The sequence below is a fragment of the Roseateles aquatilis genome, assembly GCF_002205645.1.
Classification (GTDB): Bacteria; Pseudomonadota; Gammaproteobacteria; order Burkholderiales; family Burkholderiaceae_C; genus Roseateles; species Roseateles aquatilis.
This window is the reverse complement of sequence record NZ_NIOF01000014.1, coordinates 111987-153501: the sequence shown is the minus strand read 5'-3', so window position 1 is coordinate 153501 and position 41515 is coordinate 111987. Positions and strand designations below refer to the sequence as shown.

Sequence of the window (41515 nt, the reverse complement as noted above, 5' to 3'; positions counted from 1 at the left end):
TCCATGGCGCGGGGTGTTGGTTTTTCTTTCATATCGAATAACGATAACGAAATTCGATATTTTCACGATGCGCTGTCTTGACTTTTAAGACAGTTGCTCACGCCTTCATTCACCGAACAGCAGCCGCTCGATCCGCTGCGATTGCGCCGCGCGCTGCGCGGGTGTCAGCCCCTGCGCATCAAGCTCTGCCCGCACCCGTCCCGGATGCGGCGACAGCACCAGCACGCGATGCCCGACCAGCAAGGCCTCGTCGATCGAATGCGTCACGAACAGCAGCGTGAAGCGCTCCTGCTCCCACAGCGCGAGCAGCTCGTCCTGCATGCGACGCCGCGTCAGCGCATCGAGCGCGGCGAACGGCTCGTCCATCAGCAGCACGCGGGGCTTCATCGCCAGCGCGCGGGCGATCGCCACGCGCTGCTTCATGCCGCCCGACAGCTGGTGCGGATAAGCCGAGGCGAAGTCCGCCAGCCCCACTCGCGACAACCAGTCGCGAACTTGCTCCAGCGCCGCCTGGCGCGTGGCCGTGCCGGATGCGATCAATGGAAAGGCGACGTTCTCCAGCACCGTCTTCCACGGCGGCAGTTGGTCGAACTCCTGGAACACGGCGATGCGGTCCGGACCCGGACCGGTCACCGGCTTGCCGTCGATGAGGATACGCCCCTGCGCCGGCGTCACGAAGCCGCCGACCGCCTTCAGCAGCGACGACTTGCCGCAGCCGGAGGCTCCGAGCAACACGAAGCGCTCCGACGGCAGCACGTCGAAGTCCACCTGGTGCGTCGCCCGCACCACGCCGCGATCGCTGCGGTAGTCGAGGCTGACGCCCTGCACCCGCAACCGTGCCTCGCCGACCCAGGCCTCGGCGTCCGCCGCCACGGTGTCGACGCTCGAATCGACCGCGTCGAGCGCCAAGCGGGCCTCGATCCGGTCCAGCACCGCGCTCATCTCAGCTCCCGCCCGCGTTGTGTGGATCGTCGAAGAAATAATCCTGCGCCGACGCCGGCTTGTTCTTGATCGCGCCGACGCGATGCATGAACGCCGCCAGCGCATAGGTGTTCTGCGGCGTGATCTTGAACTGCACCTCGGGGTTCTTGATCACCTTCAGCAGCAGCTCCTTGGGCACCTTGGAGTTTTCATTGCGGATGTAGATGTCCGCGGCGCGTTCCGGGTTCCTGGTGATGAAGTCGGCCGCCTCGGCCAGCGCGCCGATGAAGGCCTTGTAGGTCTTCGGGTTGTCACGCCGGAACTTCTCGGTCGTGTACAGCACCGTCGCCGACGCCGGCCCGCCCAGCACCTCATAGCTGTTGAGCACGATGTGCACGTTCGGGTTGCCGGCCAGGCCTTGCTCCTGGAAGGGCGGGTTGCCGAAGTGGGCGTTGATCTCGGTGCCGCCCTTGATCAGCGCGGCGGTCGCTTCCGGGTGAGGCAGCGCGACTTGCAGGCGATCGAGCTTGTTGAACTGGGCGTCGCCCCAGCGCCTGGCGGAGGCCAGTTGCAGGATGCGCGACTGCACCGACACGCCGACCGCCGGCAATGCGATCCGGTCCTTGTCGCTGAAGTCGTCGATGGTCTTGACCGCCGGGTTGCTGCTCGTCAGGTAGTACGGGAAGTTGCCCAGCGACGCGATGCCTCGCACGTTCTGCCTGCCCTGTGTCTTGTCCCACAAGGTCAGCAGGGGTCCGACGCCGGCGCCCGCGATGTCGATGCTGCCCGACAGCAGCGCCTCGTTGATCGCCGGTCCGCCGGACAGCTGCACGCGCTGCACCTTGATGTCGACACCGGCCGCCTTGCCGTGCTTCTCGATCAGTTGCTGGTCCTGCGCCACGTTCAGCAGCAGGTAGACGATGCCGAACTGCTCGGCGATGCGGATCTGGCCCTCGGCGTGCGCGGACAGCGCGCCCAGGCCCAGCGTGGTGCCGAGCACGGCGGCGATCAGCCCACGCGCCGAGCGGCGCAGGGGCGAGGCAATGGAGCGGTCGAGTTTCATGCGGGCACGTCGCCTTCGATGGTGGTGCGGTAGAGGTGGCGGCGGATGTGGTCCGGACAGCCGGTGGCCAGATGCAGCAGCGAGCGGTTGTCCCAGAACACCAGGTCGTGCGGCTGCCAGCGGTGGCGGTACACGACGCTCTTGCGGCTGGCATGCTCGAAGAGCTGCGCCAGCAGGTCGCGGCTCTCGTCCTCGCTCACGTCCAGGATGCGCGTCGTGAAATGCTCGCTGACGAAAAGCGCGGGTCGGCCGGTTTCCGGGTGCACGCGCACGATGGGCTGCGCCACCGGCCTGACCTCGGCGATCTGCTCCGGCGTCAGCTTCGGACGCCACGGATTGCGGGCACGCAGCTCCTCGTAGCGGGCCAGGTAGCTGTGCTCCGCGCGGCGGCCGGCGATGGCGGTCTTCAGCGCCAGCGGCAGGCCGTCGTAGGCCAGGTGCTGGTTGGCGAAGAGCGTGTCGCCGCCTTCCGCCGGCAGCTCCTGCGCGTGCAGCAGCGAGCCGAGGCTGGGGCGCTCCTTGTAGGACAGGTCGGAGTGCCAGAACAACCCCGCGTCACCCAGGCCCACCGGCCGCCCTTCGGCATCCCGGACGTTGGACACCTGCAGGATCTCCGGATGGCCGGCCAGCTGGAAGTTGCGCAGCACGTGGATCTGCAGCGGTCCCCAGCGGCGGCTGAACGCGATGTGCTGCGCCGGCGTGATGCGCTGGTCGCGGAACACCAGTACGTGGTGATCGAGATGGGCGCGATGCAGGCGGGCGAAGTCGGCGTCGTTCAACGGCCGCGTCAGGTCCAGCCCCAGCACCTCGGCGCCGAGCGGCGCGTCGAAGGCGTGAATGTCGAAGTCCTGCGGCGGCCCGTCGGCATCGCGGGGAGCGGGCGGCCGGAGCCGGTCATCGAGGGGAGGGGCGAGGGCAGTCATGGCCACCGACTCTAGACACCGCCCTTCCTCGCGAGAACGAAGGTCACGGCATGTCCAAGCGCGCAAACCTCATATGCGCTCCGTTCTTCCGCCCGTCTTCCCGTTGTCGGCTTCGGCGCGCGACACCGTCCTCGAGCGCTCATCGCACGGTCCGGCGTTTCGGTGCAGAGACCGCCCGCGTCGATGCCGTACCGCACGACTCGATACGTCTGGTCACGCGCGCCGTGCGAGAACGGCCGGGGCGGCAATCCATCTTTACCTTGAGCGCTAAGCGAGAAAAACGCGGTTCCTAGAGTGCGCGGTGGTCGGCGGTCCGCGCGACAAAGACCGCGTGCCTGGGGGAGCCTCGATGAAACAAGTGATCTGCGTGAAGTGGGGCGCCGCCTATGGCGCCGAGTATGTCAACCGCCTCTACGGCATGCTGCGCCGCCACGTCAGCGGCGACTTCCGGCTGGTCTGCCTGACCGACGACGCCGACGGCCTGCGCCCCGAGGTCAATGCCTACGACCTGCCCGAGCTGGGCTGCGATTGGCCCAAGCGCTCGATGGGCAAGTGGCGCAAGCTGGTGCTGTGGAGCGAAGACCTCGGCGAGAAGACCGGCCTGTCCGGCCCGGTGCTGTTCATCGATCTGGACTCGGTGATCGTCGACAACATCGACGGCTACTTCACCCACGGCCATCCCGACGACGTGGTGCTGGCCCGCAACTGGGCCAAGCCGCTGCAGAAGCTGGGGCAGACCTCGGTGTTCCGCTTCCCGGTGGGCCGTCATCCGCACATCCTCCGCGACTTCCGCGCCGATCCGCAGGGCGTGTCCGACCGGCACGGCTTCGAGCAGCATTTCGTCACCGCCGCCGTGCCCGGCGGCATCAAGTACTGGCCGCATCTGTGGACGCGCCACTTCCGGCTGCACTGCCTGCCGCCGTTTCCGCTGCGCTACTTCATGCCGGCGCGGCTGCCGTCGGGCGCCCGGATCGTCACCTTCCCCGGCGGGCCGAATCCGGGCGACGTGCTCGTGGGCCGCTGGACGCAGCAGGAGCCGGCGCACGAGAGCCCCTGGCAGCACGTGCGAGCCGCCTTCGCCAAGGGCGTGACGCACCGCTGGCGCCACTTGCGCCGCTACGTGAGGCCGACGCCGTGGCTGGCGCGGCACTGGGTGGAGTGAGCGTCAGTCCGCCGTCTGGCGACGCGGTGCCTCGACGCCGCCGAAGGGCGGTGGCGGCGACGCGGCCGGCCGCGCCAGGTCCTGGATCACCTCCAGCGCCGTCTTCACCTTGAACGGCTTCAGCATGATCCGCCGCACGTGCAGCTCCTTGTAGAGCTGCGCGGTGGACAGATCGCAGGCCTCGGCGGTCAGCGCCACCGGCGTGGCCGCCGGACAGCGCAGCGCGCCGGCGCGCACGCTCTGCAGCAGCGCCAGCGCGTCCAGCCCCTGGCCGATGTCGAGCAGCAGCCCGTCCATCGCCTGATGCTCGAGCAGGCGCTGCGCCGCCTCGTGGCTGCTGCACTCGTGCACCTCCGCGATTTGCAACTGCCGCGCCACCATCGCCACCGTGCGGCGGAACAGCGAGTGCGGGTCGACCAGCAGCAATTGACGTTGCGCACCGTGCGGCATCAGGCCTGCTCCAGCGATTGGCCCATCAACTCCGCGACCGCCAGATCGCGCAGGCTCATCAGGATGGCCAGATCGGCCTCGTCCAGCGTGCGGCGGCGTCGGTCGATCAGGCACAGGGTGCCCAGGCGCACGCCGGGCCGGATCTCCAGCGGCGCGCCGGCATAGAAGCGGATGTGCGGCGGCCCGGTCACCATCGGGTTGTCCGCGAAGCGCGGATCCTCCGTCGCGTCGCTCACCACCATCACCTCCGGCGCATGGATCGCGTGGCCGCAGAACGAGACGTCTCGCCCCGTCTCACACACCGACAGGCCGAAGCGGGCCTTGAACCACTGGCGGTTGGTGTCGACCAGGCTCAGCAAGGCGATCGGCACGCCGAATTCCTCGGCGGCGAACTGCACGATGCGATCGAAGCGCTCCTCCGGCGGCGAGTCCAGGATCAGCAGCTCGCGCAGGGCCTGCAGCCGCTGGGCTTCGTTCTCGGGGATCGGGGCGGTCATCATGGGACGCTGGCTCCTCGCGCGCGGCACCGCGCGCTACCGATGAGAAGGCCCCAGCCTAGCCCAGAAGAATCGTCGCCGCCACCCGCCCACCCCTCGGGGCGATGAAGGCGGGACGGGCGCGGGACCGGAGCCGCCCGTCGGGTCGCCCCGCGCCGCCGGGGCTTATGAGCGCCGCGCAGCAGCATGCGCCGATTGCGCATTGGCGCGCCGCAGCCCGCGGTCGCAGACTGCGATGCACGGGGCGCGTCCATGTCGCCCCCGCCGGCGGCGGTTGTAGGGCCACCGGAAAGGCATGGTGAAAGCCCAGGTCGTGACCGGGGCCGCCCTCGGGGTCTTGGGGGAGGCGCTTCCGGCGGTGTCGGTCACGATCCTGGCGCCTTTCAGCGTGCCGTCGTCCAACGCCTCGACGTCCCCGCGCCTGTCCCACCTCCCCCCGGCCGCTTCTCGCCGATGGCGATGGGGTCACTCGATCGCTTGCTTATTCCTTATGCGAGATAAGCAAATGCTCAAACAATCGTTCCGAGAATAAGGACTTGTTGGCAAGCTTCACAGCCCGACAAGGTCCGTCGTCCGTCCTCGTCACCCGATCCCACGTCTCCACGACCGCTTGCCATGACCCACAAGAACGCCCAGAAGACCGCCCTCCTGTCCGCCGTGACCCGTCGTCGCGCCCTGATGCTGGCGGCCGCGGTGCCGCTGCTGGGCGCGCCGGTGCTGGCGCTGGCCCAGCAGCAGCCGACGACGCTGCTGAACGTGTCCTACGACGTGGCGCGCGAGCTCTACAAGCAGATCAATCCCGCCTTCGTCGCCGCCTACAAGGCCAAGACCGGCCAGACGATCACGGTGAACCAGTCGCACGGCGGCTCGTCCAAGCAGATCGGCTCGGTGATCGGCGGCCTGGAGGCCGACGTGGTGACGATGAACCAGGCCACCGACGTCGACACGCTGGCCGAGAAGGGCCTGACCGGCGCCGACTGGCGCAGCAAGTTCCCCAACGGCGCGGCGCCGTACAGCTCGACGATGCTGTTCCTGGTCCGCAAGGGCAATCCCAAGGGCATCAAGGACTGGGCCGACCTGGCGCGCGGCGGCGTGGCGGTGATCATCCCCAACCCCAAGGTCACCGGCAACGGCCGTTATGGCTACCTGGCCGCGTGGGGCAGCGTGATCGCCAAGGGCGGCACCGAGGCGCAGGCCAAGGACTTCGTCGCCAAGGTGCTGGCCAACGTGCCGGTGCTGGACGGCGGCGGCCGCGGCGCCACCACCACCTTCACGCAGCGCGGCATCGGCGACGTGCTGCTGACCTTTGAATCCGAGGCCGAGTTGATCGAGAACGAGTTCGGCAAGGGTCAGTTCGAGGTCGTCTACCCGAGCATCTCCATCGAGGCCGACGCGCCGGTGGCCGTTGTCGACAAGGTCGCGGCCAAGAAGGGCACGGCCGCGCTGGCCAAGGCCTACCTGGACTTCCTGTGGACGCCGGAGGGCCAGGAGATCATCGCGGCCAACAACTTCCGTCCGCGTGATCCGGCGGTGTTCAAGAAGAACGCGCAGCGCTTCGCGCCGATCAAGCTGTTCACCGTCGACCAGACGCTGGGCGGATGGGCGAAGATCGGGAAAACCCACTTCGCCGACGGCGGAACCTACGATCAGATCATGGCCGCCAAGCGCTGATCGCGCCCGGCCCTCCGATCGCCCGTCCCTGCCCCCGTCCGCTCCTTCCTTTCCGCTCCATCGATGAACACTGCCGTGCTCACCGCGCCGCCGGCCGCGTCGGTGCCTGCCCGCAAGCGCCGCCGCGTGCTGCCGGGCTTCGCGCCGACGCTGGGCTTCACGCTCTTCTATCTCTCGTTGCTGGTGCTGATCCCGCTGTGCGCGGTCTTCCTGAAGTCCGCCGGCCATGGCGCCGAGGCCTTCTGGAACGCCGCCACCTCCCCGCGCGTGCTGGCCTCCTACCGGCTGAGCTTCGGCGCGGCGCTGCTGGCGGCCGGCATCAACGTGGTGTTCGGCTTCATCCTGGCGTGGTCGCTGGTGCGATACGACTTCTTCGGCAAGAAGCTGGTCGACGCGCTGATCGACCTGCCCTTCGCGCTGCCGACCGCCGTCGCCGGCATCGCGCTGACCGCGCTGTACGCGCCCAACGGCTGGATGGGCAGCTGGCTGGAGCCGCTCGGCATCAAGGTGGCGTTCACGCCGCTGGGCGTGCTGGTGGCGCTGATCTTCATCGGGCTGCCCTTCGTCGTGCGCACGGTGCAGCCGGTGCTGGAGGACCTGGACACGGAGCTGGAAGAGGCCGCCGCCTCGCTCGGCGCGCATCGCTGGCAGGCCTTCCGGCTGGTGGTGCTGCCGATGCTGACGCCGGCGCTGCTGACCGGCTTCGCGCTGGCCTTCGCGCGCGCCGTCGGCGAGTACGGCTCGGTGATCTTCATCGCCGGCAACATGCCCATGGTCAGCGAGATCACGCCGCTGATGATCATCACCAAGCTCGAGCAGTACGACTACGTCGGCGCCACCGCGATCGCGGTCGTGATGCTGGTGTTCTCGTTCCTGCTGCTGCTGGGCATCAACGGCCTGCAGGCGTGGAGCCTGCGCCGCAACGGGCTGGACGGAAAGCGCTGACATGGCCGGATCTGCTGTTTCCCTCGGCCGCGCGCGCGGCGCCGGCCATTACCAGGGCAATCCCGCCACCGCCGAAAAGCGCTGGGTGCGCTGGACGCTGCTGGCGCTGGGCCTGGGCTTCTTCGCGCTGTTCCTGCTGCTGCCGCTGGCCGCCGTCTTCACCGAGGCGCTGCGCAAGGGCTGGGACACCTACCTGGCCTCGCTGATCGAGCCCGACGCGGTCTCCGCGATCAAGCTGACGCTGCTGGCGGCCGCGATCTCGGTGCCGCTGAACGTCGTCTTCGGCGTCAGCGCCGCGTGGGCCATCACCAAACACGACTTCCGCGGCAAGCAGTTGCTGATCACGCTGATCGACCTGCCGTTCTCGGTCTCGCCGGTCGTGGCCGGCCTGATCTACGTGCTGATCTTCGGCGCGCAGGGCTGGTTCGGACCCTGGCTCGCCGATCACGACATCAAGGTCATCTTCGCCGTGCCCGGCATCGTGCTGGCCACCGTGTTCGTGACCTTCCCGTTCGTCGCCCGGGAGCTGATCCCGCTGATGCAGGCGCAGGGCCGCGACGAGGAAGAGGCCGCCACCGTGCTCGGCGCCAGCGGCTGGCGCACCTTCTGGCATGTCACGCTGCCCAACATCAAGTGGGGCCTGCTGTACGGCGTGATCCTGTGCAACGCGCGCGCCTTCGGCGAGTTCGGCGCGGTGTCGGTGGTGTCGGGCCACATCCGCGGCCAGACCAACACGCTGCCGCTGCAGGTCGAGATCCTCTACAACGAATATCAATTCGCCGCGGCGTTCGCCGTCGCGTCGCTGCTGGCCCTGCTGGCGCTGGTCACCCTCGGGCTCAAGCAGCTCGTGGAATGGCAGGCGGAACGTGTTGGCCCCCAGCGCTGAGTACAGCGCGGCCCCCGAGGGGCGCAAGCCGTCCTTGGGACGGCCCGGCGGACGTCTTGTCCGCAGCATCGTGAAGGAAGAAACATGAGCATCCAGGTCCGCAACATCCACAAGTCCTTCGGCAGCTTCACCGCGCTGGGCGACGTCAGCCTGGACTTCCCCACCGGCGAGCTGACCGCGCTGCTGGGCCCGTCGGGCTGCGGCAAGACGACGCTGCTGCGCATCATCGCGGGCCTGGAGACCGCCGATCGCGGCCAGGTGCTGCTGGACGGCGCCGATGCGTCGGACACGCATGTGCGGGAGCGCGAGGTCGGTTTCGTGTTCCAGCATTACGCGCTGTTCCGCCACATGACGGTCTTCGACAACGTCGCCTTCGGCCTGCGCGTGAAGCCGCGCAAGCAGCGCCCGCCGGAGTCGGAGATCAAGCGCAAGGTGCACGAGCTGCTGCAGCTGGTGCAGCTCGACTGGCTGGCCGATCGTTATCCGCCGCAGCTCTCCGGCGGCCAGCGCCAGCGCATCGCGCTGGCCCGCGCGCTGGCGGTGGAGCCGCGCGTGCTGCTGCTGGACGAGCCCTTCGGCGCGCTCGACGCCAAGGTCCGCAAGGAGCTGCGGCGCTGGCTGCGCCGGCTGCATGACGAGCTGCACATCACCAGCATCTTCGTCACGCACGACCAGGAAGAGGCGCTCGAAGTGGCTGATCGGGTCGTGCTGATGGACCACGGCCGCGTGGAGCAGGTCGGCTCGCCAGTGGAGGTCTACGAGCGTCCGGCGACGCCGTTCGTCTACGGCTTCCTCGGCGCGGTGAACCGCTTCGAGGGCCGCGCCGAGGGCGGCGTGGTGCGCGTCGGCGACCAGACGCTGGCGCTGAGCGCCGGCCCGGGCAACGACGGCGCGGCGCAGGCGCAGGGCCTCGTGCAGGCCTATGCCCGCCCGCACGAGCTGACCATCATCCCGACGCCGGACGCCCCCGGCCTGCCGGCCACCGTCGAGCGCGTGCTGAGCTTCGGCGCCGCCGCGCGCGTCGAGCTGCGCGGCCCGCAAGGCGAGCACCTGGAAGCCGAGCTCAGCCGCGAGCAGGCGGAAGCACTGGCGCTGGCGGCCGGCCAGTCGGTGCGACTGCAGGCGTCCCGCCTGAGCCTCTTCGGCATCGACCAGGCCGCATGAGCGACCGCGATCAACGCGCCGCGGCGCGGACGATCCCCGGACCTCACCGATCATGAACCTTCAACAGCTGCGCATCGTCCGCGAGGCGGTGCTGCAGAACTTCAACCTGACCGAGGTGGCGGCGGCGCTGTTCACCTCGCAGTCGGGCGTCAGCAAGCACATCAAGGACCTGGAGGACGAGCTCGGCGTCGAGCTCTTCCAGCGCCGTGGCAAGCGCCTGCTCGGGCTGACGGAGCCGGGCAAGGAACTGGCCGTCGTCGTCGACCGGATGCTGCAGGACGTGCGCAACATCAAGCGGCTGGCGCAGCAGTTCTCCAGCGCCGACCAGGGCCAGCTGACCATCGCCACCACGCACACGCAGGCGCGTTACGCGCTGCCGCAGGTGGTGGCACGCTTCAAGGCCGCCTATCCGCGGGTGCATCTGGTGCTGCACCAGGGCAGCCCGGCGGAGATCGTCTCGCTGCTGCAGTCCGGCGAGGCCGATGTCGGCATCGCCACGGAGGCGCTGGGCAAGGACGACGCCTTCGTGACCTTCCCGTTCTACGAATGGCGGCACGCGGTCGTCGTGCCCGAGGGCCACGCGCTGACGCGCCAGCCGCTGACGCTGGAAGCGCTGGCCGATCAACCGCTGATCACGTATCACGAGGGCTACACCGGCCGCGCCCGCATCGACGCGAGCTTCGCGGCGGCGGGCCTGGCGCCGGACCTGGTGATGTCGGCGCTGGACGCGGACGTGATCAAGACCTACGTGCAGGTGGGGCTGGGCGTGGGCGTCATCGCCGCGATGGCCTTCGAGCCGACACGCGACTCGGGCCTGCAACTGATCGACGCCAGCCACCTGTTCCCGCCCAACACCACGCGCATCGCGCTCAAGCGCGGCCACTACCTGCGCGGCTTCGCGTATCGCTTCCTGCAGGAGTGCGTGGCCGAGCTGACCGAGGACGCCGTGCGCGCGGCGATGGAACCGGACGCCTGATCCCCCGCGTCGCGATGCCCGTGATCGCCGATGGCATCGGACATCGGCTCGATCGGCATGACCGCGCGCGCGTGTCTGACCCGGTTTCGTGCACCGCGTCGCAACGGGATTGCTTATCGATTTTTGTTGGAGGACAGGACGCTCGCGGATTCGAATAATCAATCCGCATAAGCAACCTGCATTCTCGTTCGACGCGGATCGGATGTTCCGAACTGCGCGACGACGCCTCCCCCAACGATGAACTTCCAGCAGCTCCGATCCGTCCGCGAGGCCCAGCGCCGCGGCTTCAACCTGACCGAGGTGGCGCAGGCGCTGCACACCTCGCAGCCCGGCGTGAGCCGGCAGATCCGCGAGCTGGAGGACGAGCTCGGCATCGACATCTTCGTTCGCGCCGGCAAGCGGCTGACGGGTCTCACCGAGCCCGGACGCAACGTCATGCCCATCGTCGAGCGACTGCTGCGCGAGGCCGAGAACCTGCGCCGCGCCGGCGAGGATTTCGCCCGCGCCGACAGCGGCCACCTGCGCATCGCCGCGACGCACAGCCAGGCGCGCTACGCGCTGCCGCCGGCGGTGCGGGACTTCCGCGACTCGCATCCGGAGGTCAGCCTGCAGTTCACGCAAGGCTCGCCGCAGCAGGTCGCCAAGCTGCTGATCGACGGCGAGGCCGACATCGGCATCGCCACCGAGGCGCTGGCCTCGCATTCGCAACTGCTGACGCTGCCCTGCTACCGCTGGACCCACACGGTGCTGGTGCCGCCGGACCACCCGCTCCAGGCCGAGGCCGCCGCGGGCACGCCGCTGACGCTGGAGCGCCTGGCGCAGTTCCCCGTCATCACCTACGAGTCGGGCTACACCGGCCGCTCGCACATCGACGACGCCTTCGCCAGCGCCGGGCTGGACCTCAACGTCGTGCTGGTGGCGATGGACGCGGACGTGATCAAGACCTACGTCGAGCTGGGCCTGGGCGTGGGCATCGTGGCGGCGATCGCGTTCGACGAGGAGCGCGACCGACTGCTGCGCTCGATCGACGCGCGCCATCTCTTCGCGGACAACCTGACGCGGCTCGCGGTGCGACGCGACGCCTATCTGCGCGACTACGTCTACGCGTTCATCGAGACCTTCGCGCCGCCGTTGACGCGCGACCTCGTCGAGCAGGCGCGCGTGGCGCCGGGCGGGGCCGACTGAACGGCGCCACGAGGCCGCCACCGTCACCCGGGGCAAACATGAAATGCAAAGCACATCTTCTTCGTTTCCTTCCAAAGTGCGCTCGCCTACATTGAGCGCTCCCTCAACCGACAAGAGAAGACTCCCGTGAACGCTCTCCGCCGCACCGTCTCGCTGCTAGCCGCCGCCACCCTCGTGGGCGGCGCGTTGATGCCCATGGCCCATGCGCAGGGCGCGGTCACGCTGCTGAACGTCTCCTACGACCCGACGCGCGAGCTGTACCAGGACTTCAACGCGGCCTTCGCCAAGTACTGGAAGGCCAAGACCGGCGAGACGGTGACGGTGAAGAACTCGCACGGCGGGTCGGGCAAGCAGGCGCGCTCGGTGATCGACGGCCTGGACGCCGACGTCGTGACGCTGGCGCTGGCCTACGACATCGACGCGCTGCACGACCACGGCAAGCTGGTGCCGGCGGACTGGCAGAAGCGCCTGCCGAGCAACGCGTCGCCCTACACGTCGACGATCGTGTTCCTGGTCCGCAAGGGCAACCCGAAGCAGATCAAGGACTGGCCGGACCTGGCCCGCGACGGCACCGCCGTGATCACGCCCAACCCGAAGACCTCGGGCGGCGCGCGCTGGAACTACCTGGCGGCCTGGGCCTATGCGCTGAAGCAGCCCGGCGGCAGCGCGGACACGGCCAAGGCCTTCGTCAAGCGCATCTACGGCAACACCAAGGTGCTGGACTCCGGCGCCCGCGGCTCGACGACGACCTTCGTCGAGCGCGGCATCGGCGACGTGCTGATCGCCTGGGAGAACGAGGCCTACCTGGCGGTGAAGGAGCTCGGTCCGGACAAGTTCGAGATCGTCACCCCCAGCCTGTCGATCCTGGCCGAGCCGCCGGTGTCGGTGGTGGACAAGACGGTCGACCGGAAGGGCACGCGCAAGGTCGCGCAGGCTTACCTGGAGTACCTGTACTCGCCGGAAGGCCAGGAAATCGCGGCGAAGAACTACTACCGTCCGCGTGATCCGAAGGTCGCGGCCCAGTACGCGAAGCAATTCGCGCCGGTGAAGCTGGTGACGATCGACGAGGTCTTCGGCGGCTGGCGCAATGCGCAGAAGACCCACTTCGACGACGGCGGCGTCTTCGACCAGATCAGCGCGGTGCGCTGAGCGCCGCCGGGCGTCGAGCCGGACGCCCGCAGCAAGTTTCCGTTTGTCTCCTCGGTCCGTCTTCTGCGCCGCATCCGCGGCGCCGTGGGCACCCAGACCGTTCGCTCTCTGTGCGAGCAGCCCCGCCCGGCGAATGCCGGCGGGGCATTTTTTCGCGGTGCCGGTGGCGCGCCTCCCCCCCCCGCAACGGACGGGTCGGTGATCAAGTACCGATGCCGCCGGCCATGAAAAACCGCGCTGCCGGATCGCGGATCGCGACGCCCTTTATGCTGGCGGCCGTGAAGTCCCCCGCCCCGATCCGCGCGCAGCTGTTCGCGCTCCTGTCCCTGGCCGCCGCCCTGGCAAGCCCCGCCACCCGCGCCCAGCCGGCCGATCCGGCCCTGCCTGCGGTCACCAAGATCACCTGGCTGGCCTCCGACCACGCGCCCCAGCTGGCCGCCTCCGACGCCAGCGGCGTGACCAGCCGCATCACCGCCTACCTGGCCAGGTACTGGCCGAAGGTGCGGCATGAGGTCGTCCTGGCCAACGCCAAGCGCAGCTGGCAGATGATCGAGAACGGCGACGAGGTCTGCCGCGCCAACCTGGTCCGCACGCCCGAGCGCGAGAAATCGGCCTACTTCACCAACACCCAGCTCACGCCGCCGCCGCAGCTCATCGTGCGGCGCGACCGGCTCGCGCGCCTGCCTCGCAATGCCGCCGGCGAGGTCCAGTTGCCGCGGCTGCTCGCCGACACGCGACTGCGCGGCGCGCTGATCGACGGCCGCAGCTACGGACCGGCGCTCGACGAGATGCTCGCCGCCCGCCCCGCGGGCAGCGCCGTGGCGATGTACGCGCCGCGCGACTTCGGCGCGCGCGTGCTGCAGATGGTCAGCCTGGACCGCGCCGATTACTCGATCGACCTGGACATGGCGCTGATCATGTCCGGCAATCCCAAGGACCTCGTCAGCGTGCCCATCCAGGGCGCGAGCGAGCTCGTGATGGCCGGCATCGCCTGCCCGCGCACGCCGTGGGGACTGGCCGCGATCCGCGGCATCGACACCGCCTTCGGTCGACCGGAAGGCGCGGCCAGCCTGCGTGCCGGCCTGATGCGCTGGCTCACGCCGGAAACGCGCGCGCACTACGCCGCCCGCTTCGACGCGTTCTACAAGGAACGCTCGAAGCCGTCCCGCATCGATCCCTGATCGCGGTCGCAGGGCCGCGGGGCCGCCAACGGCGAGCCCGGCCGACCCATCGTCAGTCCTGCCGCTCGACGCGGTTGCGTCCGCCGTCCTTCGCGCGATACAGCGCCTGGTCCGCGCGGCCGAGCAGCTCCTCGACACGCAGGTCCTCCCGGCGCAGCGCGGTCACGCCGAAGCTCGCCGTCAGCGCCACCGGCGGCGAACCCGGCTGCAGCTCGAGCCCCGAGATCTCGATGTGGTGCCGCAGCCGCTCCACCAGGTGGGTGGCGTCCTCCAGCGAGGTCTGCGGCAGCAGCAGCGCGAACTCCTCGCCGCCCAGGCGTCCCAGCAGATCCTGCTTGCGCACGATGTGCTCGCACAGCTGCACCAGGCGGCACAGCGCGGCGTCGCCGCGCGCATGGCCCAGCGTGTCGTTGATGCGCTTGAAGTGGTCGACGTCCATCATCACCAGCGCCATCTCCAGCCCATAGCGACGGCTGCGCGCCACTTCCGCCTCGGCGTGTTCCAGGAAGCAGCGACGGTTGGCCGCGCCGGTCAGCGCGTCGGTGGTGGCCAGCCGCTGCAGCTCCAGCTCCAGCCGCTTGCGCTCGGTGAAGTCCACCAGCGTGCTCAGCACCGACGGCGCGCCGTCGTAGACCACCGGCACCATCGACAGCAGCATCCACAGCTCGCTGCCGTCGGCGGCCAGCAGGCAGATCTCCTCGCCCTGCAACCGGCCTTCCTCGCGGAACTTCAGCTGCATGCGGTCGCGATCGCCCGGGTCGCGGTAGAAGCTGATCGCGGGCTTGCCGACCAGGTCGTCCAGCGGGCGGCCGACGATGGCGGCCGACGGACCGTTGGCATAGACGATCAGCGCGTCATGCTCGCGCGTGACGACCATCGGGATCGGCGCGTTGTCCAGCACCGCGCGCAGCCGTTCCTCGCTGTCGGCCAGCTCGCGGGTGCGCTGCGCCACGCGACGCTCCAGCGTGGTGTTGAGCTCCTGCAGCTCCGCCACCAGCCGCGCGTTGTCCACCGCGTTGACGACGTTGGCGCAGAGCAGCTCCAGGAAGCTGACCCGATCATCGGTGAAGACGCCGGCCGCGGCCGCGTTCTCCAGGTACAGCGCGCCCACCGTCTGCCCCTGCTTGAGCAGCGGCAGCGCCAGCACCGAGCGCGGCGGCTCGGCATGGCCGCGGAAGTAGTCCTCCATCGTCGCGAGCCCGCGCGCATCGACGATCAGCTCGCGCCGCCCGTCGCGCAGCACGCGGTTCATCAGGTCGAGCGGCAGCTGATGGCCGGCGCGCTCCAGCGGCAATTGCTCCAGCAGGTGCAGGCGCGGCTGGTCGCCGAGCGTGGCCTCGGCCTGCAGGACCCAGCGGGTCGCACCCGACGAGCCGCTGGCCAGCACGATCGCGGCGCGCTGCGCACCGGCGTTCTCCGCGACGACCTCGAGCAGCCGGCGCAGCAACCTCGGCAGGTCGGGCTGGCTGCTGATCGCCTGCACCGCCTTGGTCAGGCTGCTCAGATCGGCGGCGTCGACGCGGACGTCGGCCGCGCCGGTCAGCGTCAGTTCCTCGAGGCCATCGCCGTCGACATGCCGCGCCGCGCGCGCGGCGTCGTCCGCCGTGTCGCCGCCCGAGTCATGTCCTGCGCCGCGACCCGCGCCGATCCCAGTTCCATGGGCCAGCGCGCCGTGGCCCGCCAGCGCCGTCACGCCCCACGCCTTCCAGACCTGCCCCAGCCGCGTCCGGGCCTGCTCGGCACGTGGTGGCGCGCGGTCCTTCCACCAGTCGGTCAACGCGCGCAACACCACGGCGACGTCGAGCGGCGTGCCATGCGGCCCTTCGGCGGACAACAACGCGAGGTCCAGCAGCCGCTCGACTTCCACGTCCGGCGCCCGCGCCAGCATCGCCTGCTGCGCTTCCAGCAAGGCGACGCGGTCGTGCAGATGCCCCGGGCCGGCGTCGCGCCAACGTCGCAGGCGCAGCAGCGCGTCGTCCTCGACCGCCTGGTCGCGCGCGCCGCCCGTCATCGCGAGCCGCTGCGCGGCCCACGCGGCGATGAACACGAACAGCGACTGGGCATGCATGCCGCGCCCGGCCGCGAACAGCGCCTTCGCCTCCAGCGCCTTGCGCAACGCCGGCTCCGGCCGATCCGCCACGAAATGCAGCACCGCCTGCCAGCCATGCAGGAACATCAGTCCGGTCTGATCCTGGCGCTCCGCGTAGGTGCGGGCGAAGGCGTCCATGCCCTCGAAACCCTGCTCCGGCAAATGCGGCCGCCGCAGCGCGAGCACCAGGCCGAGCAACGCTTCCTCGTAATCCGCCGCCACCGGCTGGCGCATCGCGCGCAGCCGCTGGGCGTGCGTCCGCAGTTGCTCGTGCAGCGCCGGCAACGGCGTGCCGGCCAGGAAGGCATGCGCGTCGTGCACGTACAGACCCAGCCCCGCATGGCGCAGGTTGCCGAACTCCAGGCCGTTGCGATGCGTCTCCATCAGGCCGTCCATACTCACGCGCAGCCCTTGGCCCCAGTGGCTGAGGAACGCGTGGAAGGAGAACCCGGCATGCGCGAACACCTGCATCCAGCCATGGCGCCGCACCAGCGCCATCGACATGCCGCCGATGTCATGGGCGAAGCGGTAGTCGCCGAGGAACTCCGCGCACATCAAGCCGAGCACCGAGTACGCCGACAACGCCTGCGGCACATGGCCGTGGTCGATCATGAGCCGGACCTGGAACAGCGTCAGCAGCGGCAGCAGCGCCGGCCGCACGATGTAGGCCGCCGCGGTCATCTTGGCGGCGATGGAGATCAGCAGCAGCCGCGCCTCGTCGTGCATCGGCTCGCGCGCGGCCAGCGTGTCCAGCCCCATCGCGGTGATCTCCTGCTGCAGGGCCGCGAGCAGGCGCATCACCTCGGCCATCGCGTCCGGTCCCACGGCCTTCGGCAGCTCGGCGCCGAGCAGGCCGAACAGCTTCAGCCCGAGGTCCACGGTCTCGGCCAGCCGGCCCTGCGCGTAGAAGGCCTCCATGCGGACCTCCAGCAGCCGCGCGCGCTGGGCGTCGTCGGTCGCGTCGGCCAGCGCCTCCTCCAGCAGCGCATCCATGCGCGCCGGACGACCCGCCAGATAGGCCATCCGCGCGGCGTGATGCAGCCATGCAGCGCGCGAGCCGGCCAGCGATCCGCCACGCGGCGCCAGCTCGAGCGCCAGCTCCGCGTAGTCCGCCGCGGGCTCGAAGGCGGCGGCATCCAGCGCCTGCCGCGAGGCCTGCGCGTTCGACTCGGCCAGCGCCTGCCGCTCGGCTTCGTCGCGGTCGTCCCGCAGCAGCATGCGGGCCGCGTTCAGGTGGTGCAGCACCGTGTACGGCAACGCCACCTCGGGGCGCGCCGCGCGGTGGTCGTCGCGCAGGAGCCGGCCGATGCGCAGTTGCAGGGCGGGCCGCTGGTCGGCGGCGATGCGCTGCAACGCCGCTTCCTGCACGCGGTCGTGCGCGAAGGCGTAACGGACCGCCTCGCTCGATTGGCCCTGCAATTGCGGCGCGTAGCGGTACAGCGCGCTCGCGGGCACGAGCAATTGCGCCTGCAGGGCCGGCAGCAGGTCCGACGCGATCTGCTCGGCCGGCGCGTCGAGCGCGGTGGTCAGGCTGTCGAGACCGAACCCCGCGCCCAACAGCGCCGCCACGCTGAGCGCCTGGCGCGTGGCATCGGGCAGGCGCTCCAGCTGCTGCAGCATCAGCGCGACGACGTTGTCGGCGGTGCGGGTCGCCGCGATGCGTTCCAGCGCATGGTCCCAGCGCTGCGATGTCGCGTCGAAGTGAATCAGTCCGCGGCGGACCAGGTCCTCCAGCAAGCGGCGCAGGAAGAACGGGTTGCCCGCCGTGCGCGTCTGGCAGAGCCGCGCGAGTTCGTCGAGCCCGGCGTCTTCCGCCTCCGGATCGCGACGCAGGCTGTCGGCGAGCAGACGACGCGTGTCGTCCAGACCCAGCGGCCCCACGCGCAGCGGCGTGAAGCGCTCGCCGAGTTGCTGGCGCAGTTCGAGCAGCTCCTGCGCGATCGGATGACCGGGCGGGATCTCGTTGTCGCGATAGGCGATGACGATCAGCGTGTGGCGGAGCGTGGCGTCGTTGAGGCACTCCCGCAACAGCCGGCGCGAGGCGCGGTCGGCCCATTGCCAGTCGTCGAGGAACAGCGTCTGCGGCTCGCCGTCGCGGGCCAGCGCGGCGAAGCCCTGGCTGACGCTGCGCAGGAAGCGGTTCTCCGCCTCCGCGGGACCGACCGGCATCAGCGGCGCGCCCAGGTCCAGCAGCGGGGCCAGTTCCGGCAGGGCTTGCGCCAGCAAGGCGGCGTTGGCGCCGAGCCGGTCGCGCAGCCGCTCGCGCCAGACCGCCTGCTGCGCGGGCGGCAGCGTCAGCACCTGCGCGGCGCGCTGCGCCAGCAGGTGAAGCAGCGGGCCATAGGGGCGGTCCTGCCCGTACTGATTGAACTTGGCGGCGGCGAAGTGGCCGCGCTGCGCGAGCAGGCTGCGCTGCGCCGCCAGCACCAGCGCGGTCTTGCCGATGCCGGAGAAGCCCGCCACGGCCACCAGCCCGGCGCCGGCGGGGAATCCCTGCGCGGCGTCCTCGAAGGCCTGCGCGAGCTGGGCTTGCGCCGTTTCGCGACCATAGAGCCGGCCGCTGGGCTGGAAGCGCACGGCGGCATCGCCGCGGCCCGGCTCGAAGCCCGGCAGGCCACGACCCTGTTCCAGCGCCGCCTGGCAGATCTGCAGGTCCTGACGCAGCGCCTGGTGGCTTTGATAGCGGCCTTCCGGCTCCTTGTGCAGGCAGTGGGCGACGATCCGCGCCAGCGGCGCGAAGACCTGGTGATTGCGCGTCGTCGCCATCGGCGCCGCCAGCGCCAGATGCGCGTGCACGGCACGCGCCGGGTCGTCGATCTCGAACGGCGGCGCGCCGGTGAGCGCCTCCAGCAGCGTCGCGCCCAGGCTGTAGAAGTCGGCCCGGTAGTCGACGTCGCGGCTCATGCGGCCGGTGAGCTCCGGCGCCAGCGTCGCCAGCGAGGCCTCGATCAGCTCGGCGCGCTGCACCAGCGGGCGCTCGCGCTCGATCTCGGCGGCCAGGCCCAGATCGGCGATGAGCACGCGGCCCGGCGCGCGGCCGGCCTCGGGCAGCAGCAGGATCTGGCCGGGCCCGAGGTTGCGGTGAATCAGGCCGTGGCCATGCAGATGCTGCAGCGCGGCGACCAGGTCGAGCGCGATGCGGATCAGCGCGTCGTTGTCCAGCAGGCCCCGGGTCAGGCGACGGCGCAGGGTCTCGGCGCCGAGGTCCGGCAGCAGCAGCGCGGGGCGGCGCTCGTGGTCGATGAAGGCCGTCGGGCGAAGAATCCAGGCCGGATCGAGGCGCTGCGCGAGTTCATGCTCGCGACGCAGGCGGGCGATGGCGGCGGGATCGGGACGGGCGTCGCGCAGGCGCTTGAGCAGCGCGGTGCCGCCTTGTCCGTCGGAAACGCGGACGACTTCGCTCCGGCGCCCCTGGTGGAGGGTGTGTTCCGGTTGCCAGGCGCCGGCCTGTGCCGCCTCCCCCGCTCTTCTGTCCGTCATCCGGTCCGCTCTTTGTTGAGCGACGACTGTAACGGTTACGCGCGGCGGACCCGCGTCAAGGGAGCGTCAACGCTCGCGCCGAAAGCGCGACGAAGCGGGAGAAAGTGACACTTGCGCGCGGCCACGTGGCGCGCCGCACACGCCCGTCGACGAAGGGACGCGTCGATCCGGCGTCAGCGCGCCGTCGCGGGGGTCGCTGCACGATCGGCGCGATCGGCCCGGATGCGCAGGAACAGCGCGATCGCCGAGGTGACCACGGCCAGTCCGCACACGCCGCGCCAGCCCAGGGCCTGCAGCGACACCGAGCCCAGCCACGCGCCGGTGGCCATGCCGATGAACATCGCGCCGATCAGCACCGCGTTGAGGCGGCTGCGCGCCGGCGGTTCGAGGCCATAGACGATGCTCTGGTGCGCGACGAGGCAGGACTGGACGCCGAGGTCGAACAGCACCGTGCCCGCCACCAGCACCCACAGATTGCCGGGCAGCAGGCCCATGGCGACGAAGGACACCAGCACCAGCGTCGCGCCCAGCCGGATGACGGCGCGAGCGCCGCGCTTGTCGGCGACCCGGCCGGCCAGCGGCGCGACGAGCGCGCCGGCCGCACCCGCGAGCCCGAAGGCACCGGCCGCGGCGCTGCCCAGGTTCATCGACTGGTGAAGCATCACCGCCAGCGTCGACCAGAACGCGCTGAAGCCGATCGCCAGCAACGCCTGAGTCGCTGCGGCGGTGCGCAGCGCCGGGTGGCGGCGGGTGAGCGTCAGCATCGACCGCAGCAATTCGCCGTAAGGCATCGGGCTGGCCGGCGGCATCCGGGGCAAACCACGCTGCAGCGCCAGGCCCAGCCCCAGCACGCTGATCGCCGCGAGCCCGAACACCCAGCGCCAGCCCAGTTCCTGCGCCAACATGCCGCTGACGACGCGGGACAGCAGGATGCCGAGCAGCAGACCCGTCATCACCGTGCCGACCGTCTGCCCGCGCTGCGCGTCGGGCGCGAGCGAAGCCGCCGCCGGCACCAGGTCTTGCGCGAGCGACGCGGTCACGCCGATCAGCACGCTGGCCAGGCACAACGCGGCGAGGTTGGGCGACGCGGCGGCCACCAGCAACGCGAGCAGCAGCGCCGCGCTCTTGTAGGCGATCAGCCGGCGGCGCTCGATGCGATCGCCGAGCGGGGACAGCAGCAGGATCGCGATGGCGTAGCCGAACTGCGTCAGCATCGGGATCAGGCCGATCTGCGATGCGCTGGCGCCGAACTCCGTCGACAGCAGGCCCAGCATCGGCTGCGCGTAATACAGCGGCGCCACGGAGAGGCCGGCGCCCATCGCCAGCAACAGCACCAACGCGCGGGACATCGGTGCCACCGGTTGGGCAGGCGCGGCCGCGGACGCGGCGGTCGTGCTGGTGGCGGAGGCGGAGGCGGGCGGCTGGGAACTCATCGAGGGTACGGGCTCAAAGGCGCGATTGTCCTCAGGTCCGCCGGCACCGTGGGCGAGCAGCGGCGATGCACCCAGGCGGCCAGGGGCTTACGCCGCCAATCGCCCCGCCGCATGGCGCATGGCGCATGGCGCATGGCGCATGGCGCATGGCGAGTGGTGCTCGGCGCCAGGCGTGGTCCGCCTCGCTCGCCTCGACTGGGGCGAGCGTCGTGCGACGCGTCCCCAGCGGCGGCCTGGCCTGATCAGCGTGGCGTCAGCTGCCGTACTTGATCGAGCATCCGTAAGGCCGCGTGTTGGCCTGCGTGACCTTCTTGCCGGCAGCCAGCTCTCTCAGCGCGGTCTTCACATACGGGTCCGCCTTGGCGATGTCGTCGACCTTCGCGGTGGCGATGCTGTCGATGCCGCCCTTGTAGACCAGCACGCCCTGCGGATTGATGATGAACAGATGCGGCGACGTCTGCGCGCCATATGCCTTGCCGATCTGGCCACTTGGATCCAGCAGCGTGTTGGTCGGCGCCGCGCCACGTTCCTGGTTCAGCTTGATCGCGGTGGGCCCGTCGACATACCCCTGCTGGCCCGGCGCGGACGAGATCACTTGAAGCCACACCACGCCCTTGCCTGTCGCGTCCTTCTGCAGCGCCGGGATGTTGCCGCTGCCGTAATGCTTCTTGACGTAGGGGCAGTCGTGATTGGTCCACTCCAGGACGACCGTCTTGCCGTTGAGGCTGTCCAGGGTCAGGGTCTTGCCGTCGGCGGTCGTGGCGCTGAAGGCCGGCGCGGGCTGATCGATCTGCGCCTGCGCGTGGGCGACACCGGCGGCGACCATCGACGCCACCAGCGCCGCGCCGGCGATCAACGCGCGTCGCGACAGCGCCGGACGCGGCACCTGGCCGGATGACTCGGACGCGAGCAGCTGTCCGGACCGGGTCTCGAATTTCGTCGGCTTGTTCATGACGGGTTTCTCCTATCGAAGGGGCAACGGGATGGTCGCGACGACATGTCGCGAGGGCGGGATGACGGCGCGCTGGCTGGCCTCGGGTTCAGGAGGCTCCGGCTCGCAGGACCGAGGTGACGATGCCGGGGGTGAGCAACTGCGGCAGCACCTGCACGCCGTCGCCGCCGCCGGCGGGATAGAACAGATACAGCGGCACGCCGCTGCGGCCATGTTGCTTCAGCAGCGCAGTGATGCGCGGATCCTGGCGCGTCCAGTCGCCTTTCATGTAGGTCACGCCCTGGGTCGAGAAGGCGCTCTTCACCTCGCCCGTGGACAGGGCGACGCGCTCGTTGACCAGGCAGGTGATGCACCAGGACGCGGTGAGGTTGACGAAGACCGGCTTGCCTTGCGCGCGCAGTTGGGCAAGGCGCTCCGGCGAGTAGGGCTCCTCCGACACGGCCGCCGGGCTCGCGCCAACGCGTGCCTCCGCCGCGCCAGCGTTGGAAGACAGCGCCTGCTCGTCGCCCATCAACAGCGGCAACAACGCCGCCGCCGCGCCCAGCGACGCGAGCGCCGCCACGCCGCCAGTCCATCGCATCCGCAAGGTGGCCGACCGGCTGACCGTTCGCAACCATGCCGCGAAGGCCAGCAGCGCCATGCCCACCAACGCGAGCAACACGCCCAGCGGACCCGCCTGCTGTGCCAGCACCCAGACAAGCCAGATCGCCGCGGCGAACATCGGGAAGGCCAGCCCCTGCTTGAGCACATCCATCCAGGCGCCGGGTCGCGGCATGCGCCGTTGCAGCGCGGGCCACCAGGACAGCGCGAGGTAGGGCAGGGCCAATCCGAGGCCCAGCGACAGGAAGACCGCGAACAGCTGCGGCGCCGGCTGCGCCAACGCGTATGCCATTGCCGCGCCCATGAACGGCGCGGTGCAGGGCGTCGCGACGACGGTCGCCAGCACGCCGGTGAAGAAGCTGCCCGACAGGCCAGAGCGGCTCGCCAGCCCTTGCCCCACGCCCGCGAAGCCGGCGCCGATCTGCAGCATGCCGATCAGCGACAGACCGAGCACGAACATCAACCACGCCAGCAGCATCACGAAAAGCGGGGAGTGGAACTGGAACCCCCAGCCGACGCTGCCGCCCGCGCCTCGCAACCCAAGCAGCACCGCGGCCAAGGCCGCGAACGCCACCAGCACCCCCGCGGTGTAGGCGAGCCCCTGCCGGCGATGCTCGCCAGGCTGTCCATGCAGGAACCCGAGCGCCTTGATGGCCAGCACCGGGAACACGCACGGCATCAGGTTGAGGATCAGGCCGCCGATCAGCGCGAGGCCCATCGCCGCCCACAGGTCCACTCGCGCCGCATCGGCGCCCGCATCGCCGGGCGTGCTCGTTTGGCTCGGGGACGCGCCGGCTCCCGCCGTCGCGTCGGCTTGCCGCGCGGGCAGGGCAGGCACCGTCGCCACGCCGCTGACCGGCATGCTGACCTGCCAGGCCGTCCCATCGACCAGCAGCAGCCCGTCGAGCGATCGCCCGGCGGGCGCGGGCTGCTCGCCCACGGGCATGCGCAGGCGCCAGTCCTCGCCCTGGCGATCCAGCTCCGGCTTGGCCGCATGCTGGATGCGGCCCCAGTCCGCCGGCAGGAAAAGCGCCTGCTTCACCGCCGACGATCCGGAGACGGGCCATGCCACGGTGAGCATCTGTCCATCGATGCGCGCGGTCGCCGGGAACGGCGCCTTCGCGGGCAACGCCGCGCGTGCCGCCTGCAGATGCGCCGCTTCGGGCGAAGCCACCGCCACGGCGCCCACCGGCAGTGCCAGCGTCAGCGTCGCCTGCTGTGGAATGCACTCCTCGCGGCACACCAGCCAGGTCGCGTCGGCCTTGACCGTCGCCATCGATCCCGGGGTCAGGTCTTGCGGCAGGTGGACCTCGGTCAGCAGCAATGCCTGGTCTTCATAGCCGTAATTCGTGATCGGTCCGACGTCGAAGCGCTTCGGCGCCGGCCAGAGGATCTCTCCAGCGGTCGCGCCGGCGGGCAACGTCCATTCGATGCTCGTCGGCTGCCCCGAATCGCCCGGGTTCTTCCAGTACGTGTGCCAATGCGGCGCGATGCGTTGCTCCAGCGCCAGCAGCAGCGTCTGCCCCGGCGACACCCGCGAGGACGCGGCGATCAACCGCACCCGCACCTCGTCGGTCGACGCCCGATCGGGCGCGGAGGCCTGAGCCCGGGCCGATGTCGCGAACGTCGTCAACACTGCGGCCGTCAAGCCAACGGCCAGCATCAAGCGGCGCACCAGAGATCGCATCAAGGAACGCGTGGAGACATGCATGGCGGCGATGCTAGGGGCATGCGGCAGCCCTCACAAGGCGTCGGAATAAGCGGGGGCGCTCACTGGTTCATGGAGGGTCGATGCCTTCGATTCCATCGGCGCCCATGGCATTCCTTGTTTCCTTACTTCACGGCATCGCTTCATCACGGATTTCCGATCGCCGTGATCCTCGCTATCCGTGACACGGCGATGCCACGCATTTTTCTCATGCCGAATCGACGGCCGCCAGGACCTGGCCAACTCGCCAGGAACGCCGAAATTCACGGAAATCGACCGCGAAAAATGCGCAGAGGCTGACAACCGCTGACAGCTTCGACCCGGCCCCAAACCATCCGGAAACGCGCCGGACCACGAAAAACGCCGAAGCTCAAAAACGGGTGGCCGGCCAATCCGGATCAGGCATCGGACTTCGGGGGCAACCCCGGATTTCTTCGCGCAAAAACGCGGAGAGCCTGACATCCCCTGTCACCGGGCGGCGAAGGGTGGATGACCCCTCGTGGATCGATCAGCCGTTCGGAATGTCCGGCTCGACCAACTGGGTCAGCAGGGTCAGCGACTCCTGCCAGCCGAGGTAGCAGGCCTGTGACGGGATGAGGTCCGGGATGCCTTCCTGCGTGACCTGCATTTCGGTGCCGCAGAAGACCGCCTGCAGCTCGACGGTCGTGATCATGTCGCCGGGCAGGTTGGGGTCGTCGAAGCGGCTGGTGTAGCGCAGCTTCGCGCCGGGCTCGAAGTCCAGGTATTCGCCGCCGAACGAATGCTGGCCGCCCGCCGAGAGATTGGTGAACGACATCCGCCAGCTGCCGCCCGGCCGGGCGTCCATGTGATGCATGGTGCCGGTGAAGCCGTGCGGCGGCAGCCACTTGCACATCGCGGCGGCGTCGGTGAAGGCGCGAAAGACCCGTTCCGGCGGGGCCTTGATGACACGGTGCAGGCGGATGGTGAAGGGCATCGGTGTCTCCTGGGATCGTTGGTCGTGTGCGATCGAACGACGACCATAGCCCCGGAACGTGACCGACGCGAGACTCCCCGTCCCTGACAGGGATTCCCCGCAGTCCCCGCCGATCAACGCGCCGAGCTGCCCGCCCACACCCGCATCACGCGGTAGGGCGGTTGTCCGGCATCGGCGCCTCCGGTGAAGGCCGGTGTCTTGTAGAGCTGGTTCACCGAGACGTACAGCCAGGGTGAATCGCTCAGGTGCACGCTGTCGGGCCAGTCCAGGCGCGGATCGCGGACCAGGGGCGTCAACCGGCCGCGAGCGTCGAGTACATCGATGCCGCCCTCGTTCACGTTGGTGAAGAAGTGCCTGCCAGCCGCATCGGTCGCGGCGCCATCGGAGACCGGCTTGGGACCGACACGTCGGATCGACGCGGAGATTCGCGCGTCGCTGGCGCCGGTCCTCAGCAGCTTGGCCGGCACGGCATACCAATTGCGTCCGTTCATCGCGCCGAAGAAAAGCGTTTCCCGGTCGGCCGACAGCGTCAGCGGATTGACCCCGACGCTGGCGGGTTTGCCTTGGAACTCGATGGGCTTGCCGCCGATCACCATGACGGCATCGGGCTCGGCCTTCAGCGCGGCATGGCCGCCGAAACGCCGCGCTTTTCCGGTGCCGATCTCGACCGCGATCAGGCCGGGATCGGCGATGTCGGCGAGGTAGACCCAGCCGGCGACATCGTCGACCACCAGGTCCTGCACGAAGCTCCCCTTCGGAGCGATCTTCTGCGGCAGCTCGATGCGGTGGAGCTCGCGCCCCGATGCCGCGTCGAAGGCCCACAGGCGCGTCTTGCCGAGGTTCAAGCCCATGTCCACGATCCACACCCGGCCATGGCCGTCGTAGGTGATGCCCAAGGGCGTGTCGATGCGGTCGTCGCTGGCGGCGTCCTTGCCGCGCTGGAGCGCGGGCGTCGGCCACGGCTTGTAGCTGTCCTTGCCGGTGATCTCGATCAGTTGCGCGTCGGCGGGCGCCCCGAGCGGATGGACCGTGGCGAACACCCGACCGGCCGGGCCCGGCGTCACGTTGCCCGGGCGGATGGGAAGTTCGGCGACGACCTCGAGGTCGCCCGTCTTCTGCGCCAGGACCGGGGCCGCCAGCGTGGTCAGCAACGCGAGCAACACCGTGGCGGCGGCGGCCCGTGCAGGCTTCGTGGATGTCGTTGAGCGATGGATCGTCATTCGTCGTTCCTTGATCGGCCCGAAGGCCTCGGGTGAGGGATGCGGCGGAGTCTTGCGCATCGCCCGTTTTCAAAAAAGCGATAAACGATTGAACCTATTTCAAACGGTGCTTGAAAGTCGGCGCGATCTTTCGGAGCCGTGACGCCAAGGCCGCGGGTCTTGTCAGATCGAGAAGGACCATTCCAGGATGCTGGCCCGCTCCGGGCGTCGCTCCCTGGCGGCACGGGCGCGCGCCGCCTCGACCCATCGCTTGGCCAGCGGGAACGGACCGAAACCGGCCTCGGAGTTGATGTGGCCCACCAGTCCGATGTTGCTGTAGCTGCTGCCCCAGCGCGTTGCCCAGCGCAGGGCGCTGGCCGCGCTCATCCACGGGTCGTTCTGGCTGGCGATCAGCGCGGTGGGGCGGCCCAGGCGCTGATGGGGCAGGCTCTCGGCCAGGCCGAACTTGTCGGGCTCGGCGGGCGCGACCAGCAGCGCCTCGCGCACCGGCGAATCCGGATTTCTTTGCAGGTGATGCGCCAGCGCCAGGCAGCCGAAGCTGTGCGCCACGGCGATCCACTCGCCATCGCCGGCGTTGTCCAGGCGCGCCTGGATGCGCTCGGACCAGCGCTCGAGGTCCGGATGGCTGAAGTCGCGCTGCCGCACGCGGTGCGCGTCGCGGTACTGCTGCTCCAGCCAGCTCTGCCAATGCGCGGGGCCGCTGTCGTGCAGCCCGGGGATGATCAGGAGACGGGGTTCGGCACCGCCGCTGCGTTGGGCGGCGCGATGGGGATAAAGCGCCATGGCGAGCTCCTCACAGCGTGGCGATCGAGACCTCGGTCGACTTGACCAGGGCGACGACCTCCTTGCCGACCGTCAGTTGCAGCTCCTTCACCGACCGGGTGGTGATGACCGACGTGACCACCAGTCCGGCGGCGGTCTGCACGTCGACCTCGGACACGACCGGGCCCTCGATGATTTCCTTGATGGTGCCGCGGAATTGGTTGCGGACGTTGATCGCGGTGATGCTCATGTGGATCGCTCCCTGAAAGATGTTGATCAGCTTAGGGAAGGGCGCTCATTTGCCGAACGAAGGGCTGCATGAATGGACATGCGGCCTCCGCATAAGCCCCCGCTGACTGTCATGAAGCGCCATGCACAATCCGGCATCCCCTGCCGGCGGAGCCGCCGGCGCATCGTCCCAGACCAGGTTACCTGTCATGACCAAATCGTTTGCGCGCGGCGTCGCCGCGTTGTCGCTGCTGGCCGCTTGCTGCGGTCAGGCCTTCGGCTTCGGCGCCGTCGGCCACAACACCGTCGGCGAGATCGCCGCCCAGTTGATCAAGGGCCATCGCGCCGAGGTCGAGGTCAAGCGCATCCTCAGCAACGTCTCGTTGCGCGACATCGCCGTGTGGGATGACTGCGTCAAGGGCATCGATACCGGCAATGGCTTCAAGTACGCGGTGACGGGCCGCTTCGCCGAGTGCGCCGTCTTCGAGAACAACGCCGAGGAGGAAGCCCGCATGCGCGACTACGTGCAGCGCAACTTCGAGCAATGCAAGCCGAAGCCGGGCGAGGAGTCCTGCAACAAGCAGTACCACTACGCCAATGTCGCGATCCAGCGCGGCAAGTACGTGCCGGGCGCCATCGGCACCAGCGATCACGACATCGTGCCCGCGCTGCGCGCCGCGATCCTGGTGCTGCGCACCGGCAAGCAGACCCCGCCGATGGATTTCACCGAGCGCGACGCGCTGGCGCTGGTCGTGCATTCGCTGGGCGACATGCATCAGCCGCTGCACATGGGGTCGCTGTACCTGGACGCGGACGGCAAGTCCTACGACCCGGACACGCAAGGCGCCGATGCGCTGACGCACACCGTCGGCGGCAACGCGATCACGCTGCCGCGTCCGGACGGCACGCCCGGCGGCAACCTGCACGCGTACTGGGACGGTCTGCCCGGCAAGCTGAGCGCGGAGCAGCTCGCCGCGATGCCGGCTCAGGCCAAGGACGTGCCGCCGGCCACCGGCAACCCGGATGACTGGCCGATCCAGTGGGCCAGCGAATCGCTGCTGGGCGCGCGCGACGCGTTCGACGGCATGACCTTCGGCGCGCGTCAGCAGAGCCTGCGCGGCCCGCGCTGGATGGCGACGCCGCCGTCCAACTACGACGCGCGCAGCCTGGAACAGACCCGCCAGAACGTCATCAAGGGCGGTGCGCGCCTGGCGCAGTTGCTGGAAACCATCTGGCCGGACAAGCGCTGAACGATAGGCGCCGAAAGCGCCCATCAGCCCTGTGGAGAGCCCCGCCGACGCGGGGCTTTTTTTCGCCTCGACCGCTCGGAAAGGCCGCTGCGGGCCCTGTGCACAGACCTGGGGACGCTCGCGGAACAACAGGCAGGTTGTCCACATCGGAATCGCGTCCGGCGAAGTTGTTATCGAACGCTCCCGCGTTCCCATGGGTTCGCCACACAGGGTTGAACCGTTCGCAAGTCGTTGATGCCAAACATCAAACAGCGGTTATCCACAGAAAGTGGCCAACACCTACCATTACGACCAGAGAGATATTCAATACAAAGGAATAAGAAAACCGAGCGTGTCACACTCTCGGGATGTCTTCTTTTCCCTCTCCTCTGTTCACCGCTTCGGCGGGGTTCGAGTCGGCCTGCCAGATCGATGCGCTGCCGCCCGGACATCGCAGCCGCGGCTTGCATGGCCACAGCTACCTGGCCACGGTGCGGGCCGAATTGCCCAACGGTTGGGCACCGTTCCCTGGCTCCGAAGTGCATGCGCTGCGTGATTGCCTGGAACGTTGCATCGCCCCGCTGGATCACGCGCTGCTGAACCAGCACATCACCCAGCCGACCGACGAAAACGTCGCCCGCTGGATCCGCCATCGCCTCGAGACCGAGTTCAAGGTCCCCGGCATCACGCAAGTCGGCATCCAGAGCACCGCGCACTCCGGCGTCGACCTGGACGCCAACGGCCATGCCCATGTCTGGCGCCGATATCGCTTCCAGGCCGCGCATCAGCTGCCCAACGTGCCGATGGGCCACAAGTGCGGCCGCATGCACGGTCATGGCTTCGAACTGATCCTGCATGCCAACCAGGACCTCGGCGGACGCGACCTGAGCATCGACTACGACCATCTCGACGACCTCTGGGCCCCGTTCCATGCGCAGCTGAACTACCAGTGCCTGAACGAGATCGAGGGCCTGTCCAATCCGACCAGCGAGCTCATCTCTTCCTGGCTGTGGGAGCGGCTGAAACCGAAGTTGCCGGAGCTGAGCTGGGTCACCGTCTACGAGACCGGGTCCAGCGGCGCCAACTTCGACGGCGAGCGCTACCGGATCTGGAAGGAGTTCACCCTTGACAGCGCGGTCAAGCTGACGCGCGCGCCCGATGGTCATCCACTGGCTGGCATCCACGGCCACACCTTCACGCTGCGCTTGCACCTGAACGCGCCGCTGGACGAGGTCCACGGCTGGGCGATGGACTTCAGCGACGTGAAGCAGTTGTTCGATCCGATCTACAAGGCCATGGACCACCATCCGCTGCATGAGCTCGCCGGCCTGCCGGACGCGGACACCGCGAGCCTCGCGGCCTGGGTGCTGCAACACGCGAAGGCCCAGTTGCCGCCGCTGGAGCGCGTCGACCTCTACGAAACCCGCGGCAGCGGGGCGATCGTCAGCCACGGCCCGGTCGAGGAGCTGATCCCCGTATGACCTACGCCGTCAAGGAAATGTTCTACACGTTGCAGGGTGAGGGCGCCCAGGCAGGCCGGGCGGCCGTGTTCTGCCGGTTTGCCGGCTGCAACCTGTGGACAGGCCGCGAGCAGGATCGTGCCGCGGCCGTCTGCACCTTCTGCGATACCGAGTTCGTCGGCACCGACGGGCAGGGCGGAGGCAAGTTCGCGTCGGCCGATGCGCTGGCCGAGGCCATCGCCGCGAAATGGCCGATGGACCAGCCGGGCAAGCCCTATGTCGTCTGCACCGGCGGCGAGCCGCTGTTGCAACTCGACGGCCCGTTGATCACCGCGTTGAAGGCGCTGGGCTTCGAGATCGCCGTCGAAACCAACGGCACCCAGCCCGCTCCCGAAGGACTGGACTGGATCTGCGTCAGCCCCAAGGCCGATGCCGAGCTGGTACTGACGAAGGGCAACGAGCTGAAGCTGGTTTATCCACAGCCGCTGGCGATGCCGGAGCGGTTCGCTGCCCTGGACTTCGATTACTTCTTTCTCCAGCCGATGGACTCTGTACTGCAGAAGCAGAACACCAAGGCCGCTGTCGCCTACTGCATGGCCCATCCACGGTGGCGTCTGTCGATCCAGATGCACAAGGTCGTCGGCATCGACTGAAACGCGGGTCACCGGGAGCGACTTGTTCACATGGGCAGGTCGCTACTCGCAAAGCGGTCGCGCTGTAAAGCCAACAACGCTGTGGAAAACTTTCTGGCAACTCCATGCTTGTCCACAGGGCGCTTGAATTTTCCAAGCTTGTTGTCATGTCATGCATGCGCTTCCGAGCCCTCGGCACACAGCGTTGTGATCGCGACAAGTCATTGTCAGAGTTGAAGAATTTTGGCTTGTCCACAGCGAAGGGGCCCCTCTACTAAGACAACTAAGGAGATATATAAAACCCTGATGTTGAAAAGAGAGGCGAGAAAATTCCCGGCCGCGTTGCAGCAACACCCGACCCTTGCACACGGACCTTGAGCCGGATGCGACGGACTTGCACACTGCGGACCCATGGACATCGCCGACCTTCAACATCGACTGCGCGGCTTCGCCGCGACCCGCCAGTGGGACCCGTACCTGACGCCGAAGAACCTGGCGATGGCCCTGGTCGTCGAGGCCGCGGAGTTGGTGGAAATCTTCCAGTGGATGACCGCCGAAGAATCTCAGCAGCTCGACGGCGCGACCCGCGAGCACCTTGGCGAAGAGATCGCCGATGTGTTGATGTACCTGCTGCAGATCGCGGACCGAGCGGGTGTCGATGTGCCCAACGCGGTCGAACGCAAGCTGGTCCTCAACGCGAAGAAGTACCCCGAGCCTGACGCGCCGGCCTGACGTCCGGCGTTATCCGATTTCTTTCTCGAACACTGTCCTCAGCCCGCCGTTCCGCATGAAGCGCACCATCGCCGTCATCGACTTCGAAACCACGGGCCACTCGCCCCAAGGCGGCGGCCGGGCCACCGAGATCGGCATCGTCCTGCTGCGAGATGGCGCGATCGCCGGCCAGTACCAGAGCCTGATGAACACGGGTGCCTGGATCCCGCCGATGATCGAACGCCTGACGGGCATCAGCAATGAGATGCTGGAAGACGCGCCGGATGCGGCGCGGGTCATGCGGGAGGTGGCTGAGTTCACGGCCGGCTGCGGTTTCGTCGCGCACAACGCGGCGTTCGATCGCGGTTTCCTGTTGCATGAGCTGGAGCGCGCGGAAGTGGCGCCGCGGGTCGCGCCCGAGTTCGCATGTACCGTGAAGCTGGCTCGCCGGCTCTATCCCGAATCGCCCAACTGCAAGCTCGGCACCTTGGCGCGATATCACGCCTTGCCGGACAACGGCCGCGCGCACCGGGCACTGGCCGATGCGTTGACGACGGCGCAATTGGTGCAGCGGATGCAGCGCGACATTGGTGTTGAACTCGCCGAATTTCTCGGTGAACTGAGCATCGAACATGAGTTGCTGCTGCGATTGCAGGCCGTGGCAAGGCCCATGTGGCACAAGGCGGCGACCGGCTATGCGCGGGATGTGCGCCGTCATTTGCAGGAGTCCCTGGTCTGATAGTCCTCATCGCGAACGGCACGTGTGGTCGATCGCGGCGGCGCATCAAAACCGGATCAGCAAATCAATTACTGTCAAGATGCCCGTTTGGCCGCTTTGGCTGGGACAATCTCGCGCTTTCCTGTTTCGTATTTGCTCTTAGGTATGTCCAGTATTCAGGTTCGCCCGGCCACTCTGCGTGATGCAAAGGCCATCGCCCAGATCCAGGTGACTTCCGCGCAGGATGCGTACAAGGAGTTCTGGCCTGACGCCGCCCTCAACGGGCTGTCGGTCACGCAACGCCAGGCGTACTGGCGAGAAGCCATCAACATGTGCGAGCCGCAAGTGCTGGTCGCGCATCTCGACAACGAAGTCATGGGCTTCGTCGGTTTCGATCGTTCCCGCGACAAGGGCACGCCGTCCACGACCGGCGAGATCTGGGCCATGTACGCATCGCCGTCCCATTGGGACAAGGGTGTCGGCCAGGCCTTGGTCGAGGCCGCGCAGGAAGGTCTTCACGAAGAAGGCTGCACCCGCGTCACGCTGTGGACCTACAAGAACAATGCGCGAGCGATGCGCTTCTTCGAGCTGGCCGGTTTCCTGGCCGAGTCCGACAGCGTCAAGGCCGTCGACGTCGAAGGCAAGCCGCTCGAGCAGTTGCGCCTGCAGCGCTCGCTGGTCTGAGTCCTCGCGACGGAACGAGAGGCTGCCGTGAGGCGGCCTTTCGTGCTTTTCGGCGTCGGCCAAGTCCGTCCTTTCGACGACTGTCCTTTCGTTCACGCAGGTCCCTTTTTCCGTGCTGGCCAAGCTCACTTCCAAGAATCAATTGACGCTGCCCAAGAGCGTCACCGATCGCCTCGGCCCCGTGCAGTACTTCGAGGTCCAGTTGCAGGCGGGTCAGGTGTTGCTGACGCCGGTACGCATCCAGCGCGGCGACGCGGTGCGGGCCAAGCTGGCGGAGCTGGACCTCGGTGACGACCTGGCCGATCGGGCGCTGGCGTGGGCTCGCCAGCCTGTCGAGGCCAAGGCCGGCAACAAGGCCAGGGTGGCGGCGAAGGCGAAGCCGCTGAAGCCGGCGCGCAAGGCGCCGTCGAAGGCTGCCAAGGTCAGGACGAAACCCGCGGCCAAGACCTCCGCATGAGCCGTCGTTCGACCTCCGGCGCGCCCGAGCGTGTCGTGATCGATCCGGCGCTGATCCTGCGCGCGTTGCTGCGTTCCGGCGGCGAGGCCCTGGGTCTGCGTCGAGCCTGGCAGCAGGGGGTCATTCGGCCGCTGGTGAGTCCCGATCTGGCATCGACGCTGATGTGCGCATTGGCCTATCCGCGTCTGGCGCTGCCGGCTGATCAGCAGCAGGAGTTGCTGGCCGATTTCCTGCCCTATGCGGAGGTCGTGAAACCCCTCCGAGGCGCACGCATCGCCAAGGTGGCCGAGCACCATCGGCCGTTGATCGAGCTTGCGCTGCAAGGCGGTGCGAAGACGCTCTTGTGCGACGACATGGTGCTGTTGGAATGGTCTGCGAACAGTCGCAGCAAGGCGGCGCGGGAACTCTGCACGGTCCAGGCGATTTCGTCATGGTTCCAGGTGTTGCCCCCCTCCCGTCGCGACATGTTGCTTTGATAGATTCCGCGATCGCTTATGGGTAGTTTTCACGATCGCATCCCCACCAACATGTGGCGCGTGGTGTTCTACGAACGCCGAGGCAATCGCGTCCACATGGACAAGACGGGCCCCTGGTTGCCGGAGAAGACCCTCGCCAGGAACTGGGCCAACTGGTTCGTGGAACAGGGTTATCACGTCGCGCTGCAGGACCAGAACGGCGGCCTGGAGAAGCTGCACGTGGGCATACCTGGCTGACTTCCCGCGATCGCCGCCTCGAATCAGGCGGCGGCGCGAAATCCCTGACGCTCCAACGCCCACCCATCGGTCGCGGCCGGGCCGTGGTTTTGCACCCGGACATTGCTCAGGCGCTTGTTGGCGGCGCGCTGCACCAGCGTCTCGGCCTGCGCCGGGGTCAGTTGTTGCGCGAAGCGCGTCCAGCGTTTTTGCAGCAGCGCATCGCGCCAGGCATCTTCGAGCGCCCAACGGATCTCCACCGGATCGGTGAGCGACTGGCTGCGCAGCACGCGCGGCACCAGCGCCAGCAGGAAACGCGAGAAGTCGGCGCGTTGTTGAGGCGCCATCAGCGCTTCCAGACGCGTCAGGCGCTGGCTCCAACCCGGCGTCGCGAGTTGACGCGTGACGAGTGCCTGCAAGGCTTGAACCGGGTTGAACAGGCGCAAGCGGTTCGGCGGCAGGACCAGCATCGGCAACTGAGCCGCGAGCTCATGCGACATCGGCGTCACGAAGCTCGCCAGGATCGCCATGCGCTCCCAGGCCTCGGCATTCAGGCCGCCGGCCATCGTCATCGGCCCCTGCCGCAGGCTTTGCGCCATCGCCCAGGCTTGCTGCCAGCTGCGATCGGCCTTCGCGGTGTTGGCCGCATGGCTGATCAGCGCCAGATTGCCAGCGGCATATCCCGCGTCGTCGCGGACACGGTCGATGGAGCGCAGTTGTGGATGAGCCGCCTCGTCGTTCAGAGGCAGGCGGCTGATCGGGCAGTGGCTCGTGTCCAACTGCTGCAGGTAGTTGGGCGTGACCAGCAGCGTCTCGAAGTTGCGACCCCGCTGCCAGGCGTGCAGTCGCAGCGACAGCCACAGCTGTGTGTGCCGATGCGATTTCAGGGTGCGCGCGCCAAAGGTCGAACGCCCCAGTTGCCAGCCTTGTTGCAGCGGCGACTGGCGGAACAATTGCTCGACGGGAGGCGTCAGGCCATGGTGCGCGTAATCCCAGCCCAGCTCGAAGCCGACACGCTCGTGGCTCGACAGGGCGATGTCCTCGACCTTGTCCCTGAGCGCCCGTCCGTCCTCGGCCAGGGCAACCATGGGCAGGGCCAGTTGCTGAACGTGGATGTCGGCGGCGGTGCGGTGGATCGTGGCGACCATGGGACTCTCCTTGAAGACGCCGGGATGGCGGCTGGTGATTCAGGCTTGGGATCAAGTATTCGATCCAAGTAGCTCATAGAATGAGCCACCACCAATTTGGGTCAGCGGAAAGTGGCCGTGACTGACCCAAATCTGTCAGGAGGGTCGCCGTGGACCGTACCGAGCGCTTCTACAAGATCGAAATGCTGATTCGCAGCCGCGGCTGCGTGAGCTTCGCGGAAATGCGGGAGTTGCTGGAGGTGTCTCCGGCCACGCTCAAGCGCGACCTGCAATACCTGCGTGAGCGGATGGATGCGCCCATCGAGTACGACGCCGCCGAGAACGGCTACCGATTCGGCCAGCAATGGCGCGGGCAGCGGCACGAGTTGCCGGGTGTTTGGTTCAGCGAGAAGGAGTTGCACGCGCTGCTGACGATGCATCAGATGATGGCCGGGCTCGACGAGAACGGCCTGCTCAGCCGCCACCTGCAACCGATGCTGGACAAGCTGACCGGCATGCTGGGCGGCGACGCGGCCGAGGCACAGGAAATGACGCGGCGCATCAAGCTGATCTCGACCGCGCGGCGCCGGGTGCCGTCGGAGCACTTCGAGACCGTGGGCAGCGCCGTCGTGAAACGAGCCCGCTTGCGGCTGCGCTATCGCAAGCGGGGACCGGGCGGCGGATCGGTCAGCGAGCGCGAGGTGTCGCCGCAGCGCCTCGTGCATTACCGCAACACCTGGTACCTGGACGCGTGGTGCCATGGCAGCGATGGGCTGAGGCGGTTCGCGCTCGATGCGATGGAGACGGCGGAAGTCCTCGACGGCCAGGCGGCCCGCAGCCTGCCGCTGAAGGAGCTGGAGGACGAGCTCGATCAGGGCTACGGCATCTTCGCCGGGGGCGATCCGCAATGGGCGACGCTGATCTTCAGCGAGCAGACCGCCGCCTGGGTATCCAGCGAGGAATGGCATCCCGCGCAGCGCAGCGAGTGGCTGCCCGATGGCCGCTGGCGGCTGGAGCTGCCGTTCGTCGACGCGACCGAGCTGCTGATGGACCTGCTGCGGCACGCCGGGCAGGTCGAGGTGCAGTCGCCGCCGTGGTTGCGGGAGGCCTACGCCAGGCGATTGACGAGCGCGGCGGCGGGGCTACCCGCCTGACCGACGCGATCGGGGCTCAGGGCGTGTCTTCCGGCCCTTGGGAGGCCTCCGCCGCCTCGTAGCGCGCCAGCCGTTCGCTTTTCCAGTAGACGTCGTCGCCCCCCTTGCCATCCAGATTGGCGCGGTTGAGCACGCGCGCCAGCACGAACAGAAGGTCGGACAAGCGGTTCAGGTAATGACGCGGCGCCACGTTGATCGTCTCGTGCGCGGCCAGGGTGACCACGGCGCGTTCGGCGCGGCGGGCGATGGTGCGGCACACATGCGCGATCGCGGCGCTGCGGGTGCCCGCGGGCAGGATGAACTCAGCCAGACGGGGCAAGGCGGCGTTGTGGTCGGCCAGCGCCTGGTCGAGGTGCAGCACGGCCGCCTCCTTCAGCAGGCTGTAGCCGGGCATGCAGAGTTCGCCGCCGAGGTTGAACAGCTCGTGCTGGATCGTGATCAGCAGGTCGCGGACGTTGTCGGGCAGCGGTTCGGCGAGCAACACGCCGAGCTGCGAATTGAGTTCGTCCACGTCGCCCATCGCCTGGACGCGCAAATGGTCCTTGGGCACGCGGGTACCGTCGCCGAGGCCGGTGGTGCCGTCGTCGCCGGTGCGGGTCGCGATCTGGGAAAGTCGATTGGCCATGACGGATGCCGCGCGGGCTGCTGGAAGTGCAAACCTGGCATCTTGCCGCAACTCGACGCGATAACCCGCGGTCAGGGAAACGCCGTGACGTTTCCTCTCGCCTCAATGACGGCGGCCGCTGCGATGGAAGGCCGGCCGGTGATGCGTCAGCACGGCGGCGTGGCCGTGCGCCTCGTGCAACGCCGGGCGTGGGATGCCCACCGGCCGCGGCGGATGACGAGGGGGTGGCCGCGATCCGCCATCGGCGGTTCGGGCGGCGGATCCCGCGGGCATGCCGGGATCGATGTCGACCGGATCGGGGCTTCCGGGCAGGTGGCGGAGTTGGTCCATCCACCAGACCTTCAACCAATCCATGCGCAGGCTGGCGACGACCAGCATCGCGAGCAGCGCGGCCCAGACGGTCCATAACCACAGATGGGACATGGCGGTCTCCTCTGTTCGCGCGGCGATGCGCGCAATGGATCCATGCTGTCACTGTGCGGGTCGCGGCGCAAGCGCGAGGATGAAAGCGAAAGCTGCGACGGTGCTTCCTAGAATCGATCGACAAGCACGGCCACCCAACGGACCCGCCGCCCGCGCCGCGCCGGCCGTGGCCAGCCATCAGGAGACACCGATGAACGCGCCTCGAGATTTCAGCGCCGATCCACTCGGCCACGGCTTGCCCGACTACGCGCCGCGGCCGATGCCCGTGGCGATGCTGGAGGCCCTGCAGGCGCGCTTGGGCAACCGCTGCAGCACGGCCCTGGCCTTGCGCGAACAACATGGCCGCGACGAATCGCCGTTCGACGTGCCGCCGCCCGAGGCGGTTGTGTTCGCGGAGAACAACGAAGAGGTGGCCGCGGTGCTGACGCTGGCGAACGAACATCGCGTGCCGGTGATTCCCTACGGCGCGGGGACCTCGCTGGAAGGCCATCTGCTGGCGGTGCAGGGCGGCGTCAGCCTGGACGTGTCGCGGATGAACAGGATCCTTCGCGTCAATGCGGAGGACCTGACCGTGACGGTGCAGGCCGGCGTGACGCGGAATCAGCTCAATGCCGAGGTTCGCCATCAAGGCCTGTTTTTTCCGATCGATCCCGGCGCGGATGCGTCGATCGGCGGGATGTCCGCGACGCGTGCCAGCGGCACGAACGCGGTCCGCTACGGGACGATGAAGGAAAACGTGCTGGGGCTGACGGTGGCCACGCCGGACGGCCGGTTGATCCGGACCGGCTCGCGGGCGCGCAAGAGCAGCGCCGGGTATGACCTGACGCGGCTGTATGTCGGCAGCGAGGGCACGCTGGGCGTGATCTGCGAGGTGACGCTGCGGCTCTATCCGTTGCCGGAGGCGGTGTCGGCCGCGATCTGTTCCTTCGAGACGATCGACGCGGCCGTGCGGACGACGATCGCCATCATCCAGATGGGCGTGCCGATCGCGCGCTGCGAGTTGCTCGACGCGCACGCGGTGCGCGCGGTCAACCGGCACGACAAGCTGACGCTGCGCGAGGCGCCGATGCTGCTGATGGAGTTCCACGGCTCCGATGCCGGCGTCGCCGAGCAGGCTGCGGTGGTGCAGGAAATCGCCGCCGACCATGGCGGCACCGGCTTCGAATGGGCGACCACGCCCGAGGACCGCACCCGGCTGTGGACGGCGCGCCATCACGCCTACCTGTCCGCGCTGCAGATGAAGCCCGGATGCCGCGCGGTGACGACGGACACCTGCGTGCCGATCTCGCGGTTGGCGGAATCGATCAACGCGTCGGTGGAGGAGGTGGAGGCGAGCGGGTTGCCGTACTTCATCGTCGGCCACGTCGGCGACGGCAACTTCCACATGGGATATCTGATCGATCCGGCCGTCCCGGACGAGCGATCAACCGCGGAGCAACTCAGCGCGCGGATGGTCGCGCGGGCGATCGCGCTGGAAGGTACCTGCACCGGGGAGCATGGGATCGGGCTGCACAAGCAGCGCTTCCTGCTCCAGGAAGCAGGCGAGGGCGCCGTCGATCAGATGCGTGCGCTGAAGGCAGCGCTGGATCCGCGCAACATCATGAATCCGGGGAAGATCTTCGGCTGAGTTCGATGGACCCAGTCGATCAATGCTGTGGCGCGGGCACGCTCCAGCGCCGCGTGACGTCGCCGCGGGCGTTGACGCTTTCGAGCTGCACACCGAACCCCCACAACCGCGCCACGTGCTTCAGCACCTCCTGCGCCGCGTCGTGCAGCGGCCGGTCCTGATGCTGCGTGTGGCGCAGCGTCAATGAGCGGTCGCCGCGCAGATTGACGTTCCAGACCTGGATGTTGGGCTCGCGCGTGGACAGGTCGTACTGCCGCGACAGCGCCTGCCGCACGTGCTGGTAGCCCTGCTCGTCGTGGATGGCGGAGATCTCGTACTCCGACTGGTGTTCCTCGTCGAGGATGGAGAACAGCCGGAAGTCGCGCATCAGCTTCGGGCTCAGGTACTGGGCGACGAAGCTCTCGTCCTTGAAGTTGCGCATCGCGTGATCCAGCGTCGGCAGCCAGTCGGTGCCGGCGATGGCGGGGAACCATTCGCGGTCCTCGGTGGTCGGCTGCTCGCAGATGCGCTTGAGGTCGGTGTACATCGCGAAGCCCAGCGCATACGGGTTGATCTGCGCCATCGGCGGCTGCGCGACGACGTTGGTGTGCGACTTCAACCACTCGATCATCATGCCGTCCGACAGGTAGCCGTCGTCGTACATGGTGTTGAGCAGCTTGTGATGCCAGAACGTGGCCCAGCCTTCGTTCATGACCTGCGTCTGCCGCTGCGGATAGAAGTACTGCGCGATCTTGCGGACGATGCGCACGATCTCCCGTTGCCACGGCTCCAGCAAGGGCGCGTTCTTCTCGATGAAGTACAGCAGGTTCTCCTGCGGCTCGTCGGGGAAACGCCGCTTCTCCTCGGCCTTGGCCTCGTCCTCGGGCCGGCGGGGCAGGGTGCGCCACATGTCGTTGACCTGGCGCTGTGCATAGGCCTCGCGGTCCTTGTGCATCGCCTGCTCTTGCGCCAGCGAGAGCTTGGCCGGCCGGCGGTAGCGGTCGACGCCGTGGTTCATCAGCGCGTGGCAGGAGTCCAGCGTCGACTCCACCGCGTCCAGGCCGAAACGCTGCTCGCATTCGTGGACGTAGTTCTTCGCGTAGACCAGGTAGTCGATGATCGACGACGCGTCGGTCCACATCCGGAACAGGTAGTTGTTCTTGAAGAAGCTGTTGTGGCCGTAGCAGGCATGCGCGATCACCAGCGCCTGCATCGCCATCGTGTTCTCCTCCATCAGGTAGGCGATGCACGGATCGGAGTTGATGACGATCTCGTAGGCCAGGCCCATCTGGCCGCGCTTGTAGTTGCGCTCGGTGGCGATGAACTCCTTGCCGTAGCTCCAGTGCCGGTAGTTCACCGGCATGCCGACCGAGGCGTAGGCATCCATCATCTGCTCGGCGGTGATGACCTCCAGCTGATTCGGATAAGTGTCCAGGCCGTAGCGCTCGGCGGTCTGACGGATGACCTCGTGGTACTGCTCGATCAGCTCGAAGGTCCAGTCGCTGGGCGAGGGGAGCGGCTGGTCGGGACGGCGCTCCAGCGGCCGCATCCGGGTCAGCGGCGGGCGCACGCGGCGGCCGCCGTATTCGTTCTGGCCGACGCCGATGCCGACGTTGCGGCGATTCTCCAGGCTGCTCATGTCGATACCCTCCGGGAGCGGCGCCGTCACGCGCTCACCCCTTCCTTCTTGAACAGGTCGCGGAAGACCGGATAGATCTGGGCCACGTCCACCGCCTTGCGCATCGCGAAGCGCGGTGTCTCGTCCGCCAGCTTGGCGTATTCCTCCCAGAGGTTCTGCTCGGCCTCGGCCACCTGCACGTAGGCGTAGTAGCGGCACAGCGGCAGGATCTTGTCGGCCAGCAGCTCGCGGCAGCGCCCGCTGTCGTGATGCCAGTTGTCGCCGTCGCTGGCCTGGGCGCCGTAGATGTTCCAGTCACTCGCTGGGTAGCGCGCGCGGATGATCTCTTCCATCATGACCAGCGCCGAGGAGACGACGGTGCCCCCCGTCTCGGTGGCGTGGAAGAAGTTCTGCTCGTCGACTTCCTGCGCCTGCGTGTGGTGGCGGATGAAGACCACGTCGATCTTCTCGTAGTGCCGCGTCAGGAACAGGTAGAGCAGGATGAAGAAGCGCTTGGCCAGGTCCTTGCGGCTCTCGTCCATCGAGCCGGACACGTCCATCAGGCAGAACATCACCGCCCGCGTCGTCGGTTGAGGCACCTTGACGCGGTTGCGGAAGCGCAGGTCGATCGGATCGAGGAAGGGGATGTTGGACAGGCGCTGCTTCAGCAGCACGATGCGCGCCTCGGTCTCGGCCAGCAGCGCCTGGATCTCGGGCCGTCGGGCGTCCTCTTCCTGTTGCAGCGTCTGCAGCCGCGTCTCCAGCTCATGCAGCTCGCG

At 68.5% G+C, this 41515-nt stretch carries 38 protein-coding genes (1 of these 38 running past the window's edge); 20 read left to right on the top strand and 18 right to left on the bottom strand.

Going from position 1 to position 41515, the window contains the following annotated elements; genetic code table 11:
- Window positions 1–105 precede the first annotated feature (105 nt).
- The 3 genes from CDN99_RS23440 to CDN99_RS23430 are packed head-to-tail and all read right to left on the bottom strand — an operon-like array spanning window position 106 to window position 2907.
- The gene (locus tag CDN99_RS23440; protein ID WP_088387318.1) at window positions 106–942 is read right to left on the bottom strand and encodes an ABC transporter ATP-binding protein; all 837 of its coding nucleotides are present in this window, start codon (window positions 940–942) and stop codon (window positions 106–108) included.
- Between the two features lies 1 nt (window position 943).
- Window positions 944–1984, bottom strand: a complete 1041-nt coding sequence (locus tag CDN99_RS23435; protein WP_088387316.1) for an ABC transporter substrate-binding protein — start codon at window positions 1982–1984, stop codon at window positions 944–946.
- Window positions 1981–2907, bottom strand: coding sequence for a TauD/TfdA dioxygenase family protein (locus tag CDN99_RS23430; RefSeq protein WP_088387314.1), 927 nt, complete (start codon window positions 2905–2907; stop codon window positions 1981–1983). The genes CDN99_RS23435 and CDN99_RS23430 overlap by 4 nt, the downstream gene beginning before the upstream one ends.
- Before the next feature lie 349 nt (window positions 2908–3256).
- Here CDN99_RS23430 and CDN99_RS23425 point away from each other — a divergent pair, with 349 nt between their 5' ends.
- Window positions 3257–4069 (top strand): glycosyl transferase, encoded by an 813-nt coding sequence (locus CDN99_RS23425; protein WP_088387312.1) that lies wholly within the window; start codon window positions 3257–3259, stop codon window positions 4067–4069.
- A 3-nt stretch (window positions 4070–4072) separates the two neighbouring features.
- Here CDN99_RS23425 and CDN99_RS23420 read toward each other — a convergent pair whose 3' ends face one another.
- Window positions 4073–4519 carry a DNA-binding transcriptional response regulator gene (locus CDN99_RS23420; RefSeq protein ID WP_088387310.1) on the bottom strand — a complete coding sequence of 149 codons (447 nt, stop codon included), beginning with the start codon at window positions 4517–4519 and terminating at the stop codon, window positions 4073–4075.
- Window positions 4519–5019 (bottom strand): GAF domain-containing protein, encoded by a 501-nt coding sequence (locus CDN99_RS23415; RefSeq protein ID WP_088387308.1) that lies wholly within the window; start codon window positions 5017–5019, stop codon window positions 4519–4521. The genes CDN99_RS23420 and CDN99_RS23415 overlap by 1 nt, the downstream gene beginning before the upstream one ends.
- Window positions 5020–5631: 612 nt before the next feature.
- On the opposite strand from CDN99_RS23415, the gene CDN99_RS23410 reads away from it, so the two are divergent.
- The 8 genes from CDN99_RS23410 (at window position 5632) to CDN99_RS23375 (ending at window position 14173) form a co-directional block, all read left to right on the top strand.
- A complete protein-coding gene (locus CDN99_RS23410; protein ID WP_088387307.1) occupies window positions 5632–6687 on the top strand; it encodes a sulfate ABC transporter substrate-binding protein in 1056 nt (351 codons plus the stop codon).
- Between the two features lie 63 nt (window positions 6688–6750).
- Window positions 6751–7632, top strand: a complete 882-nt coding sequence (cysT, locus tag CDN99_RS23405; protein ID WP_088387305.1) for a sulfate ABC transporter permease subunit CysT — start codon at window positions 6751–6753, stop codon at window positions 7630–7632.
- A 1-nt stretch (window position 7633) separates the two neighbouring features.
- Window positions 7634–8518 (top strand): sulfate ABC transporter permease subunit CysW, encoded by an 885-nt coding sequence (cysW, locus tag CDN99_RS23400; RefSeq protein ID WP_088387303.1) that lies wholly within the window; start codon window positions 7634–7636, stop codon window positions 8516–8518.
- Window positions 8519–8602: 84 nt separating this feature from the next.
- Entirely contained in the window at window positions 8603–9682 is a 1080-nt protein-coding gene (locus tag CDN99_RS23395) for a sulfate/molybdate ABC transporter ATP-binding protein (RefSeq protein ID WP_088387300.1), read from the top strand.
- Window positions 9683–9734: 52 nt separating this feature from the next.
- Entirely contained in the window at window positions 9735–10658 is a 924-nt protein-coding gene (locus CDN99_RS23390) for a CysB family HTH-type transcriptional regulator (RefSeq protein WP_088387298.1), read from the top strand.
- Between the two features lie 237 nt (window positions 10659–10895).
- Window positions 10896–11843 carry a CysB family HTH-type transcriptional regulator gene (locus CDN99_RS23385; protein ID WP_088387296.1) on the top strand — a complete coding sequence of 316 codons (948 nt, stop codon included), beginning with the start codon at window positions 10896–10898 and terminating at the stop codon, window positions 11841–11843.
- Window positions 11844–12032: 189 nt separating this feature from the next.
- Window positions 12033–12992, top strand: coding sequence for a sulfate ABC transporter substrate-binding protein (locus CDN99_RS23380; protein ID WP_088387342.1), 960 nt, complete (start codon window positions 12033–12035; stop codon window positions 12990–12992).
- Window positions 12993–13270: 278 nt separating this feature from the next.
- Window positions 13271–14173, top strand: coding sequence for a TIGR02285 family protein (locus tag CDN99_RS23375; protein WP_158218936.1), 903 nt, complete (start codon window positions 13271–13273; stop codon window positions 14171–14173).
- Window positions 14174–14225: 52 nt separating this feature from the next.
- Here the strand turns inward: CDN99_RS23375 and CDN99_RS23370 are convergent, their stop codons facing one another.
- The 8 genes from CDN99_RS23370 to CDN99_RS23335 form a co-directional block, all read right to left on the bottom strand.
- A complete protein-coding gene (locus tag CDN99_RS23370; RefSeq protein WP_088387292.1) occupies window positions 14226–19742 on the bottom strand; it encodes a diguanylate cyclase in 5517 nt (1838 codons plus the stop codon).
- 173 nt (window positions 19743–19915) lie between these two features.
- A complete protein-coding gene (locus CDN99_RS23365) occupies window positions 19916–21175 on the bottom strand; it encodes an MFS transporter (RefSeq protein WP_088387290.1) in 1260 nt (419 codons plus the stop codon).
- A gap of 253 nt (window positions 21176–21428) precedes the next feature.
- Window positions 21429–22127, bottom strand: a complete 699-nt coding sequence (locus CDN99_RS23360; RefSeq protein WP_202820315.1) for a redoxin domain-containing protein — start codon at window positions 22125–22127, stop codon at window positions 21429–21431.
- A gap of 88 nt (window positions 22128–22215) precedes the next feature.
- Entirely contained in the window at window positions 22216–24414 is a 2199-nt protein-coding gene (locus tag CDN99_RS23355) for a protein-disulfide reductase DsbD family protein (protein ID WP_202820314.1), read from the bottom strand.
- A 529-nt stretch (window positions 24415–24943) separates the two neighbouring features.
- A complete protein-coding gene (locus CDN99_RS23350) occupies window positions 24944–25390 on the bottom strand; it encodes an SRPBCC family protein (RefSeq protein ID WP_088387288.1) in 447 nt (148 codons plus the stop codon).
- Window positions 25391–25503: 113 nt separating this feature from the next.
- Window positions 25504–26610: an L-dopachrome tautomerase-related protein gene (locus tag CDN99_RS23345; RefSeq protein ID WP_088387286.1), complete on the bottom strand. Its 1107-nt coding sequence runs from the start codon at window positions 26608–26610 to the stop codon at window positions 25504–25506.
- 162 nt (window positions 26611–26772) lie between these two features.
- On the bottom strand, window positions 26773–27393 hold the full coding sequence (locus tag CDN99_RS23340) for an RBBP9/YdeN family alpha/beta hydrolase (protein ID WP_088387284.1): 621 nt from the start codon (window positions 27391–27393) through the stop codon (window positions 26773–26775).
- Window positions 27394–27403: 10 nt separating this feature from the next.
- Entirely contained in the window at window positions 27404–27622 is a 219-nt protein-coding gene (locus tag CDN99_RS23335) for a TOBE domain-containing protein (protein ID WP_088387282.1), read from the bottom strand.
- 187 nt (window positions 27623–27809) lie between these two features.
- Here CDN99_RS23335 and CDN99_RS23330 point away from each other — a divergent pair, with 187 nt between their 5' ends.
- The 9 genes from CDN99_RS23330 to CDN99_RS23290 all read left to right on the top strand — a co-directional run bounded on the left by CDN99_RS23330 (window position 27810) and on the right by CDN99_RS23290 (window position 34204).
- Window positions 27810–28850, top strand: a complete 1041-nt coding sequence (locus tag CDN99_RS23330; RefSeq protein WP_158218935.1) for a S1/P1 nuclease — start codon at window positions 27810–27812, stop codon at window positions 28848–28850.
- Between the two features lie 347 nt (window positions 28851–29197).
- A complete protein-coding gene (locus CDN99_RS23325) occupies window positions 29198–30310 on the top strand; it encodes a 6-pyruvoyl trahydropterin synthase family protein (RefSeq protein WP_088387278.1) in 1113 nt (370 codons plus the stop codon).
- Window positions 30307–30942, top strand: a complete 636-nt coding sequence (gene queE, locus CDN99_RS23320; protein WP_088387276.1) for a 7-carboxy-7-deazaguanine synthase — start codon at window positions 30307–30309, stop codon at window positions 30940–30942. Before CDN99_RS23325 ends, queE begins: the two co-directional genes overlap by 4 nt.
- A gap of 390 nt (window positions 30943–31332) precedes the next feature.
- Window positions 31333–31653, top strand: coding sequence for a nucleotide pyrophosphohydrolase (locus tag CDN99_RS23315; protein WP_088387274.1), 321 nt, complete (start codon window positions 31333–31335; stop codon window positions 31651–31653).
- Window positions 31654–31708: 55 nt separating this feature from the next.
- Window positions 31709–32371, top strand: a complete 663-nt coding sequence (locus CDN99_RS23310) for a 3'-5' exonuclease (RefSeq protein WP_088387272.1) — start codon at window positions 31709–31711, stop codon at window positions 32369–32371.
- 24 nt (window positions 32372–32395) lie between these two features.
- Window positions 32396–33034, top strand: coding sequence for a GNAT family N-acetyltransferase (locus CDN99_RS23305; RefSeq protein WP_310732493.1), 639 nt, complete (start codon window positions 32396–32398; stop codon window positions 33032–33034).
- A gap of 112 nt (window positions 33035–33146) precedes the next feature.
- Complete coding sequence (locus CDN99_RS29045) at window positions 33147–33491, top strand: AbrB/MazE/SpoVT family DNA-binding domain-containing protein (protein ID WP_202820313.1); 345 nt, start codon at window positions 33147–33149, stop codon at window positions 33489–33491.
- The gene (locus tag CDN99_RS23295) at window positions 33488–33967 is read left to right on the top strand and encodes a PIN domain-containing protein (RefSeq protein WP_088387269.1); all 480 of its coding nucleotides are present in this window, start codon (window positions 33488–33490) and stop codon (window positions 33965–33967) included. Before CDN99_RS29045 ends, CDN99_RS23295 begins: the two co-directional genes overlap by 4 nt.
- 18 nt (window positions 33968–33985) lie before the next feature.
- Complete coding sequence (locus CDN99_RS23290; RefSeq protein WP_141100938.1) at window positions 33986–34204, top strand: hypothetical protein; 219 nt, start codon at window positions 33986–33988, stop codon at window positions 34202–34204.
- Between the two features lie 23 nt (window positions 34205–34227).
- On the opposite strand, the gene CDN99_RS23285 is transcribed toward CDN99_RS23290, so the two are convergent.
- Window positions 34228–35331 (bottom strand): hypothetical protein, encoded by a 1104-nt coding sequence (locus CDN99_RS23285; RefSeq protein ID WP_088387267.1) that lies wholly within the window; start codon window positions 35329–35331, stop codon window positions 34228–34230.
- 149 nt (window positions 35332–35480) lie between these two features.
- Here CDN99_RS23285 and CDN99_RS23280 point away from each other — a divergent pair, with 149 nt between their 5' ends.
- Window positions 35481–36464: a helix-turn-helix transcriptional regulator gene (locus CDN99_RS23280; protein WP_088387266.1), complete on the top strand. Its 984-nt coding sequence runs from the start codon at window positions 35481–35483 to the stop codon at window positions 36462–36464.
- A 16-nt stretch (window positions 36465–36480) separates the two neighbouring features.
- Here CDN99_RS23280 and CDN99_RS23275 read toward each other — a convergent pair whose 3' ends face one another.
- Together CDN99_RS23275 and CDN99_RS23270 are read right to left on the bottom strand one after the other, a co-directional pair.
- Window positions 36481–37089: a cob(I)yrinic acid a,c-diamide adenosyltransferase gene (locus tag CDN99_RS23275; RefSeq protein WP_088387265.1), complete on the bottom strand. Its 609-nt coding sequence runs from the start codon at window positions 37087–37089 to the stop codon at window positions 36481–36483.
- Window positions 37090–37191: 102 nt separating this feature from the next.
- The gene (locus CDN99_RS23270) at window positions 37192–37512 is read right to left on the bottom strand and encodes a hypothetical protein (RefSeq protein WP_088387264.1); all 321 of its coding nucleotides are present in this window, start codon (window positions 37510–37512) and stop codon (window positions 37192–37194) included.
- A gap of 190 nt (window positions 37513–37702) precedes the next feature.
- Between CDN99_RS23270 and CDN99_RS23265 the strand changes: the two genes are divergently transcribed.
- Window positions 37703–39139 (top strand): FAD-binding oxidoreductase, encoded by a 1437-nt coding sequence (locus CDN99_RS23265; protein ID WP_088387263.1) that lies wholly within the window; start codon window positions 37703–37705, stop codon window positions 39137–39139.
- Between the two features lie 19 nt (window positions 39140–39158).
- Here CDN99_RS23265 and CDN99_RS23260 read toward each other — a convergent pair whose 3' ends face one another.
- Together CDN99_RS23260 and CDN99_RS23255 are read right to left on the bottom strand one after the other, a co-directional pair.
- Window positions 39159–40667, bottom strand: a complete 1509-nt coding sequence (locus CDN99_RS23260; protein ID WP_202820316.1) for a SpoVR family protein — start codon at window positions 40665–40667, stop codon at window positions 39159–39161.
- A 116-nt stretch (window positions 40668–40783) separates the two neighbouring features.
- Window positions 40784–41515, bottom strand: partial view of a YeaH/YhbH family protein gene (locus CDN99_RS23255; RefSeq protein ID WP_088387262.1) — the 3' portion only. 558 nt of this gene lie beyond the right edge of the window; only the last 732 of its 1290 coding nucleotides appear in the window; its start codon lies off the right edge, out of view; it ends in the stop codon at window positions 40784–40786.

Bases quoted from the DNA above. Each gene is read 5' to 3' on its own strand.
- CDN99_RS23290 (WP_141100938.1), top strand. From the start codon at position 33,986: ATGGGTAGTTTTCACGATCGCATCCCCACCAACATGTGGCGCGTGGTG.
- cysW (WP_088387303.1), top strand. From the start codon at position 7,634: ATGGCCGGATCTGCTGTTTCCCTCGGCCGCGCGCGCGGCGCCGGCCAT.
- CDN99_RS23440 (WP_088387318.1), bottom strand. From the start codon at position 942: ATGAGCGCGGTGCTGGACCGGATCGAGGCCCGCTTGGCGCTCGACGCG.
- CDN99_RS23430 (WP_088387314.1), bottom strand. From the start codon at position 2,907: ATGACTGCCCTCGCCCCTCCCCTCGATGACCGGCTCCGGCCGCCCGCT.
- CDN99_RS23270 (WP_088387264.1), bottom strand. From the start codon at position 37,512: ATGTCCCATCTGTGGTTATGGACCGTCTGGGCCGCGCTGCTCGCGATG.
- CDN99_RS23365 (WP_088387290.1), bottom strand. From the start codon at position 21,175: ATGAGTTCCCAGCCGCCCGCCTCCGCCTCCGCCACCAGCACGACCGCC.
- CDN99_RS23295 (WP_088387269.1), top strand. From the start codon at position 33,488: ATGAGCCGTCGTTCGACCTCCGGCGCGCCCGAGCGTGTCGTGATCGAT.
- CDN99_RS23335 (WP_088387282.1), bottom strand. From the start codon at position 27,622: ATGAGCATCACCGCGATCAACGTCCGCAACCAATTCCGCGGCACCATC.
- CDN99_RS23360 (WP_202820315.1), bottom strand. From the start codon at position 22,127: ATGAACAAGCCGACGAAATTCGAGACCCGGTCCGGACAGCTGCTCGCG.
- cysT (WP_088387305.1), top strand. From the start codon at position 6,751: ATGAACACTGCCGTGCTCACCGCGCCGCCGGCCGCGTCGGTGCCTGCC.
- CDN99_RS23370 (WP_088387292.1), bottom strand. From the start codon at position 19,742: ATGACGGACAGAAGAGCGGGGGAGGCGGCACAGGCCGGCGCCTGGCAA.
- queE (WP_088387276.1), top strand. From the start codon at position 30,307: ATGACCTACGCCGTCAAGGAAATGTTCTACACGTTGCAGGGTGAGGGC.
- CDN99_RS23340 (WP_088387284.1), bottom strand. From the start codon at position 27,393: ATGGCGCTTTATCCCCATCGCGCCGCCCAACGCAGCGGCGGTGCCGAA.
- CDN99_RS23390 (WP_088387298.1), top strand. From the start codon at position 9,735: ATGAACCTTCAACAGCTGCGCATCGTCCGCGAGGCGGTGCTGCAGAAC.
- CDN99_RS23355 (WP_202820314.1), bottom strand. From the start codon at position 24,414: ATGCGATCTCTGGTGCGCCGCTTGATGCTGGCCGTTGGCTTGACGGCC.
- CDN99_RS23420 (WP_088387310.1), bottom strand. From the start codon at position 4,519: ATGCCGCACGGTGCGCAACGTCAATTGCTGCTGGTCGACCCGCACTCG.
- CDN99_RS23265 (WP_088387263.1), top strand. From the start codon at position 37,703: ATGAACGCGCCTCGAGATTTCAGCGCCGATCCACTCGGCCACGGCTTG.
- CDN99_RS23310 (WP_088387272.1), top strand. From the start codon at position 31,709: ATGAAGCGCACCATCGCCGTCATCGACTTCGAAACCACGGGCCACTCG.
- CDN99_RS23330 (WP_158218935.1), top strand. From the start codon at position 27,810: ATGACCAAATCGTTTGCGCGCGGCGTCGCCGCGTTGTCGCTGCTGGCC.
- CDN99_RS23260 (WP_202820316.1), bottom strand. From the start codon at position 40,667: ATGCGGCCGCTGGAGCGCCGTCCCGACCAGCCGCTCCCCTCGCCCAGC.
- CDN99_RS23380 (WP_088387342.1), top strand. From the start codon at position 12,033: ATGCCCATGGCCCATGCGCAGGGCGCGGTCACGCTGCTGAACGTCTCC.
- CDN99_RS23425 (WP_088387312.1), top strand. From the start codon at position 3,257: ATGAAACAAGTGATCTGCGTGAAGTGGGGCGCCGCCTATGGCGCCGAG.
- CDN99_RS23415 (WP_088387308.1), bottom strand. From the start codon at position 5,019: ATGATGACCGCCCCGATCCCCGAGAACGAAGCCCAGCGGCTGCAGGCC.
- CDN99_RS23385 (WP_088387296.1), top strand. From the start codon at position 10,896: ATGAACTTCCAGCAGCTCCGATCCGTCCGCGAGGCCCAGCGCCGCGGC.
- CDN99_RS23345 (WP_088387286.1), bottom strand. From the start codon at position 26,610: ATGACGATCCATCGCTCAACGACATCCACGAAGCCTGCACGGGCCGCC.
- CDN99_RS23285 (WP_088387267.1), bottom strand. From the start codon at position 35,331: ATGGTCGCCACGATCCACCGCACCGCCGCCGACATCCACGTTCAGCAA.
- CDN99_RS23315 (WP_088387274.1), top strand. From the start codon at position 31,333: ATGGACATCGCCGACCTTCAACATCGACTGCGCGGCTTCGCCGCGACC.
- CDN99_RS23435 (WP_088387316.1), bottom strand. From the start codon at position 1,984: ATGAAACTCGACCGCTCCATTGCCTCGCCCCTGCGCCGCTCGGCGCGT.
- CDN99_RS23325 (WP_088387278.1), top strand. From the start codon at position 29,198: ATGTCTTCTTTTCCCTCTCCTCTGTTCACCGCTTCGGCGGGGTTCGAG.
- CDN99_RS23350 (WP_088387288.1), bottom strand. From the start codon at position 25,390: ATGCCCTTCACCATCCGCCTGCACCGTGTCATCAAGGCCCCGCCGGAA.
- CDN99_RS23275 (WP_088387265.1), bottom strand. From the start codon at position 37,089: ATGGCCAATCGACTTTCCCAGATCGCGACCCGCACCGGCGACGACGGC.
- CDN99_RS23410 (WP_088387307.1), top strand. From the start codon at position 5,632: ATGACCCACAAGAACGCCCAGAAGACCGCCCTCCTGTCCGCCGTGACC.
- CDN99_RS23395 (WP_088387300.1), top strand. From the start codon at position 8,603: ATGAGCATCCAGGTCCGCAACATCCACAAGTCCTTCGGCAGCTTCACC.